This is a genomic window from Citrobacter sp. wls613, assembly GCF_005281195.1.
GTDB lineage: Bacteria > Pseudomonadota > Gammaproteobacteria > Enterobacterales > Enterobacteriaceae > Citrobacter > Citrobacter gillenii.
In genome coordinates this window covers 1-54,504 of the sequence record NZ_SZXN01000050.1, presented here as the reverse complement: position 1 = coordinate 54,504, position 54,504 = coordinate 1, and the positions used below count along the sequence as shown (strand labels likewise).

The window sequence follows — 54,504 nt, the reverse complement described above, 5'->3', positions numbered from 1 at the left end:
CCCGCTGGGGCGCTGGGTGATTCTGGACGTTGTGCGCCAGGTGGCGAAGTGGCGCGATAAGGGGATCAATTTGCGCGTGGCGGTAAACGTCTCGGCGCGTCAACTGGCCGATCAAACACTGTTCACCGATCTGAAGCAGGTTCTCCACGATCTGAATTTTGAGTATTGCCCCATTGACGTCGAGTTAACGGAAAGCAGTTTAATTGAGAATGAACAGCTGGCACTGTCCGTTATTCAGCAGTTTAGTCAGCTTGGCGCCCAGATCCATTTGGATGATTTTGGCACAGGATACTCTTCACTTTCCCAGCTTGCCCGCTTCCCGCTCGATGCGATTAAACTGGACCAGACCTTCGTCAGGGATATCCACAAACAATCAATTTCACAGTCGCTGGTACGCGCCATTGTTGCGGTGGCGCAAGCGCTAAATCTACAGGTGATTGCTGAAGGCGTGGAAAGTGCGAAAGAGGATGCCTTTCTGACCAAGAATGGTGTCAATGAGCGTCAGGGATTTTTGTTCGCTAAGCCAATGCCAGCTGCCGCGTTTGAACGTTGGTATAAGCGACATCTGAATAAAAAAATGCGCTAACCATGCAGGAATACTCGTCGAGAAATAGCGAAGAATGTACATTCCGTGACTATCGTATCTGTCTGTAATCACGGAATATATAATATTCTCCGATCATGTCGGTTAATACTATTTTTCCCTTCTCTTTTGTGATGATTTTCTGCATCATGAAATTCTAAATTTTTTGACACCAGGATGATGACCATGTCTGATATCGACGCAAAACGACTGGCCGAACGCATTGATACCGTACTGGATATCCTTGTTGCAGGTGACTCTCATTCAGCCATCCACAATCTCGAAATCCTCAAGGCTGAACTGTTAAGCACGGTCAACGAAGAAACAGCGCCAGTGTCAAAAAAACACAAAGCCCCGTGGGAGATCTGACGGCTTTGTACTTGTTATGTGGTTGCTGATATCAGACTGCTGATAACGTAACCTCCGTTTAATGTCCGATACGATACCGCTATAAAAATTAATACTATGAATTCCCGACAACAATCTATTTTGCAGATGGTGACCGATAAAGGCCAGATGAGCGTATCTGAGCTTGCCAAAATCACCGGTGTCTCTGAAGTGACGATTCGACAGGATCTGAACACGCTGGAAAAACAGAGTTATTTACGCCGTGCGCATGGTTTCGCAGTGTCACTGAATAGCGACGATGTTGAAACGCGTATGATGACCAACTTCACCCTGAAACGTGAACTGGCTGAGTTTGCCGCCTCACTGGTCAATCCTGGTGAATCCGTATTTATTGAAAACGGTAGCAGTAATGCACTGCTGGCCAGAACGCTGGCGGAACAAAAAGACGTCACTATCATTACGGTCAGCAGCTATATCGCTCACCTGCTGAAAGAAACACCCTGCGAAGTAATCCTCCTCGGCGGGATCTATCAGAAAAAAAGCGAAAGCATGGTTGGGCCATTAACGCGTCAGTTTATCCAGCAGGTTCACTTTAGTAAGGCTTTTATTGGAATCGATGGCTGGCAGCCTGAAACCGGCTTCACCGGCCGTGACATGATGCGTTCAGACGTGGTCAATGCAGTGCTGGAAAAAGGCTCAGAGGTGATTGTGCTCACCGACAGCTCGAAGTTTGACGCCATTCATCCGTACACACTAGGTCCGTTGGAGCGATTCAATCGTGTCGTCACTGATGCAAAACTCAGCGCCAGCGTGCAAATGCAACTAGAGCATTCAGGACTAATCGTTAACATCATCGATACCCACGCATAATACATCACCAGATGATTTGTCTGTCGGCAAATCATCTTCTCTCTGAGACTTATCCGACCGTCCAATTAAGACTTTTTACCTGTTGTTAACAGGGTAATGTCGTAAAATTAATGTTAGCGATATAACAGGAACACGCTCTCATCAACAGATGATTGATGGTCATGCCCTGCGCTAAACGGTTTCACGGAAATACCTTTAATGACCTTAATTTCACGCTATCATTAAAGAGACTGGATTCCGTGAATCAATCATTCAGGAGAAAGTATTATGTTAGTAACGAGCAAAAAAATGACCGCTGCCATTCTGGCGATTACTCTGGCTATGTCTTTGAGTGCCTGCTCTAACTGGTCTAAACAAGACCGCAACACCGCCATTGGTGCGGGTGCAGGTGCCATTGGTGGTGCAGTCCTGACGGACGGCAGTACGCTGGGTACGCTGGGTGGTGCTGCAGTAGGTGGTATTATCGGCCACCAGGTGGGTAAATAATCTACGGTTGACCGGCTCGATATAATAATACGTTTACTTTTTCGCGACCGTACTATTTACATTACTAATAATAAAGCCACGAATATTTTCGTGGCTTTTTTTATTAGCCGCCAGCCAGTTTAACTTTCAAGCCTTTGGCTTCCAGCAAGGATTTAATCAGGTCGCGTTTATCGCCTTGTATTTCAATGACGCCCTCTTTCACGGCCCCACCACAGCCACATTTTTTCTTTAACTCGGCTGCTAATTTGGTTAGCTCTAAGTCGTCCAGATCAATACCGGTAATCAGGCAAACGCCCTTTCCTTTTCGACCGCTGGTCTGGCGTTGAATTCGCACAATACCATCGCCTTTTGGACGTTCTGTCACCGCTTTAGGTTCGTCAATTCGTCCAGACTCAGTCGAGTAGACCAGACGAGAGTTAGCGTCGCTCATTTACGCTCCTCGTTTCAGTGAGGTGTTGATCGCCTTCAGCGTCTGGGCCGGATCCGCCGACTGCGTGACCGGACGACCAATCACCATATAATCCACACCCGCTGACAGTGCCTGCTGTGGCGTCATAATGCGGCGCTGATCGCCCGCTTCACTGCCTTCAGGACGAATACCAGGCGTTACCAGCTTAAACGCCTGACCAAACTCTTGTTTGAATCGTACCGCTTCCTGTGCAGAACAGACAACGCCGTCCAGCCCGCAGTTTTGCGTTAACCGTGCCAGTCTTTCTGCATGCTCCGCAGGTGACAACGTCACTCCCAGATCGGCAAGGTCGCTGGCTTCCATGCTGGTCAGCACCGTCACGGCAATTAACAACGGCGCATCGTTACCAAATGGTACCAAGGCTTCACGAGCCGCCGTCATCATCCGTGCCCCACCCGAGGCATGAACGTTAACCATCCACACGCCAAGGTCTGCCGCAGCCGCTACGGCATGTGCCGTGGTATTGGGGATGTCATGGAATTTCAGGTCCAGAAATACGTCAAATCCACGCTGTTGCAGGTCGCGCACCAATTGAGGCCCAAAAAGCGTGAACATCTCTTTGCCCACTTTCAAACGGCAATCACGGGGATCAATTCTGTCGACAAATGCCAATGCTTTATCGCGATTATTGTAGTCCAGAGCGACAACGACAGGAGAATCAGTAACAGCACGGGGAGAAGATGAAGCAGTAAACGTCATAACCAGACCTTCCTGAAGATGGGCACCTTTCGGCACAAAATGGGTAAACGGCGTGCATTCTACCTGTGGTCATAGGAAATTAACAGATTCGATTACATCGCTGCCTGGCGATGTGGCACGGAGGCTAAATGTGCAGGATGTTATTAAACAATAAGGATGTTGTAACTAAAGTCGGTATTTTTTTAATTACAAACCGTCAAGACCGCGAATTGGCTTAATGGTTGACCATGAACGGCACGATGGGCAATGCCAGTACAGCGTGTAGGCGGTAAATCCGCATTTCTGGCAGCGGTAGCGCGGCTTACTGCGAACCTGTTCGCCGACCATATCCCGTAACACCATCAGACTCTCTTTAGCACGCCCTTCCTCGGCCTCATTGAGGTGATAGTCCATTAGTTTGTGGAAGACGCGCATCGTCGGATGACGCTGCAACTGACGGGTGATATAAACCTGCGCGGTATCGCTGCCCTCACGCGCTTCGAGGATATCCGCCAACATCAGCTCAGCGGCGGCACCGGTATTCTCCTCTACGGCGCGGCGTAAGAACTCCGCCCATTCATCGTTCTTACCAAGTTGCTGGTAGCAACTCTGTAGCATGTCCAGCGTTTCGCTGACCAGCTCTTTGTCCTGGGAAATTACGCGCTGCAGGCTTTCGACCGCCTTCGCATAGTCCCCTTTCATCATGTACACGCGTCCCATCATGATGGAAACCCGCGCACTGTTTTTGTCGGCGGCAGCCCCTTTTTTTAACAACGTCATGGCGCGGTCCATGTCGTCGCTGCCCAGTTGCTGAAGGGCCAGTTCGCAGTAGAAGTGTGCGATCTCAATTCGCTGCTTATCTTTACCGAGCTTCACCAGGCGTTCCGCAACGTCAATGGCTTTTTGCCACTCACTGGTTGCCTGATAGATCTGCAACAGCTGTTGCAACGCACCCACGCGGAAATCGGTTTCATCGGTAAGCTGATTGAACATGTCTTCAGCGCGGTCATACAGACCTGCGGCCATGTAATCGCGACCGAGTTGTTGAACCGCCAGCAAACGCTGTTCGTAGGTCAATGACGCACTTTCCATCAACGTTTGATGGATGCGGATAGCGCGATCGACTTCACCGCGCGAGCGGAACAGGTTTCCGAGGGTGAGATGAGCCTCAACGGTGCCGGTATCCTCTTTCAACATATCGAGGAACAGATCCACCGCTTTATCTTGTTGGTTGCTCAGAAGGAAGTTAACCCCGGCGACATAGTCACGCGACAGACGGTTAGCTTCGTCCTGTTTTGTTTGTTGCGCACTTCTGCGACCCATATACCACCCATAGGCAGCGGCTACAGGTAACAGCAGAAACAACAACTCCAGCATAAATAATTATTCCTTCACAACCGACGAATCGGCAGAAACCGCAACGTCGGTCGCAGGCGCAAGCTGGTTTTCCAGTCGTTTGATTTTACGTTCGGCACGCACAAGAGACACGCGAACCCTCAGCCAGAAAAGGCCGCAAATTAACCAACCAATCGCAAATCCTGCAGCAAACAACACGGCAAGCAGCGTAGAAATACGATATTCACCTTGGGCCAGCAGGTAGTTAAACGTTACCTGTTGATCGTTTTGCGCACCTAATGTCACCGAAATAACAAAAATCGCCAACACCAGTAAGAAAATGAGTAAATATTTCACATTACTTCCCGTTATGTGGTTTGAGCGAATAAATCGTGTACAACTTACCGCGTTGAGCCCTTTAAATTACCATTTTCACGACGAGTGCGAAATGGAAAAGCGCTTTAGTCTTTATGATTTAAGGGCAAAACACGAAAAATCAATCACGGTCAGCTTTCTTGTTCACGCTGCGCGATTTCTTGTTGCTCCTGAACCGGCGGTGTTAATGGCCCACAGACCCGTTGTGCAAGCCATGTCGCCAACGTAACCAGCAGCCATGATATCAACGTCGCCACGACTAAATCTCGCGGCCAGTGCATGCCCAGTAACAAACGACTGCCCATTACACCCGTCGCCCAGACCAGCAAGAAAACAATCGTTAGCGTACGTCTACGCGGCCATAATAGCCCCACGGCCAGTAACGCCCAACTGGCGGCAAACATCGTATGACCAGAGGGAAATGCGAAACCCGTCTCTTTTTGCCAGTGTTTACGTAAAAAGATCGGGATATCCTGCTGTCCTGATAATTGCTCTTTGACTAAGTGTCCGCGCTCTTTACGCTTTAAAGTGTAGAACTCATCAACAGGGACATGGTGCGTTTTTTCCAGCCAAACCACAAAAGGTCGTGGCTCCTGCACCCTTTCTTTTACCCATGACTTGACCCCCTGGCCGATCAAAATTGCCGCGGCAAGGATGGCGAACAGCATCATCGCGGCTTTCAGACGAAATCTCAGACACCACAAAAACCACACACACAGGGACACATGAGTAATGATTCCCCAGGGTTGCGTCACCGTTTCCGTTATCCAGTATAAGGATTTTAACCACCAGACATTGTTCCCTGGCTGCCAACTCCAGCCAGACACCCACATGGACACTGGCATAATCAACAACAGAACAGCACCTACGGCGGTTCGCTTTGCGATAGAAAGCATTGCATCTCCTTTCGTCGATAAGTCTCACAATCATAACTGAAAAAATTGCGCGCCGGGAAAATTGACAATTTTGTGCCATTGCAAATACGAATGCGCTGCCGCCATTAGGCGAACGCCGTCGCCTTATGGCAAAATAGCGCCATACAGAAGCCAATAGGCGACGGCACGGCGAGTGCCAGCGTAATCTGGAGAAATACATGCAGCTTAAACGTGTGGCAGAAGCCAAACTGCCGACCCCCTGGGGTGATTTCCTGATGGTGGGATTTGAAGAACTGGCAACCGGGCACGATCATGTCGCGCTGGTATTTGGCGATATTTCGGGTCAAACACCGGTCCTGGCACGCGTCCATTCCGAATGTCTGACTGGCGATGCGCTTTTCAGCCTGCGTTGCGATTGCGGTTTCCAACTGGAAGCCGCGCTCACGCACATTGCTGAAGAGGGACGCGGTATCCTGCTTTACCATCGTCAGGAAGGTCGCAACATCGGCCTGCTGAATAAGATCCGCGCCTATGCGTTGCAAGATCAAGGCTACGATACCGTTGAAGCCAACCACCAGTTAGGTTTTGCTGCCGATGAGCGCGACTTCACCCTGTGCGCAGATATGTTTAAGCTGCTGGGCGTAGATGCAGTACGACTGCTGACCAATAATCCGAAGAAAGTTGAGATTCTGACCGAAGCTGGGATCAATATTGTCGAACGCGTGCCGCTGATCGTGGGCCGGAACCCGAAAAATGCGCATTATCTGGATACCAAAGCCGCCAAAATGGGCCATTTATTGAGCGAATAATCGCCCGGTAATTGCACATGCACCTGCCCCATGAAAAGCCTGCTTACGCAGGCTTTTTCACTTTTTACTTCAGCATATTACGAATCACATAGTGCAAAATACCGTCGTTCTGGTAGTAGGTTAACTCCGTCGCAGTATCGATACGACAGCGGCACATAATCACCTCTTTGCTGCCATCTGCGCGCATCATATTCACCGCAATTGTGGCGCCCGGTTGAATTGTTTGTAAATCCGTAATATCAATCACTTCCTCACCGGTGAGTCCCAACGTTTTACGCGTCACCCCTTGCGGGAACTCCAGCGGCAGGATCCCCATACCAATCAGGTTGGAACGGTGAATTCGCTCAAACGATTCTGCGATGACCACGCGAATACCCAGTAAACGTGGACCTTTCGCTGCCCAGTCGCGACTGGAGCCTGATCCGTATTCCTTACCGGCAATCACCGCCAGCGGCACGCTCTCCTGCTGATAACGCATGGCCGCATCGTAAATGGCTACCACTTCCGTCCCCGGTAAATGGCGAGTCATCCCGCCTTCAATTCCCGGCACCATTTCATTGCGGATACGAATGTTGGCAAAAGTACCTCGCATCATCACTTCATGATTTCCACGTCGTGAACCATAGGAGTTAAAATCCCGGCGCTCAACGCCGTGGCTCTGCAAATAGCGTCCTGCCGGGCTGTCCGCCTTAATGCTGCCAGCGGGGGAAATATGATCTGTGGTCACCGAGTCACCCAGCATCGCCAATATACGCGCCCCATGAATATCGTTTACCGGAGCCGGTGTAGCCTGCATGCCCTCGAAGAACGGTGACAGGCGAATATAGGTCGAGTCAGACTGCCAGCCGTAGGTGTCGACACGATCAACATTGATCGATTTCCATTCCGGCGTACCTTCAAACACTTCCGCATACTCTTTGTGGAACATCTCCGTGGATACCTGCTCGACGGCGCGGGCAATTTCCCGTGCAGAAGGCCAGATATCTTTCAGATATACGGGGTCACCTTTTTTATCGTGTCCGAGCGGATCTTTGGTCAGGTTAATGTTCATATTGCCCGCCAGCGCGTAAGCGACCACCAGCGGCGGAGAGGCCAGCCAGTTCGTTTTCACTAACGGATGAATGCGTCCTTCAAAGTTACGGTTACCGGAAAGTACCGCCCCCACCGTCAGGTCACCTTTTTTAATCGCCGTTTCAATAGGATCGGGTAACGGCCCAGAGTTACCAATACAGGTGGTACAACCATAGCCAACCAGATTGAACCCCAGTTCATCAAGGTACGGGGTCAGCCGGGCCTGCGCCAGATAGTCAGACACCACTTTTGATCCCGGTGCTAGCGAGGCTTTGACCCATGGTTGACGTTTCAGACCAAGAGTGACCGCTTTTTTCGCCAGTAAGCCCGCCGCCATCAGCACGCTCGGGTTTGAGGTGTTGGTACAGGAGGTAATAGCCGCAATCACCACCGCACCGTCTGGCAGCTGGTATTGATGACCGTTCAGAACATAGTCGACCGGCTGACTGTCTTTGTGCGAACTGTTCAGCTCAAGCTCATTGCTTGCCGCAAATGCTTTCGGGACATCCCCCAGCGCGACGCGATCCTGCGGACGCTTCGGTCCGGCCAGGCTGGCTTCCACATCGGCCATGTCCAGTTCCAGTGAACTGGTAAAGATCGGCGCATCGCCCGTATTACGCCACATTCCCTGCGCTTTGGCGTAGGACTCAACCAGCTCAACTTGCTCTTCGCTGCGACCGCTCAGGCGCATGTATTCGAGCGTGACGCCATCAATGGGGAAGAAACCGCAGGTCGCACCATACTCCGGTGCCATATTGGCAATGGTGGCACGGTCTGCCAGCGGCAGCGTGTCGAGGCCATCACCATAGAATTCAACAAATTTACCGACCACACCGTGCTTACGCAGCATCTGGGTCACGGTCAGGACTAGATCGGTGGCGGTGATCCCCTCACGTAGTTTTCCATCCAGCTTGAAGCCAACGACATCCGGAATCAGCATTGAGACCGGTTGCCCCAGCATCGCGGCTTCTGCTTCAATTCCGCCCACGCCCCACCCCAGTACACCAAGGCCGTTAATCATCGTAGTGTGGGAGTCGGTACCAACCAGCGTGTCCGGGTAAGCCACCCACTCGCCATCCTGCAATTCACTCCACACCGCTTTTCCCAGGTATTCGAGGTTAACCTGGTGGCAGATCCCCGTCCCCGGCGGTACAACGCTGAAGCGGCTGAATGCCTGCTGCCCCCATTTCAGAAACACATAGCGCTCGTGGTTACGCTCCATTTCCAGGCGAACGTTCTCTTCGAACGCATCATCATCACCGAAGTGGTCTACCGTCACCGAGTGGTCAATCACCAGATCAACAGGTGAAAGCGGGTTCACTTTAGCCGTATCACCGCCGAGGCGTTTAACCGCTTCGCGCATGGCCGCCAGATCGACCACCGCCGGAACGCCGGTAAAATCCTGCATCAGTACACGGGCGGGTCGGTAGGCAATCTCGCGATCGGCATGGGCATTGTCCAGCCATCGAGCCAGAGAATGAATATCTTCTTCAGTAACTGAATCACTGTCCTGCCAGCGCAGCAGGTTTTCCAGCAAGACTTTTAGCGATTTGGGTAGACGGGTGATATCACCCAATGATTTGGCAGCCAGCGGCAAACTGTAGTAGCGGTAGGTTTTATCTTTAACCTGCAATGTGTCCTTACTGGTTTCGCGTAGGGTCGACGACATAGCTCCTCCTTAAATGACAGGGTGGCATCCCCTGACTTTTCTCAGGGTTAGTATTAAAGATAACACAAACAAAATGTAACGCTTTGATAACAACTCAAATTGATAAAAGCGGAGAAGCATAAATGGCGATACAAGGGGATTACGGCGTGAAGGTGGAATTACGTCATTCACTCTTCAATACGGTGAACTAATTCTAATGAAGATATAGCCAAAATAATTAGAGCGGCATGAAGGCGGCAAGTGAGTGAATCGCCAGGAGCATAGATAACTATGTGACTGGGGTGAACGAACGGAAATAACGCACATGCTGCTTTAAGTATGACGGCTATAAAACGCGGGTTAATTATTGTTTCTGTTCTTCGTCTTCATCAAATAGATCAATAAAAGCCTGCTGTGCCGGGGAAAGTTGCCACGCGTCAGGAATATTCTTTCTACATTCAGTAGTCGCATCCTGCGCTGGCTCATTGTCTTGCTGAGAAGGTGTAGACGTGGGTTGCTGCTGTTGCACGGACATGACTAACTCCACACATTCCAAACCACGAGCGCAACAACAATCCAGAACAGGACTGAACCGAGAAAGACCGTGAACCATGCTTTACGTTTCAGCGCGGGATCCCGGCGTGCTGGCTGGTTTCCAGAAGGCATCGCTAACCTCATACTATCGAAATCACTTATCATATTGACACCAAACGATTGGTACAATTAATCATCAGATAAGAGAAATCCTAAAGAAAAAGGCGTGAAAAAGCCAGTTAATTTTCGAATCCTGGGCCGTGAATAAATCAATTGTTTGATCCGATTTAAATATTTGACAGGGTTTTGAGCAGATTTTCTAATTTAAAACTACTTTGGCGAACATTCTCCTTAAATAATATGCGGTTAATATAACTAATTCAGACTTGCCCGTCGGTAGCGTTTTTCATACTGAGATACCGACGAGCGCTGGCCCGTTATTATTTTTCCGGCAATTTAATATCTTTAAACATTGCTTCAATGTCATCGTTAGAACGTAACGCGACCGCCGTATCCACTACATCGCGCGTCAGATGCGGCGCAAAACGCTGAATAAAATCATACATGTAACTGCGCAGGAACGTACTACGACGAAAACCGATTTTGGTGGTGCTATGGCTAAAGACATCATGCGCATCAACCCGTACCAAATCCGGATCGGAAATCGGGTCGACCGCCATGCTGGCAATCACGCCCACGCCCAGTCCGAGTCGCACATAGGTTTTAATAACATCCGCGTCGGTCGCAGTAAAGACAATACGCGGCTCCAGACCCGCGCGGTTAAACGCGGTGTCGAGTTCTGAACGTCCGGTAAAGCCAAAGGTGTACGTCACCAGCGGGTATTGCGCCAGTTCTTCAATCGACACGGAGGATTTACCCGCCAGCGGATGGTCCGGCGTGACAACAATCGAACGATTCCAGTGGTAGCACGGCAGCATCACCAGATCGTCGTACAGGTGCAGCGCTTCGGTTGCAATGGCAAAATCTGCGTTGCCTTTCGACACGGCTTCCGCAATTTGGGTCGGCGAGCCCTGATGCATATGCAAAGAGACGCGAGGATAACGCTCAATAAAGCCTTTAATCACGTTAGGCAGCGCATAGCGCGCCTGGGTGTGGGTGGTCGCAATATACAGCGAGCCTTTGTCCGGCCAGGTATGTTCACCGGCAACCGACTTAATGGCATCTACCTTAGACAGAACTTCGCGCGCAATACGAATGACTTCCTGCCCTGCCGGGGTAACCTGCGTAAGGTGTTTACCGCTACGGGCAAAAATCTGGATACCCAGTTCGTCTTCCAGCATACGAACTTGCTTACTGATACCCGGTTGAGAGGTATAGAGCCCTTCGGCCGTTGAGGAGACATTAAGGTTGTGGTTAACCACCTCAACAATATAGCGAAGTTGCTGTAATTTCATGTTAGACCATCCAGATTAGCGGCATCAGACCATCGTTTATGAGCAGGCTGAATCGCGCTGCTAATACGATTTAATAATAAAAAGTTTGTTAACTATAACCACTATATCATTTTAATCAGAGCTGTATAGATACCGTCACCTATAAAAAAGGGCCGCTTACGCGACCCTTTAAGGCGATGTCAAACTGTCGGGCTGCTACTTCTTGCCTTCTACCCATTTACCGTCAACAAAGAATGCAGACCAGCCGGTCGCCTTACCGTCTTTCTCGGCAGACACATACTGCTGCTTGGTTTTACGGCTAAAACGCACCATCGCTTTGTTGCCATCCGGATCGGTCTGCGGCGCATCGGCAAGGTAGCGCAGTTTTTCCGGCAGACGATCGCGGAAGCGGTACAGCTCTTCCACTAACGGCGCACGCGTCTCACGCGATTTCGGGAAGGTATTCGCCGCCAGGAAGATACCTGCTGCGCCATCACGTAACACGAAATACGCGTCCGATTTTTCACACGGCAATTCCGGCAGCGGAACCGGATCTTCCTTCGGTGGCGCAACTTCGCCATTACGCAGGATCTTACGGGTGTTTTTACACTCGTCGTTAGTACACGCCATGTATTTACCGAAACGCCCCATTTTCAGGTGCATTTCAGAACCACATTTCTCGCACTCGACGATCGGACCGTCGTAGCCCTTGATGCGGAACTCGCCTTCTTCGATTTCGTAACCGTCGCAAGTTGGGTTGTTACCACACACATGCAGCTTACGTTTTGGATCGATGAGGTAGCTGTCCATCGCCGTGCCGCACTTCTGGCAACGGCGCTTCGCGCGTAACGCGTTAGTTTCCGCGTCATCGCCTTCCAGCACGTTCAGCACTTCGTTTTCCGGCACCAGGTTAATGGTGGTTTTGCAGCGCTCTTTTGGTGGCAGCGCGTAACCGGAACAACCGAGGAATACACCGGTACTGGCGGTACGGATACCCATCTGACGACTACAGGTTGGACAGTCGATGCTGGTCAGAACCATCTGGTTCGGACGCATACCGCCCTCTTCAGGGTCTTTCTCGGCTTTATCGAGTTGCTGAGTAAAATCACTGAAGAAGTTGTCGAGCACGCCCTTCCATTCGGCTTCGTGTTTCGCCACCTGGTCGAGACTGTTTTCCATCTGCGCGGTGAAATCGTAGTTCATCAATTCGCGGAAGTTTTCTTCCAGGCGGTCGGTGACGATTTCACCCATTTTTTCTGCGTAGAAACGACGGTTCTCAACACGGACATAGCCGCGATCCTGAATCGTAGAGATGATCGACGCATAGGTAGATGGACGACCGATACCGCGCTTTTCAAGCTCTTTAACCAGTGACGCTTCGCTGAAGCGCGCAGGCGGTTTGGTAAAGTGCTGCGCGGGGGTCAGTTCAACCAATGTCAGCACATCGCCTTTATCCACCGCCGGTAAGATACGATCTTCATCGCCTTTACGCAGGGCTGGCATGACCTTAGTCCAGCCATCAAACCGCAGAATACGACCGCGCGCCTTCAGGCGGTAATCACCTGCGCCAACGGTCAGCGTGGTGGAGTCATATTTAGCTGGCGTCATCTGACAGGCGACAAACTGACGCCAGATCAGCTGATACAGTTTTTGCGCATCAGCTTCCATATCTTTCAGCGATTCAGCCAGTACGGCGACGTCTGAAGGACGGATGGCTTCGTGCGCTTCCTGCGAGTTTTCTTTACTGGCGTACTGGTTTGCGCTCTCCGGCAAATACTTTTTACCAAAGTTTTCGCCGATGTAATCGCGGACCATAGAAACCGCATCCTGGCTCAGGTTGGTTGAGTCAGTACGCATATAGGTGATGTAGCCCGCTTCATACAAGCGTTGCGCCATCATCATGGTTTTCTTCACGCCAAAGCCCAAACGGGTGCTGGCAGCCTGTTGCAACGTAGAGGTGATGAACGGCGCGCCAGGTTTGCTGCTGGTCGGCTTATCTTCACGCTCCAGCACGCTGTAACGTGCTTTTTCCAGCAGGCTTACCGCAGCAAGTGTCTGTTCGCGGTTAACCGGACGGAACGGCTTCTCGTTGTGGTGCGTGACTTCCAGTGGCAGCGCGTCACCGGAAGGCGTCGTGGTGCTGGCATCTATTTCCCAGAATTCTTCCGGAACGAATGCCTTGATCTCACGTTCACGCTCTACAACCAGGCGCACGGCGACCGACTGTACGCGACCGGCAGACAGGCCACGAGCAATCTTTTTCCACAGCAGCGGCGACACCATATAGCCCACAACGCGGTCCATAAAGCGGCGTGCCTGTTGCGCATTGACACGGTCGATGTTCAGTTCGCCCGGCTTTTCAAACGCCTGCTGAATGGCATTTTTGGTAATTTCATTAAACACCACGCGACTGTAGCGGGTGTCGTCGCCCCCGATCACTTCCCGCAGGTGCCATGCAATGGCTTCCCCTTCGCGGTCAAGGTCGGTTGCGAGATAGATGTGGTCGGCCTTTTCAGCCAATTGTTTCAGTTCAGAGACGACCTTCTCTTTACCGGGCAGCACTTCATAGCGCGCATCCCAGTCGTGCCACGGGTCAACCCCCATACGGTTGACGAGAGCGCCACGTTCATCCTTTTTGGGCTTTTTAGCCGTTTTGGTGGCGGTTGAGTCGGCGCTCTTTTTAGTTGCTGAGCCACTGGTCGGCAAATCACGGATATGACCGACGCTGGATTTCACCACGTAGTCATTACCCAGATATTTGTTGATCGTTTTGGCTTTTGCCGGGGACTCAACGATGACAAGAGCTTTACCCATATTCACCTTTACCTAATTTGATTCTTCCAGGAATGCGTCGCGCGTTGATTCACCTTCCACTGGCGACGAGACATCGATATGGTCTCTGCGTCGGCGGATATCAACCCTGGTACCGGTCACGGGTTCGTAATGTAACTCCCATCTAACTGAGTTAACAGGATTTTTTTCACGAATTCGCTAAAGCACGACGGAATATTGGTCGAATGTCAAGCAAATCTGTTGCCAGATTGACGAAAGCGTCACACTGTACCTGATAAAATGCGTTACGCAACTTTATTAGCATGCAAAAACAAATCTCGCCAGTGGGCACACTATCGTAAGACCCGCTCTTTTATCAGGGAATATTTGCCCATAAGGCGGGCTCGGCGTAGACTAATGTCCTTGTTTAAGGAGTAAATAATGCATAAAGACACTCAACCCATCGATCGCGAAACTCTGCTGATTGAAGCCAACAAAATCATTCGTGAGCATGAGGACACGCTGGCGGGGATTGTCGCCACCGGCGTCACACAGCGTAATGGCGTGCTGGTTTTCAGCGGAGATTACTTTTTAGATGAACAAGGGCTTCCTACGCCAAAAAGCACCGCAGTGTTTAATATGTTTAAACACCTGGCGCATGTCCTTTCTGAAAAGTATCACCTGATCGATTAATACAAGAAATGATTTGCCGGATGGCGGCTCCGCCTTATCCGGCCTACGATGCGACGATCCTGTAGGCCGGATAAGATGCTTTAGCATCGCCATCCGGCAATGACAATTTTACATCAACGGTTTTTGACCACGCTGCCACCAGCGCAGCAGCAAGCGATCCGCACTTTCCGCTGCACTACCGGTGAAACGGTCCATCAGTTTTTTGCGCTGCAGATAGCGTACGTTAAGCACTTCGCGACCCTCCATCAAACTCAGGATCACCTCATCGCTGGTATTGATCTCATCCACCAGCCCATTTTCCAGCGCCTGTTGACCGAACCAGTGTTCCCCAGTGGCAACCTGTTCAATGTCCAGAGTCGGACGCATACGGTGCACAAAATCTTTAAACAGGTGATGCGTTTCGTTCAGGTCTTCGCGGAATTTCTGACGACCCTCTTCCGTGTTCTCACCAAGCAGCGTCAACGTCCGTTTGTATTGCCCGGCAGTGTGCAACTCAATATCAATGTCTTTGCCTTTCAGGAAACGGTTAAAGTTAGGGATCTGCGCCACCACGCCAATTGAGCCCACAATAGCAAACGGTGCCGAAACAATTTTATCTGCCACGCAGGCCATCATGTATCCGCCGCTGGCGGCAACTTTATCGACCGTCACCGTTAATGGGATCTGCTTATCGCGCAGACGCTGCAATTGTGATGCCGCCAGCCCATAGCCATGCACCACACCACCGGGGCTTTCCAGGCGAATAACCACCTGATCTTGTGGTTTTACTACCGCCAGTACCGCCGTCACCTCTTCACGCAGCGCGCTGACTTCATGGGCATCCATACTGCCTTTAAAATCAAGCACCCAGACACGCGGTTTACCCGATGATGTATTCTCTCCCAATTTTGCTTTGGCTTTGGCCGCCTTCGCTTCCAGCTTGTGCTTTTTTTTCTGCGCTTTATGCCAGAGCTTTTGTTGGTGGCTGTCCATTAAAGACATCGCCAGATCTTCTTTCATCTCTTTATATTGTTCACTGAGATTAATGACCCGGAGTTCACCGCGCTGACGCTTGCGTTGTGTCGCATTGACGATCAGCATAACAATCACCGCAATCGCCACTACCACTGTGACGATTTTTGCCAAAAACAGCCCATATTCAGACAACAATTCCACGAATCCCACCTTGGTTAAACAACGCAACTTTCGCTCAGTGTACAACAGGTGTGTTAACCCGTCTTGCTTCATCCATCCGCATGGTAATCGGTAAAAAGCATGACAAAGTGTTCATTTTACGGTGTTATTACCTTTGGCTGATTGAAAAATAGCAGGGTTTAAGGCATAAAACCGACAAGTTCTAGAAAACGGGATGGCCAGAGCGTCGCCGAGGAGTAACCGTGCATTACCAACCCAAACAAGATCTGTTACAGGATCGCATTATTCTGGTCACCGGAGCCAGCGATGGCATCGGTCGAGAAGCTGCGCTGACCTATGCCCGCTACGGTGCAACCGTGATTCTGCTCGGGCGCAATGAAGAAAAACTTCGTCAGGTCGCCCAAGCCGTTTCCTCAGAAAACGGCGCGCCCGCGCAGTGGTTTACGCTGGATCTGCTGACCTGTACTTCCGCTGAGTGTCATGAACTGGCGCAGCGAATCAACGCCCATTACCCGCGTCTGGATGGCGTGTTGCATAATGCCGGGTTACTGGGTGAAATCGGTCCGATGATCGAACAAACTCCGCAGGTCTGGCAGGAGGTCATGCAGGTAAACGTCAATGCCACCTTTATGCTGACCCAGGCGCTGCTCCCTTTGTTGCTTAAGTCTGATTCTGGATCGTTGGTCTTTACCTCATCCAGCGTTGGTCGTCAGGGACGCGCCAACTGGGGGGCCTATGCAACCTCGAAGTTTGCCACCGAAGGCATGATGCAGGTGCTGGCAGACGAGTATCAAAACCATCATTTGCGCGTAAACTGTATTAATCCTGGCGGCACGCGTACCGGCATGCGTGCCAGCGCATTCCCAACAGAAGATCCACAAAAATTAAAAACACCCGCCGACATTATGCCGCTGTACCTGTGGCTGATGGGCGACGACAGCCGGCGTAAAACCGGTATGACCTTCGACGCCCAACCGGGCCGTAAACCAGGAATTGCCCAATGAGTGAAGAACGCTATCAGCAGCGCCAGCAGCGCGTAAAAGACCGTGTTGACGCACGCGTTGCCGCCGCAAAGGACGAGCGCGGTATCATCATCGTCTTTACCGGCAACGGTAAAGGGAAAACCACCGCCGCATTTGGTACCGCCACGCGCGCGGTCGGTCACGGTAAAAAAGTCGGCGTGGTGCAGTTCATTAAAGGCACGTGGCCCAACGGCGAACGAAACTTACTGGAACCCCACGGCGTTGAGTTTCAGGTCATGGCGACAGGATTTACCTGGGAGACGCAGAACCGAGATTCTGACACCGCTGCCTGTCTGGCCGTGTGGGAGCACGGTAAACGGATGCTGGCCGATCCTGAGCTGGATATGGTGGTGCTGGATGAGTTGACGTACATGGTGGCGTATGACTATCTACCGCTGGAAGAGGTGCTCGACGCCTTAAGCGCGCGCCCTTCTCACCAGACGGTGATTATCACTGGTCGAGGATGCCATCGCGATATTCTGGAATTAGCTGATACGGTCAGCGAGTTGCGCCCGGTCAAGCACGCCTTTGAGGCGGGGGTGAAAGCCCAAATAGGGATCGATTATTGAGTGTAGGCCGGATAAGGCGTTTGCGCCGCATCCGGCTCCACGCTAACGCCTGATGGCGCTTTGCTTATCAGGCCTACTCATGATTAACCGTTGTTGTTACGACCGCCTGGACGACGGCTACCGCCGACCTGGGTGTGACGTTTAACTGCACGGCGGATCTGGTTCGCCTTCATGCGACGACGGTCTTTCTCAACAGCAACCTTCGAGCTGGTTTCCGGCTGCAGTTCCACCAGTTGACGCAGATAGTTTGTCTGGGCGAGATCAAGCTCCGTCCAGCCACCACGCGGCAGACCTTTCGGCAGCGGAATATCACCGTAACGTACGCGGATCAAACGGCTCACCTGCACGCCAACGGCTTCCCACAGGCGACGCACTTCGCGGTTACGCCCTTCGGTCAAGGTGACGTTATACCACTGGTTAATCCCTTCACCACCGCTGAACTTGATGGTTTTAAATGCGGCCGGACCATCTTCGAGTTGCACGCCACGGCTCAGGTCACGCAGTTTCGTTTCATCCACCTGGCCAAACACACGCACCGCGTATTCACGCTCAACTTCACGGCTCGGGTGCATCAGACGGTTCGCCAGTTCACCATCGGTGGTGAACAGCAGTAAACCACAGGTATTCACGTCCAGACGACCCACCGCAATCCAGCGCGCATCGCGCAGTTTTGGTAGACGGTCAAAGACGGTCGGACGACCTTCCGGGTCGTTACGGGTACACAATTCACCTTCCGGCTTGTAATACGCCAGAACGCGGCAGATTTGTTCCGCAGATTCTTTAACCGAAATCAGATGACCGTCGATACGGATTTTCAGACCCGGTGTTACGTCAACGCGATCGCCAAGCGTGGCAATTTTGCCGTCAACGCTCACGCGACCTGCTGCAATAATGGTTTCAATTTCACGGCGAGAACCGTGGCCAGCGCGCGCCAGCACTTTTTGTAACTTTTCGCTCATAGAGCTTCCTTTAGGTGTCGCCTTCACAGGCGTCGAACAGGAGAATCAACGGCGCCAGTTAGCACCATTTTAAGGCCGCGTAGTATACCGAGTTGCGCCCTTATAAGAAAGGTTTAACGTCGCCGACGCCTTCACGCAACACCACCGGCGAGTCATCGGTTAAATCGATAACCGTGGTGGGCTGTTGACCGAGATACCCGCCGTGGATAATCAAATCCACCTGCTTCTCCAGACGATCTTTAATCTCTTCCGGATCGGACTCGGTAAATTCGCTACCCGGCAGCATGAGCGATGTTGAGAGCATGGGCTCGCCCAACGCTTCCAGCAACGCCAGCGCAATCGGATTGGACGGTACGCGCAGACCGATGGTTTTACGTTTTTCCTGCAGCAATCGGCGCGGCACTTCTTTCGTCCCTTTCAGGATGAAGGTGTAGTTGCCCGGCGTATTGTTTTTAATTAAACGAAAAGCAACGTTGTCCACGAACGAATACGTCGACAGTTCGGACAGGTCACGGCACATCAACGTGAAGTTGTGTCCATCAGGCAAATGACGGATACGGCAAATACGCTCCATCGCCCCTTTGTCTTCGATTTTGCAGCCCAACGCATAGCCGGAATCAGTGGGATAAACGATTACCCCACCTTTACGCACAATTTCAACGGCCTGATTGATCAGGCGTTGCTGTGGGTTATCAGGATGGATATAAAAAAACTGACTCATACTTTCCTCTCAGTGGTCTCGGGCTGTTCCCAAAGCTGCCAGACGCCTTCAACGCCTGCGGGCAACCAGAGCTTACGACCCAATTCAATCCACGGGCACGGCTGATGAAAATCAGATCCTTGTGATGCCCACAGCTGATGCTGACGCGCCAGCGTCGCCAGATGGGTACGCTCATTGGGAGACTGTTGACACTGTGCCACTTCCATCGCGTCACCGTGATGTTCGGCAAACCAGGCAACCAGTCTTTTCAGCCACTTAGCGCTAAGATCGTACCGACCAGGATGAGCCAGCACCGCCTTACCGCCAGAATGATGAATGACATCAATAGCTTGTTCTATTGTACACCACTGTGGCGGAACGTAACCGGTTTTCCCGCGGGCAAGGTATTTTTTAAACACGTCAGCCATGGTCGTGGCTTTGCCACTCTCAACCAGGAAACGCGCAAAATGGCCTCTCGTGACGGCCCCGCCGTCAGCCAGACGTAACGCGCCTTCCCACGCGCCCGGGATATGTGCTTTGTCCAGTCGCTCAGCAATTAGCTGCGCACGCAGCTGACGACGCGCGGTTTGTTCTGCCAGAAACGCACGCATCATGGGGTGGTCGATATCGATATTCAGGCCGACGATATGGATCTCGTGGTTTTCCCAGACCGTGGAAATTTCAACGCCCGCTATTAACTTCAACGCTAAACCTGAACGTGAAATTTCTTCTCTTGCCGCCGGAATCGCTGCCGTGGTGTCATGATCGGTAATCGCCAGTGTCCCGACTCGCATCTCTACCGCACGGTGTACCAATGCTTCAGGTGTCAATCGTCCATCGGACGCCGTTGTATGACTGTGCAGGTCGTAAATCACTGCGTAATTCGTGTCGCTCAAGGCGGCTCCCGTTTCAATAAATGTCGTATCACGCTCATCATAGCGTTTTAGACAAATTTACTGAAATCAGGTGTTGACTTTATCCCATTGAACTAGTTAACTAGTACGCAAGTTCACATGAAGAAAGAAGGTATCTGAGATGAAAGCAACATATGTCCTGCACGGTGGGTGGCGCACTTCCTGATTTCGGGCAGTGTCTTACGTCTGCAATATGCAACCAGATACCCGGCCCGCCAACTAAGCGGGTTTTTTTTTGAACAAAATTAATGAGAATAACGATGCAAACACAAAAACCGACACTCGAACTGCTGGCCTGTGACGCCGCCTACCGTAACAACCCGACCGAGCTGTTTCATCAGGTCTGCGGCGCGCGCCCGGCGACATTGTTACTGGAATCCGCCGATATCGACAGCAAGGACGACCTGAAGAGTCTGCTGTTGGTCGACAGCGCGCTGCGTATTACCGCCTTAGGTGACACCGTTACCATTCAGGCGTTGTCAGCGAATGGAGCCTCCCTGCTCCCGTTGCTGGATGCCGCCTTGCCAACTGGTGTTGAAAACCAACAACAGCCGAATGCCCGCCAGTTGCGTTTTCCGGCCGTCAGCCCACTGCTGGATGAAGATGCCCGCTTATGTTCCCTGTCGGTCTTTGACACGTTCCGTTTAATGCAGGAACTGGTTAATGTGCCGGAGCAGGAGCGTGAAGCCATGTTCTTCGGCGGTCTGTTTTCCTACGATCTGGTCGCTGGATTCGAAGATTTACCCCAGCTTGAAGCCGGCAACCGCTGCCCTGATTACTGCTTCTACCTGGCCGAAACCCTGATGGTCATTGACCACCAGAAAAAAAGCACCCGTATTCAGGCCAGCGTGTTCACGCCCTGCGAGGAAGAAAAACAGCGTCTGGCCCACCGACTGGCGCAGTTGAGCCAGCAGTTAACCGAACCCGCGCCGCCGCTGCCCGTTATTGAAGTACCAGAAATGCGCTGCGAGTGTAATCAGAGCGATGAAGAGTTCGGTACCGTCGTGCGCGGTTTGCAAAAAGCCATTCGTGCCGGTGAGATTTTCCAGGTAGTGCCTTCCCGCCGTTTTTCACTGCCCTGCCCGTCACCACTTGCTGCCTATTATGTTCTGAAAAAGAGCAATCCCAGCCCGTACATGTTCTTTATGCAGGATAACGATTTCACGTTGTTCGGCGCCTCGCCGGAAAGTTCGCTGAAATACGACGCCACCAGCCGCCAGATTGAGATCTACCCCATTGCCGGGACTCGCCCACGCGGCCGTCGTGCTGACGGCTCGCTGGACCGCGATCTCGACAGCCGTATTGAGCTGGAAATGCGCACTGACCATAAAGAACTTTCCGAGCACCTGATGCTGGTGGACCTGGCGCGTAATGACCTGGCACGTATCTGTACCCCGGGCAGTCGCTACGTGGCCGACCTGACCAAAGTTGACCGGTATTCCTTCGTGATGCACCTGGTTTCCCGCGTGGTCGGCGAACTGCGTCATGACCTGGACGTCCTGCATGCATACCGTGCCTGTATGAACATGGGCACGCTGAGCGGTGCGCCGAAAGTGCGCGCCATGCAGCTTATCGCCGAGGCTGAAGGTCGCCGCCGCGGTAGCTATGGCGGCGCGGTCGGTTACTTCACCGCCCACGGTGATCTGGACACGTGCATTGTGATTCGTTCTGCCCTGGTAGAAGACGGTATCGCCACCGTGCAGGCGGGTGCCGGGATTGTTCTGGACTCTGTACCGCAGTCTGAAGCCGATGAAACCCGTAATAAAGCGCGTGCGGTTCTGCGTGCTATCGCCACAGCACACCACGCACAGGAGATTTTCTAATGGCTGATATTCTGCTGCTCGATAACATTGACTCTTTTACCTATAACCTGGCAGATCAGCTGCGTACCAACGGCCACAACGTGGTGATTTATCGCAACCATATCCCGGCGCAGACCTTAATTGACCGCTTAGCGACCATGAAAAACCCGGTACTGATGCTTTCGCCAGGTCCGGGCGCGCCAAGCGAAGCAGGCTGCATGCCGGAGTTGTTGACTCGCCTGCGCGGCAAATTGCCGATTATCGGTATTTGCCTTGGGCATCAGGCGATTGTCGAAGCTTACGGCGGATATGTAGGTCAGGCGGGAGAAATCCTGCACGGCAAAGCCTCCAGTATTGAACACGACGGTCAGGAAATGTTCGCCGGTCTGGCTAATCCCTTGCCTGTGGCGCGTTACCATTCACTGGTCGGCAGCAACGTCCCGGCGGGACTAACCATTAACGCCCACTTCAACGGCATGGTGATGGCGGTTCGCCACGACACCGACCGCGTGTGCGGATTCCAGTTCCATCCGGAATCAATTCTCACCACTCAGGGCGCGCGTCTGCTGGAGCAAACGCTGGCCTGGGCACAGCAGAAGCTTGAACAAACCAACACGCTGCAGCCTATTCTCGAAAAACTGTACCAGGCCCAGACGCTGTCCCAGCAGGAGAGCCACCAATTGTTCTCTGCAGTCGTGCGCGGTGAATTGAAGCCGGAGCAGCTGGCTGCCGCACTGGTCAGCATGAAAGTGCGCGGTGAGCATCCGAATGAAATTGCCGGGGCGGCGACGGCCCTGCTGGAGAACGCTGCGCCGTTCCCACGTCCGGACTATCTGTTTGCCGACATTGTCGGGACCGGCGGTGACGGCAGCAACAGCATCAACATTTCCACCGCCAGCGCGTTTGTCGCCGCGGCCTGTGGGTTAAAGGTAGCGAAGCACGGTAACCGTAGCGTCTCCAGTAAATCAGGATCGTCCGATCTGCTGGCGGCCTTTGGCATCAACCTGGATATGAATGCCGATAAGTCGCGCCTGGCGCTTGACGAACTGGGCGTATGTTTCCTGTTTGCACCGAAATATCACACCGGTTTTCGTCACGCCATGCCGGTTCGTCAGCAGCTCAAAACCCGCACGCTGTTTAACGTGCTCGGGCCGCTGATTAACCCTGCGCATCCGCCGCTGGCGCTGATCGGCGTCTACAGCCCGGAACTGGTACTGCCCATTGCCGAAACCCTGCGCGTGCTGGGATATCAGCGTGCAGCCGTGGTGCACAGCGGCGGAATGGATGAAGTTTCGCTGCATGCACCGACCATTGTGGCCGAATTGCATGACGGCGAAATCAAGAGTTATCAGCTGACGGCAGACGACTTTGGCCTGACGCCATATCACCAGGAACAGCTGGCGGGCGGCACGCCGGAAGAAAACCGTGACATTCTCAGTCGCTTGTTACAAGGTAAAGGTGAAGCCGCGCACGAGGCCGCCGTGGCAGCGAATGTCGCCATGTTAATGCGCCTGCACGGCGAAGAAGATTTAAAAGCCAACGCACAAATCGTGATTAATGTCCTGCGTAGCGGTGCGGCCTATGACCGGGTCACCGCCCTGGCAGCAAGAGGGTAAATGATGCAAACCGTTTTAGCGAAAATTGTCGCAGACAAGGCGATTTGGGTAGAAGCCCGCAAACAGCAACAACCGTTGGCCAGCTTTCAAAATGATGTTCAGCCAAGCTCGCGACATTTTTATGATGCGCTGCAAGGCGCGCGGACCGCATTTATTCTGGAGTGCAAAAAAGCCTCTCCGTCAAAAGGCGTGATCCGTGATGACTTTGACCCGGCACATATTGCGGGTGTGTATAAACATTATGCCTCGGCGATTTCTGTGCTGACCGACGAGAAATATTTCCAGGGAAGCTTTGATTTCCTGCCCATCGTCAGCCGCATCGCACCACAGCCGATTCTGTGTAAAGACTTTATTATCGATCCTTACCAGATTTACCTGGCCCGTCATTACCAGGCTGACGCTTGTTTACTGATGCTATCCGTGCTGGATGACGAACAATATCGTCAGCTTGCCGCCGTGGCACACAGCCTGAAAATGGGTGTGCTGACCGAGGTCAGCAACGAAGAAGAGCTGGAACGTGCCATTGCGCTTGGCGCAAAAGTCGTGGGCATTAACAACCGCGATCTGCGCGACCTGTCGATTGACCTCAATCGCACCCGCCAACTGGCACCGCGACTGGGCCACGGCGTGACCGTCATCAGCGAGTCCGGCATTAATACCTACGGCCAGGTGCGCGAACTCAGCCATTTCGCCAACGGTTTTCTGATTGGCTCCGCGCTGATGTCGCATCAGGACCTACATGCAGCGGTACGTCGCGTGCTGCTCGGCGAGAATAAAGTCTGCGGACTGACGCGCGCACAGGATGCCCATACGGCGTATGAATCCGGCGCAATTTATGGCGGACTGATTTTTGTTCCTTCTTCACCACGTGCCGTCAATATTGAGCAGGCTCGTGAGGTCATGACAGGTGCGCCGCTACAGTACGTTGGCGTGTTTCGCGACAGCAATATTGATGACGTGTGCTCCACCGTCGGGCATTTATCACTGACAGCCGTGCAACTGCACGGGAACGAAGATCAGACTTATATCGATACGCTGCGTGCGGCATTACCGCAACAGGTGCAAATCTGGAAGGCGCTGAGCGTGGGCGAGTCACTGCCAGTCCGCAGCTATCAGCATGTTGATCGATACGTTTTCGACAACGGCCAGGGCGGCAGCGGACAGCGCTTTGACTGGTCGCTGTTGGGTGGGCAATCACTGGATAACGTTTTACTGGCTGGCGGACTCGGTGCAGATAACTGCGTCGACGCGGCTAAAACCGGCTGTGCCGGTCTCGATTTCAATTCTGGCGTAGAGTCGCAGCCGGGCATCAAAGATGCGCGTCTGCTGGCCTCGGTCTTTCAAACACTGCGCGCATATTAAGGAAAAGGACATGACAACATTACTCAACCCCTATTTTGGTGAATTTGGCGGCATGTATGTGCCACAGATTCTGATGCCTGCCCTGCGCCAGCTGGAAGAAGCCTTCGTCAGCGCGCAGAAAGATCCTGAGTTTCAGGCGCAGTTTACCGATCTGCTGAAAAACTATGCAGGCCGCCCTACCGCGCTGACCAAATGCCAGAACATCACCGCAGGTACTCGCACCACCCTGTATCTGAAGCGTGAAGACTTGCTGCACGGCGGTGCGCACAAGACTAACCAGGTGTTGGGTCAGGCGCTGCTGGCAAAACGTATGGGTAAAACCGAGATCATCGCTGAAACAGGTGCCGGTCAACACGGCGTAGCTTCCGCGCTCGCCTGTGCCTTGCTTGGCCTGAAGTGTCGCATCTATATGGGTGCGAAAGACATCGAACGCCAGTCTCCCAACGTGTTCCGTATGCGGCTGATGGGCGCCGAGGTGATCCCGGTACACAGCGGCTCCGCCACGCTGAAAGATGCCTGTAATGAAGCGCTGCGCGACTGGTCTGGCAGCTACGATACTGCGCACTATATGCTTGGTACGGCGGCTGGCCCACATCCTTTCCCAACTATTGTGCGTGAGTTCCAGCGCATGATCGGCGAAGAAACCAAAGCGCAGATCCTCGAAAAAGAAGGTCGTCTGCCGGATGCCGTTATCGCCTGCGTGGGTGGTGGGTCGAATGCTATCGGTATGTTTGCTGATTTTATTAATGACACCAGCGTCGGGTTGATTGGCGTTGAGCCGGGCGGTCACGGGATTGAGTCCGGTGAACACGGCGCGCCGTTGAAGCATGGTCGCGTCGGAATTTACTTCGGCATGAAATCGCCGATGATGCAAACCGAAGAGGGGCAAATCGAAGAGTCCTATTCGATTTCAGCGGGTCTGGATTTCCCGTCCGTCGGGCCACAGCATGCTTACCTGAACAGTATTGGTCGTGCCGATTACGTATCGATTACCGATGACGAAGCGCTGGAAGCCTTTAAAACCCTGTGCCTGCATGAAGGGATCATTCCGGCCCTGGAGTCATCACATGCCCTGGCGCACGCGTTGAAAATGATGCGTGAGGATCCGGACAAAGAGCAGCTGCTGGTGGTTAATCTCTCCGGTCGCGGCGACAAAGACATCTTCACCGTACACGATATTCTGAAAGCACGAGGGGAAATCTGATGGAACGTTATGAAAACCTGTTTGCACAGCTGAAGGACCGCAAAGAAGGTGCATTTGTCCCCTTCGTCACCCTCGGCGACCCTTCTGTTGAGCAGTCGCTGAAGATTATTGATACGCTGATCGACGCCGGGGCTGATGCGCTCGAACTCGGGATCCCCTTCTCCGACCCGCTGGCTGACGGCCCGACCATTCAGGATGCGACTTTACGTGCTTTTGCCGCAGGCGTCACGCCGTCGCAATGCTTCGAAATGCTGGCGCTGATCCGTCAAAAACATCCCAACATTCCTGCTGGCCTGCTGATGTACGCCAATCTGGTGTTCAGTAAAGGCATTGACGAATTTTACGCCCAGTGTGAAAAAGTCGGCGTGGATTCAGTGTTAGTCGCCGATGTGCCGGTTGAGGAGTCTGCGCCATTCCGGACAGCGGCACTGCGCCACAACGTGGCACCGATTTTCATCTGCCCGCCGAACGCTGATGACGACCTGCTGCGCCAGATTGCGTCCCATGGTCGCGGTTATACCTATCTGTTGTCTCGTGCTGGCGTGACTGGCGCCGAAAAGCGTGCTGCGCTACCGCTGCATCATCTGGTCGAGAAGCTGAAACAATACAATGCACCGCCGTCGTTGCAAGGCTTCGGTATCTCAGCGCCTGAGCAGGTCGCGGGGGCGATTGAAGCAGGTGCTGCCGGGGCGATTTCAGGCTCGGCGATTGTGAAAATTATCGAGAAAAATGTCACCGCACCGGAACAGATGCTGACAGAGCTAAGGGCTTTTGTCAGCGCGATGAAAGCCGCCACGCATCAGTAATAAGCCACAACCGCCAGCGTAAATCTGGCGGTTTTATCCTTCTTTCGCCTGCTTCATTTTGTACATGGCGTTATCTGCGTTCTGAATAGCCACATCCAGTTCACCGTTCACTTCCGCAATTCCCCATGACACCGACAGCGGCACAGTGTGCCCCTCCACCACAAATACGTGATTATTGACCTGACCGCTAATACGCTCAGCGATGGCGATAGCGTCACTCGCCTGAGAGCGAAACAGCAGGATCATAAACTCATCCCCGCCGGTACGAATCACCAGATCGTGACTGGTTCGGGTATTAGACAGCATTCTGTTGGCAATGGTTTGCAGTGCGCGATCCCCGGCCGCGTGGCCCCAGGTGTCGTTGACGGCCTTAAACTTATTACAGTCCAGAAGTACCACCGAACAATGGGATAAATCCCGGCGTTTAATAATGTCGAGGATCCTGCGGTTAAAACAACCGGTCAGCGAATCGATATACACCTTTAGATCGCTTTCATTCAGCCACGATTTCAACGAAAAGCTAATGATAATAAAGAAGAACGGCGCCAAAAGAATCACAATTCCGGCATGCGCATCGTGTACCATAAAACGACCTAACGAGATCGAATAGTGCAGCGCGTACTTTTCTGACAACATCCTGACATGAGCGTTGTTCAGGTTTGCGCATTTCCCCGCTAAACAGAGACTCTCGTTGTTGAGTAAATTAACCAATGCCACATTAAGACCCGGCGGAAGCTGGTATTCAAACGCGTTTGCCAACTCATCTTGCAATTCCGGTTTCGAATGGTCATAAACCAGGTACGCCACGATATGATCGGAGATATCATCGCCTGACAGATCGTAAATATAGCTCACGACACTGTACGCCTTATCACCGGTGATTTTATCGGTGTAAAAATTGGTCGAACTAAGGGCTTTGTTTTTGACGTTTTTTTGCAGTAGTCGGGTATAAAAATCGACCGGCGGGTAGAAAAAATTGGAAATATCGAGCGCCATCTCGGAGTCAGCGAAAGAAAAATTGTGAGAGTCGGCAGGAGTAAACCAGTAAAAATAATCTGCGTCTTTGGCGATAATATAACGATGCGCGTCGAAAGTGCCCGGATTGAGCTCATTCACCATTCCGCGGATAAACTCTGCGGCGGCAAACATACACAGGGCCTGCTGGCTGGGCTGCTTAGCGATAATGGCTCCAGATGCCGAATGTATCCGCTTTCGATCGGCGTTGATTCCCCACTCCCCCTCCTCGCGCGGAACAAAGCGCGACTTGCTGCCACATCGTCCACCATTAATGGTGTGGTGATAACGCTCACCGATGGCGTCCGCGATCAGTTCATTGTCGTTAAAGATGTCCATGAGACGCGTTTGGAGACGGTTGATACCTTCACTTGCGGTGGCCGTACGCTGCTCGTAAATGATGAACAGGAACAGTGATGTAAATATCAGTGTAATGAGGCCAGAGACCAGCAACGCCTGCCTGTTTCTGAGCTTATCCTGCACAATCTTCACGCGTCCACCCTGATAGTTACCCGCATTGCCAAATCAGTTACTTGAGCGCTAAGTTACAGATTTACCCATAAAAAGCATATCTTTATTAACAAATGCGCAAACTAGTCTTCACCATCGAGCAGATAGCCCGCCCGGCGAATGGCCTCACGGCAGTCGCTGACGCCGGCGGCATAACCCGCTTCAATTTCGCAAACCGGGCTGGCACTGCAATAAGGTAATTTGATCGGTACGGCCAGAGCGTGTTCAAGGCTCTCCACCCGAGTCATATACCCCAGCAGTGCGCGCGCAGCATACAGGGCGAATTCTGCTATGTCATCGTTGGGTGATGATTCCAGAAGTGAAATTTTTTGTTGCAGCTGTTGGCGGGACAATTCCATCGTCAATGCCCTCAAAGCAGGTTTGCTTAAAGAGTAGCATTTGATAGAAGGGTGAAAAGGCGGGAGGGGAAAAACAGGGCCAAAAAGACGGGACAACGCTCGCCCCGTCTTTTCACATTTGAATCACAGCGTTAGAAACGATAACCCGCAGAGAACATAAACACCCACGGATCGAGGCGTACGTTATCGTGCTGCTGTGCACCAGCCAGTTTGTAGCTCGCGGTGGTGTCGATATCCATGTACCAGACCGACATGTTAATCAGCCAGTCGCGGTTGATTAAGTAGTCCATCCCCACCTGTCCCGCCGCACCCCAGGAGTCTTTCAGGCTCAGGTCAGATAATCCGGTTTCTTTGCCGTTATCGTTAAATCCTTCGTCGAAGAACGTGGTGTAGTTAACGCCGACGCCAACGTAAGGACGCAACTTGCTGCTGGAGTCGCCAAAGTACCACTGCGCCATTAGCGTTGGCAGTAAATGGTGAACGGTCGCGATATCCCCGGTGGTTGAGGTGCCGATTTTATGACGAAACGGCGTTGCGGCCAGTAATTCGACACCAATATTGTCGGTCGCCATATAGGTGAATGTCAGCCCCAGTTGCGTGTTATTGCTGACGTCAAAACCGCCCAAACTTCCCAGCGTACCGCCCGCACCTTCCGTCGGTCTTACGGTTGCAGAACCTGCGCGAATAAAGAACTCTCCCGCTTCATGCGCAAATGCGTTCCCGGAAAGTAGAGTTGTTAATGCCAATGCTGCCACTGTTAATTTTTTCATGTCCGCTCCATCGTTATGGTTATAAAAGCGGAACGAATATACCTACAATGGAGTAATAAATGATCTAACACAGATCACATTGACGCCTGTAATTTAACATTTATTGATCCAGATTAAGTTAGAACTTGCATTCAAAACCCTGGTTAACTTAATTCAGATCAATTTTGATATATTTGCACCCTGTGAGCATTTTTCCCTTCAATGGTATACGGACGTAATGAGCCATGGTGTACAGAGAACAAACAGCGTTGTTGCATAATGCTGAAGTCATAGCCAAAAATTACCGCCGCTTTACAAAGATATGCTTTTCCATACACCTCGCGATGCTGCCACTGTTGAGTTATCCAGGGTACAATTGCCCGCAAATGAACACCTGCAAAACTCAAGGAGAGTGCATGTCAATCACGGCGAAGTCCGTTTACCGTGACACGGGAAACTTTTTCCGTAATCAATTCATTACCATCTTGCTGGTATCGCTGTTGTGCGCGTTTATCACGGTGGTGTTCGGGCATGCTTTTTCCCCCAGCGACGCGCAGATTGCGCAACTCAGTGAAGGGGATCAGATAACCAACAGCGTGGGACTGTTCGACCTGGTGCAGAACATGACACCGGAACAGCAGCAAATCCTGCTACGTGCGTCAGCGGCATCGACATTTTCTGGACTTATCGGCAATGCCATCCTCGCGGGCGGTATTATTCTGATGATCCAGTTAATTTCAGCAGGCCATCGAGTCAGCGCGCTGCGGGCCATTGGCGCCAGTGCACCGGTATTGCCTAAGCTGTTTATTCTGATTTTTCTGACTACCCTGCTGGTGCAAATCGGGATTATGCTGGTCGTTGTACCCGGTATTGTGCTGGCCATTCTGCTGTCGCTTGCGCCAGTGATGATGGTTCAGGATAAGATGGGTGTCTTTGCAGCCATGCGCAACAGTATGCGTTTGGCGTGGTCTAATATGCGATTGGTTGCGCCCGCTGTGATCGGTTGGCTGCTGGCAAAAACGTCACTGTTGCTGCTCGCCCCCACTTTTGCTGTATTAACGCCGAATGTTGGCGCGGTAGTGGCGAATACGCTGAGCAATATGATTTCTGCCGTTTTGCTGATCTATTTGTTCCGCCTGTATATGCTGATTCGCCAATAAACCCTGAACGCATCCCGGCCTCTTGGTCGATGCTTTTTGATTACGGAATCGAAGAATGAAGCAGTTTCTTGATTTTTTACCGCTGGTGGTCTTTTTCGCTTTTTATAAGCTTTATGACATCTATGCGGCGACCTCGGCACTGATTGTCGCGACGGCCATTGTGTTGATTTACAGCTGGGTTCGCTATCGCAAGGTCGAGAAGATGGCGTTGATCACCTTTATTCTGGTGGCTGTTTTTGGCGGCCTGACCGTTTTCTTCCACAACGATGAATTCATTAAGTGGAAGGTAACGGTGATATATGGGCTGTTTGCGGGTGCCTTACTGGTCAGCCAGTGGGTGATGAAAAAACCGCTGATTCAGCGCATGTTAGGTAAAGAACTGACGCTGCCGCAGCCGGTATGGTCGAAACTGAACCTGGCCTGGGCCGTCTTTTTCATCCTGTGCGGTCTGGCGAATATCTACATCGCGTTTTGGCTGCCGCAAAATATCTGGGTTAACTTCAAAGTGTTTGGCTTAACCGCCCTGACGTTGGTCTTCACGCTGCTGAGCGGGGTATATATTTACCGTCATCTGCCGCAGGAAGATAAGTCATAATGTGCATTCGCCAGATCTGCGGATCTGGCGAATTTTTAACCCACCATACCTTTCTCTCACTTTAACACCGCGTTGCACACCGCCTCCCCTCTGTTCTCAGCCCACAAATTCTAGTAGCATCGCGCCTGTAATCTTTCTCTACAGTCGGTTCTACAATGACAACAACGAATAACACCCCTCAAGGTGAGCTGGTTTTACGTACTCTGGCCATGCCAGCCGATACCAATGCTAACGGCGATATTTTTGGCGGTTGGCTGATGTCGCAAATGGATATCGGTGGCGCTATTCAGGCCAAGGAAATCGCGCACGGTCGTGTGGTCACGGTGCGAGTGGAAGGAATGAGTTTTTTACGCCCGGTTGCCGTCGGTGATGTGGTCTGTTGCTATGCGCGCTGTGTGAAGCGCGGTAACACATCCATCAGCATTAATATTGAAGTCTGGGTTAAGAAAGTGGCATCTGAGCCAATTGGGCAACCCTACAAAGCCACCGAAGCGTTGTTTATCTACGTGGCCGTGGATAAAGATGGGAAACCCCGTCCGATCCCCGCCTCTGCCTGATACGACACGTTAACGTCGAAATCAGACAAGCATTATGCTAATTGCCGGATGATGGCATAGCGCCTCATCCGGCCAACTTCTTACTCGATCTGCGCAGTACCGTTCAGACGGAAAACAATATTCACCACCAGTCCGGAGCCGGGTTTTCCCGCCTCGTAGCGCCATTTGCGCATGGCATTCTTCACTTCACGCTCAAACATATTGGCGGGCTGCGCGGAAAGCACCTCCACGTTCTCAACCCGGCCATCTGACGTCACGTCAAATTTCACTTTTACACGACCTTCAATACGCAGCGCCTGCGCACGTGCCGGATACTGTGGCTGATTACGACTCAGCGCACGCGGGCCAGCAGGCGCACTGACGGTCGGCTTGCTGGTGGCCGGGGCGGTACTGGTGGTCGGGCGCGCAGGCGCGGTGTTTTCAACTGGCGCAGCCGGGCGTGATTCAACCGGTTTAACGTCACGTTTCGGCTGTTCTTGCACCTTTTTCACCGGTTTTGGCTTCGGTTTTGGCTTTGGCTTCGGTTTCTCAATAACGACCGGTGCCTCCTTCGGCGGTTCAGGAATCGGTTCGGGTTCCGGTTCTGGCTCGACGACGGGCTCCGGAGGCGGCTGAACAACCTGCGGCGGTTCGAGGTCAGCTGGCGCGACCATCGTGATAGAAATCGGCTGCGCGGGCGCAGGCAGTTCAATAACCTGATGTACCGAGGTATACAGCAGTCCTGCCACTACAGCACCATGAACGCCGACAGAAAGTAACGTCGGCCAAGGAAAGCGACGAGGTAAATCAAGGGTCATTGAAGTCATAATCGTTTCAGTTAAAAAACCAGGCCCTGATTTTAAATGCAAATAGCAATCATATTCAATAAGCCCATGGCGGTAAGCGGCATTTAAAACGCGATTTTATGATAATAACCCACTTCTAAAGTAGGGGCTTAACAAATCCGTTATCTTTCCGTTGCAGTTGTTAGGCCTTTCCAATAACGTAATTAACGACTTTTACCGATCAAGGAGCTCTTCCCGTGCTGTACGTTATTTATGCTCAAGATATCGCTGATTCTCTCGAAAAACGCCTTTCCGTGCGCCCGGCACATCTGGCACGTCTGCAACTTCTCCATGACGAAGGTCGCCTGTTGACCGCAGGTCCTATGCCCGCCGTGGATAGCAACGACCCGGGTGCGGCCGGATTTACCGGATCAACCGTCATTGCCGAATTTGAATCACTCGAAGCTGCACAAGCATGGGCTGAAGCTGACCCGTATGTAGCGGCAGGCGTTTATGCGCAAGTTTCAGTAAAACCGTATAAGAAAGTATTTTAAGCAACAACGTCAGACTAACATTAATAAGCAGAGTGATTATCTACCCGCTTATAATATTCACAAGGGTGCATCTGAATAGATAATATTCAATGCACCTGTATTATTGCTATTTCAATACTCACCATGGCATATAACACTTAGTGGTTAGAAGCTAAAGCATTTGGCAAAATGTTATGCGGCGAATCGTTTCATGAATAATGACGGTCTTTTCTACAGACGTAGAATAAGGTAGAGGAATGCTGTCGACTTCCTATTAAATTGCTATTTATCATTATCAATTTATTATGTATTTCACTTCTGAAAAGCGATACATCAAGCTCAATAAAATTTCAACTCACTAAGTTATCACTTTTAAAACAACAAGATACATCACCGCATCCATCTGAGAAACCCAATACCACTTCTGCATTACGCCATCAGAAGTGGCATTAACTCACTGATTCTTTAATATCCAGCAGCTTTATTGGCCGCATTGATTCGCTTAGTCCTGGCGTCTTTTTGATTTTTATCTGTTGCCTGCATGATGCCACCGGCAGCATCAATCCAGTCGCTTGCCGTGCAACCAGACAACGTCACACTCAGCATGAGCGCCATTAAATACTTCATCTAAACTCCGTTTTTCAAAAACCGTACAAAAATATTGGTGAAAATTTATATAATTAGTTATTACCGGCACATTGTTACAAACATATCCGACACGAGCAATCAATAAATAAGGGGCTGATTGAATAACGCAGAATATTAAGCGGGAGGATAAAAGATGGCGGGTTGTGCTGTGGTCATTGGGCACCGCCAGCGATGCCCTTTTTTGATCAGACGCTGTGGATTGCAAACAACAACGAGTTACGTTGATGGTTGAGAATGCACTTTCTGATGGTATGGATGCGCATATTGCGGCGCGATTGTCCTTCAAGCCAACGCGCTTTACGGCGACTGGCCTGACGCTGCATCCGCCAGCGCCCCACTTCCGTTCTACTACGCTTCATGTTAACCACTCTTACCGTCACAGAGCGGACATTATACCGCCTGACCGAATGCAGACCAGCAGTTTTCCCGTGTTTTTATTTGCCAGATGAATCCTGATGCGTAAACTCTTAACAATACGCTTTCAAAAGGATTTTTAAATTTATGACAACCTTCTACACCGTGGTGAGTTGGCTGGTCATTCTGGGATACTGGGTACTCATCGCTGGCGTAACATTACGCATTCTGATGAAGCGACGCGCAGTGCCCTCTGCAATGGCCTGGCTTTTGATCATCTATATTCTGCCATTGGTCGGGATCATTGCTTATCTGTCTTTTGGTGAACTTCATTTGGGCAAACGTCGCGCCGAGCGCGCCAGAGCGATGTGGCCTTCAACAGCCAAGTGGCTCAACGACCTAAAAGCCTGTAACCATATTTTTGCTCAGGAGAACAGCAGCGTCGCCTCGTCTTTATTTAAGCTGTGCGAACGTCGCCAGGGTATCGGCGGCGTTAAAGGAAACCAGCTTCAGTTGCTCACCAGTTCCGATGACGTGATGCAGGCGTTGATCCGCGACATTCAACTGGCGCGGCATAACATTGAGATGGTGTTTTATATCTGGCAACCCGGCGGCATGGCCGACCAGGTCGCAGAATCATTAATGGCCGCGGCACGACGCGGTATTCACTGTCGCTTGATGCTGGACTCCGCAGGCAGCGTGGCGTTCTTCCGCAGCCCGTGGGCCGCGATGATGCGTAATGCAGGTATTGAAGTCGTTGAGGCACTGAAGGTTAACTTGATGCGTGTCTTCTTACGCCGCATGGACCTGCGCCAGCACCGTAAGATGATAATGATCGACAATTATATTGCTTACACCGGCAGTATGAACATGGTTGACCCGCGTTTCTTTAAGCAGGATGCCGGCGTCGGGCAATGGGTTGATCTGATGGCAAGAATGGAAGGTCCAGTCGCCACCGCGATGGGGATTGTCTATTCCTGTGACTGGGAGATTGAGACCGGTAAGCGCATTTTACCGCCGCCACCGGATGCCAATATCATGCCATTTGAGCAGGCAAGTGGGCACACCATTCATACCATAGCCTCCGGCCCGGGTTTTCCTGAGGATTTGATCCATCAGGCGTTACTGACCGCGGCATACTCTGCGCGTGAATATTTAATCATGACCACGCCCTACTTCGTCCCCAGCGACGATCTGCTGCATGCCATCTGTACGGCGGCGCAGCGTGGGGTGGATGTGAGCATTATTCTTCCCCGCAAAAATGACTCTATGCTGGTTGGCTGGGCAAGTCGGGCCTTTTTCACCGAGCTGCTGGCGGCTGGCGTGAAAATTTACCAGTTTGAAGGGGGTCTGTTGCACACCAAGAGCGTGCTGGTCGATGGTGAGCTGAGTCTGGTGGGTACCGTAAACCTGGATATGCGCAGCTTGTGGCTGAATTTTGAGATCACGCTGGTGATTGACGATGCCGGATTTGGTGCCGATCTCGCGGCAGTACAGGACGATTACATCTCCCGTTCGCGCCTGCTTGATGCGCGTTTGTGGCTAAAAAGGCCACTCTGGCAACGGATCACCGAGCGACTGTTTTACTTCTTTAGTCCGTTGCTGTAAAACGTACCCAAGAGACGGTAAACAGGTAGTCATTATGGATATGGATTTGAACAATCGCCTGACTGAAGACGAAACGCTTGAGCAGGCTTATGACATTTTTCTCGAACTGGCGACAGACAATCTCGACCCCGCTGACGTTCTTCTGTTCAATTTACAGTTTGAAGAACGCGGCGGCGCAGAGTTATTTGACCCGGCAGAAGACTGGCAGGAGCACGTCGATTTTGACCTGAATCCTGACTTTTTTGCCGAAGTGGTGATTGGTCTGGCCGACTCAGAAGATGGCGAGATTAACGATATTTTCGCACGCGTTTTGTTATGCCGTGAAAAAGATCACAAGCTCTGCCATATTCTCTGGCGCGAATGAGTCAAAAGAAAAGCTGCCCAGGCAGCTTTTTTTATTTAATTCGGAAGCTTAGTTCCACAGCGGTTACAAAATTGCGCGCTGTGCTCGTGCTGATGCTGCTGACACTGAGGGCATTGACGCTGATTCTGCCGATGCTGAAACGCGCTGCTCATGTGCGTGGTAATCAAGCCCGTGGGTATTGCAATTACTGAATAACCGATCAGGATAAGCACTGACGCCACCATACGCCCTAACGGCGTGTGCGGCGCGATATCCCCATACCCAACCGTCGTTACCGTCACAATGGCCCAGTACACCGACGCATTCAGCGTATCAAATCCATACTTCGGCCCTTCAATGAGATACATCAGCGCGCCGAAAATAATCATTAAAATGGCGATAAACGAATAGAACAGAATCAACTGGTGACGTGCGCTTTTTATAGCGCCCCAAAACACCATCAACGAAGGCATAAAGCGCAACAACTTGAGGATCCGCAGTACACGAATCGCCCGCATCGCTCGCCAGGCAAACACATAGTTCAGACTCATTTCTGGCCATAACCACATCACATACAGCGGCAAAATGGTGGCCAAATCGATAATACCCCAAAAACTAAACACATATTTTGCCGGATTGGCCCAACAGCTTAATCGCAGCAAGTATTCGGCGGTGAAGACCAGAGTAATAAAGATCTCCAGCCAGACAAAAGAACGCCATTCATCATACGTTAAATGATATTGCGTCCCGACGCCCGACTCGACGAAGATGACAATGACGCTAAGCAACGCAAACAGCGCGCACAGACCTTCAAAACGACGACCTGAGCGCGTGTTTAAATCGAATAATTTACGATAGACAGCGCGGCGGACAGAGGACACAAAGCCAGACACATTCACCTCACCTATAAGAAGGGCTGACCTTTGTCAGCCCTCACGATTATAGCGGGTCTACTTTCAGGCAGGAAACAGCGTGGCGGAAACTTCCTTCCAGAACCGGTCGCGTTTTTGCACATTCCGGTCCGGCAATCGGACAACGGGTACGGAACACACAACCAGACGGCGGATTGATCGGTGACGGTAATTCGCCTTCCAACAGTTGGATGGTTTTGTTCCTCTCCTGATCGGGATCGGGGATCGGCACCGCCGACATCAGCGCTTTAGTATAAGGATGCAGCGGGTTATGGTACACCTCGTCGTAAGTGCCCAGTTCCACCGCATGCCCCAGGTACATTACCAGCACGCGATCGGAAATATGTTTAACCACCGCCAGGTCATGGGCAATAAAGATTAACGATAATCCCATTTCACGCTGCAGTTGTTGCAACAGGTTCACTACCTGCGCCTGAATCGACACGTCCAGCGCCGAAACCGGCTCATCGCAAATAATCAACTTCGGCTCGAGGATCAGCGCGCGAGCAATCCCGATACGCTGACACTGCCCGCCTGAAAATTCGTGCGGATAGCGGTTGATCAAATTTGGCAACAGCCCGACTTTCATCATCATTGCCTTCACGCGATCGCGCACTTCCTGCCCTGGCAGGCTGGGATGATAAGTGCGCAGCGGTTCTGCGATAATTTCACCGATGGTCATACGCGGGTTTAATGAAGCCAGCGGATCCTGGAAAATCATCTGAATATCGCTGCGCACCGCGCGCCACTCATCGGGTTTCATACCCAGCAAATCTTTACCCAGCCAGGCCACTTTGCCGTCGGTGGCTTTCACCAGACCAATAATGGCGCGGGCAAAGGTAGACTTACCGCAGCCTGACTCGCCCACCACCCCTAACGTTTCACCTTCGTACAGTCGCAGGGTCACGCCATCAACGGCTTTCAGTGTTTGTGAGGGTTGCCAGAACCACTGCTTGCCGTCTTTGATATCGAAATGGACTTTAAGATCGGCTATCTCAAGCAAGACTTTTCGTTGTTCAGTTGCCGTTGTCATACCAGTTCCTCCACCGGTTTAAAGCAGGCACGCAGGCGGCCTGGGCTAAACTCTTCCAGCGGCGGTGCACTGCTACAAATTTCCATCGCATGCGGACAACGAGGCTGGAACGGGCATCCTTTTGGCAAACGCAGCAGGTTTGGCGGGTTACCCGGGATGGTCAGCATCTCTTCCCCTTCAGCATCCAGACGCGGTACCGCGTTAAGCAAACCAATAGAATACGGATGAACGGGTTTATAAAAGACATCGCGCGCGCTGCCATATTCCATGGTGCGCCCGGCATACATCACCAGAACCTTGTCGCATATCCCGGCAACCACACCGAGGTCGTGGGTGATCATAATAATCGCGGTATTGAATTCACTCTTAAGTTCATTCAGGAGCGTCATAATTTGCGCCTGAACCGTAACATCGAGCGCGGTTGTCGGCTCATCGGCGATCAGTAACTTTGGCCGACACTGTAACGCCATGGCGATCATCACACGCTGGCGCATCCCGCCTGAAAATTCATGTGGATACATCTTCATACGCTTGCGCGCTTCCGGCATTTTGACCGCATCCAGCATTCTGACGGATTCTTCAAACGCTTCGGCTTTACTCATACCTTTATGCAGCATCAGCACTTCCATTAACTGCTCTCCGACCCGCATATACGGGTTCAGGGAGGTCATGGGGTCCTGAAAGATCATTGAAATTTGTTCGGCGCGCAGTTTGTTCAGCTCGCGTTCCGGTAAATTAAGAATTTCACGTCCGTTGAACGTCGCAGAACCGCCGATGCGACCATTGGCCGCCAACAGTCCCATCAGGGCAAACGCCGTTTGCGATTTCCCCGATCCAGATTCACCGACAATACCCAGCGTTTCACCGGCTCGCAGCGAAAAGTTCAGATCGTTAACCGCGGTTACATCCCCATCAGGGGTGGCAAACGTCACGCGCAGATCTTTCACGTCCAGCAGTGCGTTAGCCTGTTGTTGCGCGAGCGGCGCGGTTGAGGTTTCAATTACGCTCATGGCTGCACTCCTTAACGGTCTTTCGGGTCGAGGGCATCACGCAGGCCATCGCCAATAAAGTTGAAACAGAACAACGTCACCACCAGGAAACCTGCCGGAAACAGCAGCAGCCACGGTGAGACTTCCATTGAGTTAGCACCATCACTTAACAACGCCCCCCAACTGCTTAACGGCTCCTGGGTCCCTAAGCCAAGGAAGCTCAGGAAGGATTCGAACAGGATCATGCTCGGTACCAGTAGCGATGCGTACACAACTACCACGCCCAGAACGTTCGGGACAATATGGCGGATAACAATGCGCACGGTCGAAACCCCACCCACCTGCGCAGCCTCAATAAACTCTTTGCGCTTCAGGCTCAGCGTCTGGCCACGCACGATACGTGCCATATCCAGCCAGGAGACCATACCGATCGCCACAAAGATCAGCAGGATGTTTTGCCCAAAAAAGGTCACCAGCAGAATGACGAAGAACATGAACGGGAAGGAGTTGAGGATTTCCAGCAGGCGCATCATCACGGAGTCAATTTTGCCGCCCAGATAACCTGACAGCGATCCGTACAACGTGCCGACAATCACCGCCACCAGCGCCGCGGCAATCCCGACCATCAGCGAAATACGTCCACCAATCGCCACGCGTACCAGCAGGTCACGACCCGAAGAATCAGTACCAAAGTAGTGGCCGGACTCACTGTCCGGCGCGCTGGACATCATTCCCCAGTCGGTATCGAAGTAGGTAAATTGCGATAGCATGGGCGCAAGGGTCACAAACAGCGCGATAATCACCAGCACAACCAGACTGGCTACCGCCGCGCGGTTATGCATAAAGCGTCGACGCGCATCCTGCCACAAACTGCGGCCTTCGACTTCCAGCTTTTCACTGAAATTCTCCAGCGTCTCGCTGTTTTTCTTACTTAACATCATAGATAGCGAGCTCCAGTATCAGTAACGGATTTTCGGATCGATAACGGCATACAGCACATCAACAATCGCATTAAATACAATTGTCAGTGCACCGACCAGAATGGTCAGGCTCAATACCAGCGAGTAGTCGCGGTTCAGCGCGCCGTTAACGAACAGTTGACCAATACCCGGCAAGCCGTAGATAGTTTCAATCACCATCGAACCGGTAATAATGCCGACAAACGCCGGGCCCATATAAGACAACACCGGCAGCAAAGCGGGCTTTAACGCGTGACGGAAAATAATCCGCCGCATTGGCAGACCTTTCGCCCGTGCGGTACGAATAAAGTTGGAGTGCAGCACTTCAATCATCGACCCACGGGTGATACGGGCGATACTGGCGATATAAGCCAGCGACAACGCCACCATCGGCAAGATCATAAATTTCAGCGCCCCGCCGTTCCAGCCACCACCGGGCAACCATTTCAGCGTTATTGCAAATATCATCACTAACAAGGGGGCCACCACAAAGCTTGGGATAACCACCCCGGTCATCGCCACCCCCATCACCGTATAATCCCAGCGCGTATTTTGCTTCAACGCAGCAATGACGCCAGCACTGACGCCAACGAGTACCGCCAGGATAAAGGCAGCTGCACCCAGCTTCGCCGAAACCGGGAAGCTCGAGGCAACCAGATCGTTAACTGTATAGTCTTTATATTTAAAGGAAGGTCCAAAATCGCCATGCGCCAGTTGCTTCAGGTAGCTGAAGTACTGCGTGGTGATAGGGTCATTAAGATGATATTTCGCTTCAATATTCGCCAGTACTTCTGGCGGTAACGCACGTTCACCGGTAAAAGGACTCCCCGGCGCAAGGCGCATCATAAAGAATGAGATCGTAATAAGAATAAATAGCGTCGGAATCGCTTCCAGACAGCGACGTAATATGAATTTTAACATTGCCCGTACCTTCTGGCGTGTGCCTTTATACCTCTTTAAGCCAGTTATGGGGCCAGAGAGGTATTTATAGTTCGAAGAAAAAGACACTGTGGGGCAACGATGGTCGCCCCACGTCTTGCCATTAATGCTTGATAATATACAAGTCTTTAACGTGGATATTATCCATCGGGTCTTTACCGGAGTATCCGCCTACCCATGGTTTCACCAAACGCGCATTGACGTAGTAATACACCGGTACAATCGCAGAGTCTTTATCCAACTGCTGCTCAGCTTTCGAATACAGCTCGCTGCGCTGCGCTTCGTCAGTCACTTTCAGCGTATCGGCAATCAACTTATCAAATGCCGCGCTCTTATAGTGAACAGTGTTGTTGGAGCTGTCTGACAGCACCATGTTAAGGAAAGAAGTCGGTTCGTTGTAATCCGCACACCAGCCCGCACGAGAAACATCATAGTTACCCTGATGACGGGTATCGAGGAAGGTCTTCCACTCCTGGTTTTCCAGCTTAACGTTGGCACCCAGATTTTTCTTCCAGATAGAGGCGGCTGCAATAGCCAGCTTCTTGTGCAGATCGGAGGTGTTATACAACAGGTCGAAGCTCAGCGGTTTTTCTGCGGTAAAGCCAGCTTCAGCCAACAGTTTTTTCGCTTCTTCGTTACGTTTTTCCTGTGACCACTTGAACCACTCTGGCTCAACCAGTTTTGCGCCATCGGTATACGGCGGCGTGAAGCTGTACGCTGGCAGGTCGCCCTGGTTCTTCACTTTGTTGACGATAATGTCACGATCCAGTGCCATCTTCAGGGCGGTACGTACACGCACATCGTTGAACGGTGGCTTCTGGTTATTAATTTCGTAATAGTAGGTACACAGATACGGGTCAACGTGAACTTCGTTCGGGATCTCTTTTTTCAGTTTCTGGAATAACTCAATCGGCATGTTGTTGTAGGTCATGTCGATTTCACCACTGCGGTAGCGGTTAACATCAGTCACTTCAGAAGAAATTGGCAGATAAGTTACCTGGTTAATCACCGTTTTGGCGTTATCCCAGTAGTTAGTATTACGCTCAAGAACGATGCGCTCGTTGACGACCCAATCTTTTAATTTATAGGAGCCGTTAGAAACGATGTTCGCGGGCTGGGTCCATTTATCACCATATTTTTCCACCACGGCTTTAGGCACCGGGGAAACGGATGAGTGAACAAGCAGTTTGTAGAAATACGGAACAGGTTCACTGAGGGTAACTTCAAAAGTATGGTCATCAATGGCTTTTACACCGAGATCGGTGACCGGTTTTTTACCGGCGATAATGTCGTCAATATTAACGATGTGCCCATACTGTAAATAGCTGGAGTATGGTGAAGCGGTATTAGGATTCGCCAGACGTTGCCAGCTATACACAAAATCTTGCGCGGTCACGGGCGAGCCATCGGACCATTTCGCGTCTTTACGCAGATGGAACGTCCAGACTTTAAAATCTTTATTTTCCCATTTTTCCGCCACGCCCGGTGATGGCTTGCCATCAACGTCGCTGATTAATAAACCTTCAAACAGGTCACGGTTAATGTTGGATTCTGGCACACCTTCGATCTTGTGCGGATCGAGAGACTGAACTTCCGAACCATTATTGCGTACCAGCGTTTGCTTCTCAGCAAGTTGAACACCGGCAGGTACTTCTGCCGCCGTGGCAACATTTCCTGCGATAAGCGCAGATAGAATCCCCGCCGCTACTAAACTTTTCTTAGTGATGTTAGTCATTGTGTTTGTACTCCCTCATTATTATGGCTGGTTTTTTAACCAGACTGTTAATCCTGTACGGATCCCTGTACGGCACCGGAGATTTTCTGCCGTCAGGTGATTTATTGTTTTACTGCTTGCTATCACCGACTTTATTTATTCTGGCGGTTCGAGCGACCGCCTTGCGTCGATTTTCTACGTGTCTCCCCTGTCGGAAACACGCGGTTACTCTATTGAGAGAAACTAACTGAAAACAGTTCTCAACAACGTAAAATCTTCTGCAAAATACCTGGTCGGAAAGTATCAAATGCCTTTCTTAACCGCCAATACATTTTACAGATTTGTTAACCAATTCGCTTTTATCGAAAAAAAATCGCACATCAATGGTCCTCAAAAAGAGAGGTAATAATCTTAATGTCATGATAGATAACGAATTAAATCCATTGAGCGGTTGATTACCCTGTCCGGTATCAATATGCCGATATAATTTACATAAAATTAACAATTGGTCATTAATTAGCACATTACTCTAAAAAAGACACTGAAATAACTAATAACATTTCGATAATCCTTCAGCAAGCCCCAGAGTATAATGTTAGAAAAATAACAGTAAGTCCCCTATTCAGGGACGTAGCCATAAAAATTATTATCTTATAAATCAATGCGTAACAGATGGATTGGCAATCAGCATGTTTTACAATTTCAATGCTAATTTTCAACTTTAGTGAGACGTTTTACTGATAATGAAAAGAACGGAGCTGAGGGCCAGCTCCGTTTACTGAAAACAGTCCCGTCAGGCCAGTAAGCCCGGGAAAATAGATTTGATGCCGGTGACGATGAATTCAATCCCCAACGCCATGAGCAATAAGCCCATAATACGGGTAATAACGTTAATACCCGTTTGCCCCAACAGGCGTACCAGCCAAGGAGCCATACGAAACAGTCCCCAACAGCATAAGGCAAACAGTGCAATCGCCACAAAGAACCCGAACAGGTTTAATGCGCTGTGATAGCGAGTCCCCCAGACGATGGTTGAACTTATCGCCCCCGGCCCCGCCATCAACGGTAATGCCAACGGAACAACACCAACATTCTCGCGTATGGCAGTCTCTGACTTTTCCTGTTTGTTTTGTTTATCTTCCCCGAGTTTCCCACTGATCATCGACATTGCAATGGTTACCACCAGAATCCCGCCGGCAATTCTGAACGAATCAATCGAGATACCGAAGAGTTGCAGGATCGCATCACCAAGAAACAACGAGGTCCACAAAATAATCGCCACCGACAGGTTTGCCGTCAGATTGGTTTTGTTACGCGCCGCTGCGGTTTGGTAGCTGGTCATACTGATAAAGACCGGGATGATCCCGACGGGGTTGACCAACGCAAATAACCCAATGAAAAACTTAAAGTAAAGAGGAAAATCAAATAGCGTATGGATCACGGTTAGCTCCGAAGCGTTAGCCGGATAAAATGAGTCATAAAAAATGTTAAAAACCGCGCTGAAGATACGCTTTTTGGCAGCATTCTTCACCTTCTATCTGCGTTAATCTCTGTAAACGTGCTACCAATACTCGGTGTTATTAATATGTATGAAATATGCTAATGTTAATCTCATTCATTCCATCAATTCGTTAACACTTGCCGATAAACACTAAAAGAGCCTGCTGAAAGGTGTCAGCTTCGCGTAAATTTGATCCAGATCACGCAATTACTACTCAGAAGTGAGTAATCTTGCTTACGCCACCTGGAGGAAACGCGTTAGAGTTGAATACGCTAGCGTATAAGCTCTTTTAGTAAATCAATGTAAGGCGGGCGTTAATTAACCGTTTGATTTTCAAAACGTTACACAAATTTTCGTCGATCTGTCTATACTCTCGTAGCGAGCAGATGATTTACTAAAAAAGTTTAACATTATCAGGAGAGCATCATGGCTGTTACTAATGTCGCTGAACTTAACGCACTTGTAGAGCGCGTAAAAAAAGCCCAGCGTGAATATGCCAGTTTCACTCAAGAACAGGTTGACAAAATCTTCCGTGCCGCCGCTCTGGCTGCCGCAGACGCTCGAATTCCTCTCGCGAAAATGGCCGTTGCCGAATCTGGCATGGGTATTGTCGAAGATAAAGTGATTAAAAACCACTTCGCATCTGAATACATCTATAACGCTTACAAAGATGAAAAAACCTGTGGTGTCCTGGCCGAAGACCATACTTTTGGGACCATCACTATCGCTGAACCGATTGGTATCATCTGCGGTATCGTTCCAACCACTAACCCAACGTCTACTGCAATCTTCAAATCGCTGATCAGCCTGAAGACGCGTAACGCTATCATCTTCTCTCCACATCCGCGTGCTAAAGATGCAACCAACAAAGCGGCAGACATCGTTCTGCAGGCTGCTATCGCTGCTGGCGCACCAAAAGACCTGATTGGCTGGATCGATCAACCTTCTGTTGAACTGTCTAACGCTCTGATGCACCACCCGGACATTAACCTGATCCTTGCGACCGGTGGTCCTGGTATGGTTAAAGCAGCATACAGCTCTGGTAAACCGGCAATCGGTGTTGGCGCAGGTAACACCCCTGTTGTTATCGACGAAACAGCAGATATCAAACGTGCCGTTGCTTCCGTGCTGATGTCTAAAACCTTCGACAACGGTGTAATCTGTGCGTCTGAACAGTCCGTTGTGGTAGTAGATTCCGTATACGACGCCGTTCGCGAACGTTTTGCCAGCCACGGTGCCTATATGCTGCAGGGCAAAGAGCTGAAGGCTGTTCAGGACATCATCCTGAAAAATGGCGCGCTGAACGCGGCTATCGTGGGTCAACCGGCATACAAAATCGCTGAGCTGGCTGGTTTCTCCGTGCCGACTAACACCAAGATTCTGATTGGTGAAGTTAAAGTTGTCGACGAAAGCGAACCGTTTGCTCACGAAAAACTGTCTCCGACGCTGGCAATGTACCGTGCGAAAGACTTCGAAGATGCAGTTGTTAAAGCTGAAAAACTGGTTGCTATGGGCGGTATCGGTCATACCTCTTGCCTGTACACTGACCAGGACAACCAGCCAGAACGCGTTGCTCACTTCGGTCAGATGATGAAAACTGCACGTATCCTGATCAACACCCCAGCGTCTCAGGGTGGTATCGGCGACCTGTACAACTTTAAGCTTGCACCATCCCTGACTCTGGGTTGTGGTTCCTGGGGTGGTAACTCCATCTCTGAAAACGTTGGTCCTAAGCACCTGATCAACAAGAAAACCGTTGCTAAGCGAGCTGAAAACATGTTGTGGCACAAACTTCCGAAATCTATCTACTTCCGCCGTGGCTCACTGCCAATCGCGTTGGATGAAGTGATTACCGATGGTCACAAACGTGCGCTGATCGTGACCGACCGCTTCCTGTTCAACAACGGCTACGCTGATCAGATCACGTCCGTTCTGAAAGCTGCGGGCGTTGAAACCGAAGTGTTCTTTGAAGTTGAAGCTGACCCGACGCTGAGCGTTGTGCGCAAAGGTGCTGAACTAGCCAACTCCTTCAAACCAGACGTGATCATCGCGCTGGGTGGCGGTTCCCCGATGGACGCAGCGAAAATCATGTGGGTCATGTACGAACATCCGGAAACCCACTTCGAAGAACTGGCGCTGCGCTTTATGGACATCCGTAAACGTATCTACAAGTTCCCGAAAATGGGCGTGAAAGCGAAGATGATCGCCGTCACCACCACTTCCGGTACCGGTTCTGAAGTCACCCCGTTTGCGGTTGTAACCGACGACGCTACTGGTCAGAAATATCCACTGGCAGACTACGCGCTGACCCCGGATATGGCGATTGTCGATGCTAACCTGGTGATGGATATGCCGAAGTCACTGTGTGCGTTCGGTGGTCTGGATGCCGTCACTCACGCCCTGGAAGCTTACGTTTCCGTACTGGCTTCTGAGTTCTCTGACGGTCAGGCTCTGCAAGCGCTGAAACTGCTGAAAGAAAACCTGCCTGCGTCCTACCACGAAGGTTCTAAGAACCCGGTAGCTCGCGAGCGTGTACACAGTGCAGCGACCATCGCCGGTATCGCGTTTGCTAACGCCTTCCTCGGTGTATGTCACTCCATGGCGCACAAGCTGGGTTCACAGTTCCACATTCCTCACGGTCTGGCGAACGCCCTGCTGATCAGCAACGTTATTCGTTATAACGCGAACGACAACCCGACTAAACAGACTGCTTTCAGCCAGTACGACCGTCCGCAGGCCCGTCGTCGCTACGCTGAAATCGCAGACCATCTGGGTCTGAGCGCACCGGGCGACCGTACCGCAGCGAAAATCCAGAAACTGCTGGCATGGTTGGATGAGATCAAAGCTGAACTGGGTATTCCTAAGTCTATCCGTGAAGCTGGCGTTCAGGAAGCTGACTTCCTGGCACATGTTGACAAACTGTCTGAAGATGCGTTTGACGACCAGTGCACCGGCGCTAACCCGCGTTACCCGCTGATTTCTGAACTGAAACAGATCCTGCTGGATACCTTCTACGGTCGCGAATACAACGAAGGTGAAACTGCCGCTAAAACTGAAGCAGCTGCCGCGCCTAAAGCAGAGAAAAAAGCGAAGAAATCCGCTTAATTCAAAAATCTAAGCTGTAGTATCACGTCGAACGGTCCCTTTAGGGGACCGTTTTTTTTCGCCTGATTTATTATCACCTTCACAGCGCAAAAACTCATGCAGACCATCGCGGTGAATGGACATGCCCGTAGGAGATTGGAGGAGGATGCGCGTAAAGGGTCTACAGAGGTGATTGTAGGGTAGTACTTCTGACTTATGGCCAGTGGTCTACCCTGCGCGTTACAGCGCCCAGGCGAGCGTAGATTAATCGTGGCTGTGCCTTTCCTGAATGGCCGTCAGAGAGCCCTCAGATTGCGCCTCTTTATAGTGCTTGCGGCATACCGACACATAGCGTTCATTGCCACCAATAACCACCTGTTCTCCCTCGTTATAAGGTCGTCCAGCTTGATCAAGACGTAGTACCATACTCGCCTTCCGCCCGCAGAAACAAATAGTCTTTAATTCGACCAATTTATCTGACCAGGCAAGCAGGTATTCGCTACCGCCAAATAATTCACCACGAAAATCGGTGCGTAACCCGTAACACAAAACCGGAATATCCAGCTGATCGACAACCTCGGATAATTCATAAACCTGCTGGCGTGTCAAAAACTGTGACTCGTCAACCAGTACACAATGTATTCTCTGCTGCGCATTCTCCGCGCGAATTTCTTCGAACAATGATGAATTTTGGTTAAACAGTTTTGCAGGTGACGACAGACCTATACGTGAACTTACTTTCCCTGTTCCAAACCGATCGTCGATTTCCGCTGTATATACAACGGCACGCATGCCACGTTCCTGGTAATTGTATGAAGATTGCAGCAAAGCGGTCGACTTCCCCGCATTCATTGCAGAATAGTAAAAATATAGCTGTGCCATTGACCGTCAGCCCTCACCTGAGTAAATAAATATGGGCGCGATTGTATCATAATTCACAAACATGTCTGCGCACCGTTGTCGCCCACATACGTATAAAAAATCGCGTCAGCATCACTCATCAACCTCCTAAATATGACGAACTACGGTAAGGTTCAGGAAACAGACTTAAGTTATGGATCGCACAGTGATGCACACCACCAATGCTCGAATAATCTGACTTATGACGGTATATACACATTCTTTCACAAATAGTGCCCTTGAAATTCATCAACGGTGCTTATCATCACAGTTCAATAAAGAAACCTTGCTTTCAATGTTATTGAATCCCCCTACGAACACCCTGTAATAGTGAATTCCCGTAAGCAAAACTAATACAAAAGGTTGAAATTACTGCAAACAGATACAATTACCGTGCTGTAAAATGTGACCTGAATCTTGAATTTTCCTGCATGACTGAAGAGTAGCCCCCACACCAATAAGCCTTTTTTATGCCCTTTCCCAGACGAAATTTAACGACAATGAATTAATGCAGATACTAAATAAAGCGCAATTTTGAATTCCTTACATTCCTGGCTATTGCACATCTGAATTTATCGCTCTATTATTAGCTCAACAAACCCCACCCAATATAAGTTTGAGATTACTACAATGAGCGAAGCACTTAAAATTCTGAACAACATCCGTACTCTTCGTGCGCAGGCAAGAGAATGCACTCTGGAAACGCTTGAAGAAATGCTGGAAAAATTAGAAGTTGTCGTTAGCGAGCGTCGCGAAGAAGAAAGCGCTGCCGCTGCTGAAGTTGAAGAGCGCACTCGTAAACTGCAACAATATCGTGAAATGCTGATTGCTGACGGTATTGACCCGAACGAACTGCTGAATAGCATGGCTGCGGTTAAAACCGGTGCTAAAGCCAAGCGCGCAGCACGCCCAGCTAAATATAGCTATGTTGACGAAAACGGTGAAACGAAAACCTGGACCGGCCAGGGTCGTACACCGGCAGTAATCAAAAAAGCGATGGAAGAACAAGGTAAACAGCTGGACGATTTCCTGATCAAGGATTAATCCACAATTAGTTTGCTTAAAATCCCGCCGACGGCGGGATTTTTTTTACCTGTACTTCGCATAACACCGACCCAATAGGGGTATAAAAAAACGGCGCTGGATAAACAGCGCCGTTGCATGCGGATTAATAACGTGATGTTACTTCTTAATACCCATCTCGTCTTCAAGCCAGGCTTTAAATTCAGCGCCAAGGGTATTATGACGAATACCATATTCGACGAACGCTTGCATATAACCCAGCTTATTACCACAGTCATGGCTTTTGCCCTTCATGTGATAGGCTTCAACCGTTTCTTTTTCAATCAGCATATCGATAGCATCGGTCAACTGAATTTCGTCACCTGCGCCCGGAGGCGTTTTTGCCAGCAGAGGCCAGATATCTGCACTCAGGACATAACGCCCTACAACCGCAAGATTAGATGGCGCGACATCGGCTTTCGGTTTTTCCACAACGCCGACCATCGGTACGCTTTCGCCCGGCGCTAATTCCACACCTTTACAGTCCACCACGCCGTAAGCCGTCACATCTTCTACTGGCTCCACCATAATTTGGCTGCTGCCTGTTTCATCAAAGCGACTAATCATTTCGGCGAGGTTATCGCGGGATAAATCAGATTCGTATTCGTCGAGAATAACATCCGGCAGGATGACCGCTACGGGTTCATCACCAACAACCGGGTGCGCACACAATACAGCGTGACCCAGACCTTTTGCCAGACCCTGACGAACCTGCATAATCGTCACGTGCGGTGGGCAAATAGATTGCACTTCTTCCAGCAACTGGCGCTTAACACGTTTTTCCAGCATAGCTTCAAGTTCAAAGCTGGTATCGAAGTGGTTTTCAATCGAATTTTTAGACGAGTGAGTCACAAGGACAATTTCAGTGATACCCGCGGCAATACATTCGTTGACGACGTATTGAATTAATGGCTTATCAACCAGCGGTAACATTTCTTTAGGAATTGCCTTGGTCGCCGGTAACATCCTGGTTCCTAATCCCGCTACCGGGATAACGGCTTTTTTGACTTTCGAATTAAGGGCAGCCATTTAAAACTCTCCTGGACTGTTCATGTATTGAACGTGTTCATCAATCTGTATCGCATCCGAGTATATCAGTACCGCAACAAGCTTCAGGTCTGAAAAGGACGCGCGTCGGTATAATTAAGATAAATACGAATAAATCTGGCGCTGATAGTAGCACTGCAAAAGACAGAGAGGTGAGCCAATTTGAATCCCTGCCTCTCGATTGTTCATTCTGCGGACAACATCAGTCGCAGACGCCCCCCGGCACCCCAAATTTGGCACTGCCAGGACTCACAGCGTTGGCTTAGTTGGTTGAGGTACGTATTCCCCAACGTTCCCAACGGAACACCGTTACTGATTTGCACGTTGTGGCTACCAGTATTTAAGGTCGCATTCAGGCCCGCAGAGACCAGGACCAAATTTTTTAAACCGCTATGGTAGTAACCCACCAGCAACGGAAATTGCCCCGGTAGATTGGCCTGTCGAAGCAGATGATTAACCTGTTTCAGGAGCGTACCGAGCTCCGGCAACCGTTGATTCTGATGTGCCAGTTGCTCTTGTAGCAGCCCATTAAACAGTGCCCGTAACAACAGTGCCGCCAGCACGCCATTATCCCCTGCCCGCGTCACATCCAGGCAATAGAAGGCAAGATCGTGTTCCGACAACGGCGCAATATCAAGGACCAGGCCGGGTTGATCGGCGGCAACCAGTTGACGGTAGTTGATGCGACACTGTGAAATCACCTGTTGAACCGGTGGCTGTAGCTCTTGTAACAGTTTTGCTGCTGCCGCGGGGTCGCCGACCATCGCATCCCAGTCACGAAATAACCGCTCTTCTTCTTCAACGCGCGAGTTAAACATGTTGGGGTAAAGGCACGCAAAAACCGTTTCCCGTAGTCGGTTAAGGTCTTTCACCGGCTTAAGCAACACATCATCCACACCGAGGCGAAGTGCTTTGGCAATATCAGACATATTTTCTGTCGCGGAGATAACCAGGATTGGCGTCCGATCGCCACGGTTACGCAGGTATTCAACCAGTTTGAGACCGTTCATTCTCGGCATCGCAAGATCGCAGATCATCAGATCGGGTGTAAAGCGCCCCAATAATTCCAGCGCATCAAGCCCATCGCCCGCTACAGCCGTTGTCGCTCCCAAAGAGGAAAACCATGAGTCCAGAAGTGAGCGAAATACAGGCTCATCTTCAACAATAAGAATCTGTTTTCCGACCAATGGCTGCGTCATATTCTCCCCCCTGACTGGCTTTAATCAATAGTGGCATGCTATTGCTACTCACGCCTGTCAGAATTGACTTAAGTGTTGATAAAAAATGCGTTAGATGTTGGTCTTCACCAGTGGCAGCAACTCATCCATTTTTTTCTCTACCGCAAGCTGCCCGGCAGCAATAGCTGCACCAGCACGGTGGAAGTCCAGCGTGGATATTTGCGGACAAAACGGTTGAATTAGAATATCTGGCGGGTCGCCGGCCATGCGGTTACGTTTAAGCCGGTTTTCCAGCACCTGAATAGAGGTGGTCATGATCTCCATCGCCGTGGGCGCAGTGACCGTTCGTCTGGCGGTGATATTACTCAACCGCTCTTTCAGACGCGCATGCCATGAAAGCTCGTCATCACTCGAGTCGGTATCATTGCTGACGTTAAAGGAGAGCAGATCTTGTTGCATGAGGTGCGCATCATGTTGCAGGTCAACCGCAATGACGATATCGGCGCCTAGCGCACGCGTCAGCGAAACCGGCACAGGGTTAACCACCGCGCCATCAACCAGCCAATAACCATTATGTGCAACCGGGGACATCAGACCAGGAATACTGCAAGAGGCCCGCACGGCAAGGTGTAAATCACCTTCGGTAAACCACAGTTCGCGACCCGTACTCAGATTCGTCGCGACGGTAGCAAACCGGCGCTGGCAGTGTTCAATTGACTCGACAGGCATGACGTTGCGGTATTGATTAAACACGCGTTCACCGCGCAGCAATCCGCCTCTGCGCCAGGAGAGATCCATCAGGCGTAAAACATCCCAATAGCTGAACGAGCAGACCCATTGCTCGAGGGCGGGTAATTTATTACACGCATAGGCGGCACCAACCAACGAGCCGATTGAGCACCCTGCAACGATATCAACATCAATGCCCATATGTTTAAGGGCCTTAATCACACCAATATGCGACCAGCCTCGTGCCGCGCCGGAACCTAGCGCCAGCCCAATTTTTATTTTTCTCATTGTACCTACAGACTTCCCCTGGCTTGCAGACGTAGCAACATCACTACGGCTCAGTTAACATAGTGCTACCGTGGCGTTTTTACGCCGTTTTTTTATTCCAGGGAGTATTTTGTGTCTCAGCTTTGTCCCTGTGGTAGCGCTGTCGAGTATAGCCTATGTTGCTACCGTTATGTGTCTGGCGCGCAAGTAGCACCAACGCCGTCACACCTCATGCGTTCTCGTTACTGTGCTTTTGTGATGAAAGACGCAGATTACCTGATTAAGACCTGGCACCCCGACTGTCATGCTGCTGCATTTCGCGATGAGATTAGCGCAGGATTTGCCCATACCGAATGGCTTGGACTTACCCTCTTTGAACAGGCAACGTCGGACACAGAAAATACCGGCTATGTCAGCTTTGTGGCGCGGTTTTCCGAACAGGGGAAAACGGGCGCCATTATTGAGCGCTCTCGTTTTTTAAAAGAAAACGGCCAGTGGTATTATATTGATGGTACGCGCCCGCAAATTGGCCGTAACGATCCCTGCCCTTGCGGGTCAGGTAAAAAATTTAAAAAGTGCTGCGGCTAACCCACGCCCGACAGCATCTATTACGCAAACATTTTCAACAGGAATACCCCGGCAATGCATTCACAACAACGTAAAGTTCTGCGCACTATCTGCCCCGACCAAAAAGGTTTGATCGCACGCATCACCAATATTTGTTACAAGCATGAACTGAACATCGTGCAAAACAACGAGTTTGTTGACCACCGTACCGGTCGCTTTTTTATGCGTACAGAACTGGAAGGCATTTTTAATGACGTCACGCTGCTGACCGATCTCGACGGCGCACTGCCTGAAGGATCCATTCGCGAACTTACGCCAGCAGGCCGTCGCCGCATCGTTATTTTAGTCACCAAGGAAGCGCATTGTCTGGGCGACCTGTTAATGAAAGCCAATTACGGTGGACTCGATGTTGAAATTGCGGCGGTAATCGGCAACCACGACACGCTGCGTTCGCTGGTTGAACGTTTTGATATTCCTTTTGAGCTAGTCAGCCATGAAGGATTAACCCGCGAAGAACACGATCAAAACATGGCCGATGCCATCGACGCCCACCAGCCTGATTATGTGGTGTTGGCGAAATATATGCGTGTCTTGACGCCAGAATTTGTTTCACGCTTCCCGAATAAGATTATTAATATTCACCACTCGTTCCTGCCTGCCTTTATTGGTGCACGTCCGTACCACCAGGCTTATGAGCGTGGCGTCAAGATCATTGGTGCAACGGCTCACTATGTGAATGATAACCTCGATGAAGGTCCAATCATCATGCAGGACGTGATTCACGTGGATCACACCTATACCGCAGAAGATATGATGCGCGCAGGCCGCGACGTAGAAAAGAATGTGTTAAGCCGTGCGCTGTATCAGGTTCTGGCCCAGCGAGTCTTTGTTTACGGTAACCGAACGATTATTCTGTAATCACCAATAATATGAATTGATTAGCTTTACTGCGTTACGGATGAAAAACACGCAAACGATCTACGTTAAGCAAAGGAATGCTTTACAGCGGCGCGTCATTTGATATGATGCGCCCCGCTTCCCAAGGAAGCAGGCCAGTAAAAGCATTACCCCGTGGTGGGGTTCCCGAGCGGCCAAAGGGAGCAGACTGTAAATCTGCCGTCATCGACTTCGAAGGTTCGAATCCTTCCCCCACCACCATTATTCACTACAGCGATGTAGTTAACTCGATGAGCAATGCAGAAGTTTGCACTTATCGGGGAAGGGTGAGAACCTTCGATTAAGGTTCGACTCGAGCGAAAGCGAGAGAACGTTGCTAAGGGCAACGGCCCGAAGGGTGAGGAGCGAAGCGACGAATAATCCTTCCCCACCACCATCCTAATAGCATTACCTACAATTTGAACTACCCCTGGTGGGGTTCCCGAGCGGCCAAAGGGAGCAGACT

At 51.0% G+C, this 54,504-nt stretch carries 54 protein-coding genes, 1 tRNA gene, 1 other RNA gene, 1 pseudogene and 1 other annotated feature; of the genes and pseudogenes, 26 read left to right on the top strand and 31 right to left on the bottom strand.

Annotated features, from left to right (window positions below; all coding sequences use genetic code 11):
- The 4 genes from FDX01_RS08545 to osmB form a co-directional block, all read left to right on the top strand.
- On the top strand, positions 1-586 hold a 586-nt coding region (locus FDX01_RS08545; protein ID WP_137399626.1), incomplete at its 5' end, for an EAL domain-containing protein.
- A 174-nt stretch (positions 587-760) separates the two neighbouring features.
- A complete protein-coding gene (locus FDX01_RS08535) occupies positions 761-952 on the top strand; it encodes a hypothetical protein (RefSeq protein WP_167456050.1) in 192 nt (63 codons plus the stop codon).
- Positions 953-1,048: 96 nt separating this feature from the next.
- Positions 1,049-1,801 carry a DNA-binding transcriptional regulator YciT gene (locus FDX01_RS08530; RefSeq protein ID WP_117342885.1) on the top strand — a complete coding sequence of 251 codons (753 nt, stop codon included), beginning with the start codon at positions 1,049-1,051 and terminating at the stop codon, positions 1,799-1,801.
- Between the two features lie 267 nt (positions 1,802-2,068).
- Entirely contained in the window at positions 2,069-2,287 is a 219-nt protein-coding gene (osmB, locus tag FDX01_RS08525; RefSeq protein ID WP_096756834.1) for an osmotically-inducible lipoprotein OsmB, read from the top strand.
- A 103-nt stretch (positions 2,288-2,390) separates the two neighbouring features.
- On the opposite strand, the gene yciH is transcribed toward osmB, so the two are convergent.
- The 5 genes from yciH to pgpB form a co-directional block, all read right to left on the bottom strand.
- Entirely contained in the window at positions 2,391-2,717 is a 327-nt protein-coding gene (gene yciH, locus FDX01_RS08520; RefSeq protein ID WP_115258327.1) for a stress response translation initiation inhibitor YciH, read from the bottom strand.
- Positions 2,718-3,455 carry an orotidine-5'-phosphate decarboxylase gene (pyrF, locus tag FDX01_RS08515; RefSeq protein WP_115258326.1) on the bottom strand — a complete coding sequence of 246 codons (738 nt, stop codon included), beginning with the start codon at positions 3,453-3,455 and terminating at the stop codon, positions 2,718-2,720. It lies immediately after the preceding gene.
- 186 nt (positions 3,456-3,641) lie between these two features.
- Positions 3,642-4,811 carry a lipopolysaccharide assembly protein LapB gene (gene lapB / locus FDX01_RS08510; protein ID WP_096756831.1) on the bottom strand — a complete coding sequence of 390 codons (1,170 nt, stop codon included), beginning with the start codon at positions 4,809-4,811 and terminating at the stop codon, positions 3,642-3,644.
- 6 nt (positions 4,812-4,817) lie between these two features.
- Positions 4,818-5,126, bottom strand: coding sequence for a LapA family protein (locus tag FDX01_RS08505; RefSeq protein WP_096756830.1), 309 nt, complete (start codon positions 5,124-5,126; stop codon positions 4,818-4,820).
- Between the two features lie 149 nt (positions 5,127-5,275).
- Positions 5,276-6,040, bottom strand: coding sequence for a phosphatidylglycerophosphatase B (gene pgpB, locus FDX01_RS08500; RefSeq protein WP_137399619.1), 765 nt, complete (start codon positions 6,038-6,040; stop codon positions 5,276-5,278).
- 197 nt (positions 6,041-6,237) lie between these two features.
- On the opposite strand from pgpB, the gene ribA reads away from it, so the two are divergent.
- Complete coding sequence (gene ribA / locus FDX01_RS08495) at positions 6,238-6,828, top strand: GTP cyclohydrolase II (RefSeq protein ID WP_096756827.1); 591 nt, start codon at positions 6,238-6,240, stop codon at positions 6,826-6,828.
- 64 nt (positions 6,829-6,892) lie between these two features.
- On the opposite strand, the gene acnA is transcribed toward ribA, so the two are convergent.
- From acnA to topA, 5 genes are all read right to left on the bottom strand, one after another.
- Entirely contained in the window at positions 6,893-9,568 is a 2,676-nt protein-coding gene (acnA, locus tag FDX01_RS08490; RefSeq protein ID WP_117342888.1) for an aconitate hydratase AcnA, read from the bottom strand.
- A gap of 343 nt (positions 9,569-9,911) precedes the next feature.
- The gene (locus FDX01_RS23060; protein WP_168246952.1) at positions 9,912-10,082 is read right to left on the bottom strand and encodes a hypothetical protein; all 171 of its coding nucleotides are present in this window, start codon (positions 10,080-10,082) and stop codon (positions 9,912-9,914) included.
- Between the two features lie 2 nt (positions 10,083-10,084).
- The gene (locus tag FDX01_RS08485) at positions 10,085-10,225 is read right to left on the bottom strand and encodes a YmiA family putative membrane protein (protein WP_213083822.1); all 141 of its coding nucleotides are present in this window, start codon (positions 10,223-10,225) and stop codon (positions 10,085-10,087) included.
- Between the two features lie 296 nt (positions 10,226-10,521).
- Complete coding sequence (gene cysB / locus FDX01_RS08480) at positions 10,522-11,496, bottom strand: HTH-type transcriptional regulator CysB (RefSeq protein WP_115258322.1); 975 nt, start codon at positions 11,494-11,496, stop codon at positions 10,522-10,524.
- A gap of 195 nt (positions 11,497-11,691) precedes the next feature.
- Positions 11,692-14,289, bottom strand: coding sequence for a type I DNA topoisomerase (gene topA, locus FDX01_RS08475; RefSeq protein WP_137399618.1), 2,598 nt, complete (start codon positions 14,287-14,289; stop codon positions 11,692-11,694).
- A 399-nt stretch (positions 14,290-14,688) separates the two neighbouring features.
- Here topA and FDX01_RS08470 point away from each other — a divergent pair, with 399 nt between their 5' ends.
- On the top strand, positions 14,689-14,940 hold the full coding sequence (locus FDX01_RS08470) for a YciN family protein (protein ID WP_003020616.1): 252 nt from the start codon (positions 14,689-14,691) through the stop codon (positions 14,938-14,940).
- Positions 14,941-15,048: 108 nt separating this feature from the next.
- Here the strand turns inward: FDX01_RS08470 and sohB are convergent, their stop codons facing one another.
- Positions 15,049-16,095: a protease SohB gene (gene sohB / locus FDX01_RS08465; RefSeq protein WP_137399617.1), complete on the bottom strand. Its 1,047-nt coding sequence runs from the start codon at positions 16,093-16,095 to the stop codon at positions 15,049-15,051.
- Between the two features lie 221 nt (positions 16,096-16,316).
- On the opposite strand from sohB, the gene FDX01_RS08460 reads away from it, so the two are divergent.
- Both FDX01_RS08460 and cobO read left to right on the top strand, forming a co-directional pair.
- Positions 16,317-17,078 carry a YciK family oxidoreductase gene (locus FDX01_RS08460; protein WP_137399616.1) on the top strand — a complete coding sequence of 254 codons (762 nt, stop codon included), beginning with the start codon at positions 16,317-16,319 and terminating at the stop codon, positions 17,076-17,078.
- Positions 17,075-17,665, top strand: coding sequence for a cob(I)yrinic acid a,c-diamide adenosyltransferase (cobO, locus tag FDX01_RS08455; protein ID WP_096756819.1), 591 nt, complete (start codon positions 17,075-17,077; stop codon positions 17,663-17,665). Before FDX01_RS08460 ends, cobO begins: the two co-directional genes overlap by 4 nt.
- An 83-nt stretch (positions 17,666-17,748) precedes the next feature.
- Here the strand turns inward: cobO and rluB are convergent, their stop codons facing one another.
- The 3 genes from rluB to rnm all read right to left on the bottom strand — a co-directional run bounded on the left by rluB (position 17,749) and on the right by rnm (position 20,220).
- A complete protein-coding gene (gene rluB, locus FDX01_RS08450; RefSeq protein ID WP_096756818.1) occupies positions 17,749-18,624 on the bottom strand; it encodes a 23S rRNA pseudouridine(2605) synthase RluB in 876 nt (291 codons plus the stop codon).
- 100 nt (positions 18,625-18,724) lie between these two features.
- On the bottom strand, positions 18,725-19,345 hold the full coding sequence (locus FDX01_RS08445; RefSeq protein WP_096756817.1) for an L-threonylcarbamoyladenylate synthase: 621 nt from the start codon (positions 19,343-19,345) through the stop codon (positions 18,725-18,727).
- Positions 19,342-20,220 (bottom strand): RNase AM, encoded by an 879-nt coding sequence (gene rnm, locus FDX01_RS08440; RefSeq protein ID WP_115258317.1) that lies wholly within the window; start codon positions 20,218-20,220, stop codon positions 19,342-19,344. The genes FDX01_RS08445 and rnm overlap by 4 nt, the downstream gene beginning before the upstream one ends.
- Positions 20,221-20,380: 160 nt before the next feature.
- Positions 20,381-20,475, top strand: a sequence feature (Trp leader region).
- Between the two features lie 23 nt (positions 20,476-20,498).
- Between rnm and FDX01_RS08435 the strand changes: the two genes are divergently transcribed.
- The 5 genes from FDX01_RS08435 to trpA are packed head-to-tail and all read left to right on the top strand — an operon-like array spanning position 20,499 to position 27,028.
- Positions 20,499-22,061 (top strand): anthranilate synthase component 1, encoded by a 1,563-nt coding sequence (locus FDX01_RS08435; protein WP_115258316.1) that lies wholly within the window; start codon positions 20,499-20,501, stop codon positions 22,059-22,061.
- Positions 22,061-23,656, top strand: coding sequence for a bifunctional anthranilate synthase glutamate amidotransferase component TrpG/anthranilate phosphoribosyltransferase TrpD (gene trpD, locus FDX01_RS08430; RefSeq protein ID WP_096756814.1), 1,596 nt, complete (start codon positions 22,061-22,063; stop codon positions 23,654-23,656). Before FDX01_RS08435 ends, trpD begins: the two co-directional genes overlap by 1 nt.
- Positions 23,657-25,018 (top strand): bifunctional indole-3-glycerol-phosphate synthase TrpC/phosphoribosylanthranilate isomerase TrpF, encoded by a 1,362-nt coding sequence (gene trpCF / locus FDX01_RS08425; RefSeq protein WP_223240225.1) that lies wholly within the window; start codon positions 23,657-23,659, stop codon positions 25,016-25,018.
- Positions 25,019-25,028: 10 nt separating this feature from the next.
- Positions 25,029-26,222, top strand: coding sequence for a tryptophan synthase subunit beta (gene trpB / locus FDX01_RS08420; protein WP_117342895.1), 1,194 nt, complete (start codon positions 25,029-25,031; stop codon positions 26,220-26,222).
- Entirely contained in the window at positions 26,222-27,028 is an 807-nt protein-coding gene (trpA, locus tag FDX01_RS08415; RefSeq protein WP_137399615.1) for a tryptophan synthase subunit alpha, read from the top strand. The genes trpB and trpA overlap by 1 nt, the downstream gene beginning before the upstream one ends.
- Before the next feature lie 33 nt (positions 27,029-27,061).
- Here the strand turns inward: trpA and FDX01_RS08410 are convergent, their stop codons facing one another.
- From FDX01_RS08410 to ompW, 3 genes are all read right to left on the bottom strand, one after another.
- The gene (locus FDX01_RS08410; RefSeq protein WP_137399614.1) at positions 27,062-28,534 is read right to left on the bottom strand and encodes a GGDEF domain-containing protein; all 1,473 of its coding nucleotides are present in this window, start codon (positions 28,532-28,534) and stop codon (positions 27,062-27,064) included.
- A gap of 101 nt (positions 28,535-28,635) precedes the next feature.
- Positions 28,636-28,911, bottom strand: coding sequence for a hypothetical protein (locus tag FDX01_RS08405; RefSeq protein WP_117342898.1), 276 nt, complete (start codon positions 28,909-28,911; stop codon positions 28,636-28,638).
- A gap of 131 nt (positions 28,912-29,042) precedes the next feature.
- A complete protein-coding gene (ompW, locus tag FDX01_RS08400) occupies positions 29,043-29,681 on the bottom strand; it encodes an outer membrane protein OmpW (RefSeq protein WP_137399613.1) in 639 nt (212 codons plus the stop codon).
- Between the two features lie 280 nt (positions 29,682-29,961).
- Here ompW and FDX01_RS23655 point away from each other — a divergent pair.
- The 4 genes and pseudogenes from FDX01_RS23655 to yciA all read left to right on the top strand — a co-directional run.
- Positions 29,962-30,048, top strand: a pseudogene (locus FDX01_RS23655) (YkgJ family cysteine cluster protein); the annotation flags it as partial.
- A 28-nt stretch (positions 30,049-30,076) separates the two neighbouring features.
- Positions 30,077-30,820: a YciC family protein gene (locus FDX01_RS08395; RefSeq protein WP_096756808.1), complete on the top strand. Its 744-nt coding sequence runs from the start codon at positions 30,077-30,079 to the stop codon at positions 30,818-30,820.
- 55 nt (positions 30,821-30,875) lie between these two features.
- The gene (locus FDX01_RS08390; RefSeq protein WP_115258309.1) at positions 30,876-31,415 is read left to right on the top strand and encodes a septation protein A; all 540 of its coding nucleotides are present in this window, start codon (positions 30,876-30,878) and stop codon (positions 31,413-31,415) included.
- A 155-nt stretch (positions 31,416-31,570) separates the two neighbouring features.
- Complete coding sequence (gene yciA, locus FDX01_RS08385; RefSeq protein ID WP_137399612.1) at positions 31,571-31,972, top strand: acyl-CoA thioester hydrolase YciA; 402 nt, start codon at positions 31,571-31,573, stop codon at positions 31,970-31,972.
- 80 nt (positions 31,973-32,052) lie between these two features.
- On the opposite strand, the gene tonB is transcribed toward yciA, so the two are convergent.
- The gene (gene tonB / locus FDX01_RS08380; RefSeq protein WP_197970845.1) at positions 32,053-32,778 is read right to left on the bottom strand and encodes a TonB system transport protein TonB; all 726 of its coding nucleotides are present in this window, start codon (positions 32,776-32,778) and stop codon (positions 32,053-32,055) included.
- Positions 32,779-32,993: 215 nt separating this feature from the next.
- Here tonB and FDX01_RS08375 point away from each other — a divergent pair, with 215 nt between their 5' ends.
- A complete protein-coding gene (locus FDX01_RS08375; RefSeq protein ID WP_003020675.1) occupies positions 32,994-33,290 on the top strand; it encodes a YciI family protein in 297 nt (98 codons plus the stop codon).
- Positions 33,291-33,734: 444 nt separating this feature from the next.
- Here the strand turns inward: FDX01_RS08375 and FDX01_RS23055 are convergent, their stop codons facing one another.
- On the bottom strand, positions 33,735-33,896 hold the full coding sequence (locus FDX01_RS23055) for a hypothetical protein (protein ID WP_164496617.1): 162 nt from the start codon (positions 33,894-33,896) through the stop codon (positions 33,735-33,737).
- A 206-nt stretch (positions 33,897-34,102) separates the two neighbouring features.
- On the bottom strand, positions 34,103-34,276 hold the full coding sequence (locus FDX01_RS08370) for a YciY family protein (protein ID WP_096756805.1): 174 nt from the start codon (positions 34,274-34,276) through the stop codon (positions 34,103-34,105).
- A gap of 142 nt (positions 34,277-34,418) precedes the next feature.
- Between FDX01_RS08370 and cls the strand changes: the two genes are divergently transcribed.
- The gene (gene cls, locus FDX01_RS08365) at positions 34,419-35,879 is read left to right on the top strand and encodes a cardiolipin synthase (protein WP_096756804.1); all 1,461 of its coding nucleotides are present in this window, start codon (positions 34,419-34,421) and stop codon (positions 35,877-35,879) included.
- Between the two features lie 34 nt (positions 35,880-35,913).
- Positions 35,914-36,243 carry an HI1450 family dsDNA-mimic protein gene (locus FDX01_RS08360; RefSeq protein WP_096756803.1) on the top strand — a complete coding sequence of 110 codons (330 nt, stop codon included), beginning with the start codon at positions 35,914-35,916 and terminating at the stop codon, positions 36,241-36,243.
- A 35-nt stretch (positions 36,244-36,278) separates the two neighbouring features.
- Here FDX01_RS08360 and FDX01_RS08355 read toward each other — a convergent pair whose 3' ends face one another.
- The 7 genes from FDX01_RS08355 to FDX01_RS08325 all read right to left on the bottom strand — a co-directional run bounded on the left by FDX01_RS08355 (position 36,279) and on the right by FDX01_RS08325 (position 44,208).
- Positions 36,279-37,115, bottom strand: coding sequence for an ion transporter (locus FDX01_RS08355; RefSeq protein WP_115258307.1), 837 nt, complete (start codon positions 37,113-37,115; stop codon positions 36,279-36,281).
- 46 nt (positions 37,116-37,161) lie between these two features.
- Positions 37,162-38,166, bottom strand: a complete 1,005-nt coding sequence (gene oppF / locus FDX01_RS08350; RefSeq protein WP_096756801.1) for a murein tripeptide/oligopeptide ABC transporter ATP-binding protein OppF — start codon at positions 38,164-38,166, stop codon at positions 37,162-37,164.
- On the bottom strand, positions 38,163-39,176 hold the full coding sequence (oppD, locus tag FDX01_RS08345) for a murein tripeptide/oligopeptide ABC transporter ATP-binding protein OppD (protein ID WP_096756800.1): 1,014 nt from the start codon (positions 39,174-39,176) through the stop codon (positions 38,163-38,165). Before oppD ends, oppF begins: the two co-directional genes overlap by 4 nt.
- 11 nt (positions 39,177-39,187) lie before the next feature.
- Positions 39,188-40,096, bottom strand: a complete 909-nt coding sequence (gene oppC / locus FDX01_RS08340; protein WP_096756799.1) for an oligopeptide ABC transporter permease OppC — start codon at positions 40,094-40,096, stop codon at positions 39,188-39,190.
- A gap of 18 nt (positions 40,097-40,114) precedes the next feature.
- Complete coding sequence (gene oppB, locus FDX01_RS08335; protein WP_096756798.1) at positions 40,115-41,035, bottom strand: oligopeptide ABC transporter permease OppB; 921 nt, start codon at positions 41,033-41,035, stop codon at positions 40,115-40,117.
- 121 nt (positions 41,036-41,156) lie between these two features.
- Positions 41,157-42,788 (bottom strand): oligopeptide ABC transporter substrate-binding protein OppA, encoded by a 1,632-nt coding sequence (gene oppA / locus FDX01_RS08330; RefSeq protein ID WP_117342899.1) that lies wholly within the window; start codon positions 42,786-42,788, stop codon positions 41,157-41,159.
- 772 nt (positions 42,789-43,560) lie between these two features.
- Positions 43,561-44,208, bottom strand: coding sequence for a YchE family NAAT transporter (locus FDX01_RS08325; RefSeq protein ID WP_115259934.1), 648 nt, complete (start codon positions 44,206-44,208; stop codon positions 43,561-43,563).
- Between the two features lie 486 nt (positions 44,209-44,694).
- Between FDX01_RS08325 and adhE the strand changes: the two genes are divergently transcribed.
- On the top strand, positions 44,695-47,373 hold the full coding sequence (adhE, locus tag FDX01_RS08320) for a bifunctional acetaldehyde-CoA/alcohol dehydrogenase (RefSeq protein ID WP_096756796.1): 2,679 nt from the start codon (positions 44,695-44,697) through the stop codon (positions 47,371-47,373).
- 243 nt (positions 47,374-47,616) lie between these two features.
- Here adhE and tdk read toward each other — a convergent pair whose 3' ends face one another.
- Complete coding sequence (tdk, locus tag FDX01_RS08315) at positions 47,617-48,234, bottom strand: thymidine kinase (RefSeq protein WP_115258305.1); 618 nt, start codon at positions 48,232-48,234, stop codon at positions 47,617-47,619.
- Positions 48,235-48,882: 648 nt separating this feature from the next.
- Between tdk and hns the strand changes: the two genes are divergently transcribed.
- Positions 48,883-49,296 carry a histone-like nucleoid-structuring protein H-NS gene (gene hns / locus FDX01_RS08310; RefSeq protein ID WP_096756794.1) on the top strand — a complete coding sequence of 138 codons (414 nt, stop codon included), beginning with the start codon at positions 48,883-48,885 and terminating at the stop codon, positions 49,294-49,296.
- Between the two features lie 138 nt (positions 49,297-49,434).
- On the opposite strand, the gene galU is transcribed toward hns, so the two are convergent.
- The 3 genes from galU to rssA form a co-directional block, all read right to left on the bottom strand.
- Positions 49,435-50,343: a UTP--glucose-1-phosphate uridylyltransferase GalU gene (gene galU / locus FDX01_RS08305; protein WP_096756793.1), complete on the bottom strand. Its 909-nt coding sequence runs from the start codon at positions 50,341-50,343 to the stop codon at positions 49,435-49,437.
- Positions 50,344-50,546: 203 nt separating this feature from the next.
- Positions 50,547-51,560, bottom strand: a complete 1,014-nt coding sequence (gene rssB, locus FDX01_RS08300) for a two-component system response regulator RssB (RefSeq protein ID WP_096756792.1) — start codon at positions 51,558-51,560, stop codon at positions 50,547-50,549.
- A 90-nt stretch (positions 51,561-51,650) separates the two neighbouring features.
- Positions 51,651-52,556 (bottom strand): patatin-like phospholipase RssA, encoded by a 906-nt coding sequence (rssA, locus tag FDX01_RS08295; protein WP_115258304.1) that lies wholly within the window; start codon positions 52,554-52,556, stop codon positions 51,651-51,653.
- 111 nt (positions 52,557-52,667) lie between these two features.
- On the opposite strand from rssA, the gene FDX01_RS08290 reads away from it, so the two are divergent.
- The 4 genes from FDX01_RS08290 to FDX01_RS08275 all read left to right on the top strand — a co-directional run bounded on the left by FDX01_RS08290 (position 52,668) and on the right by FDX01_RS08275 (position 54,435).
- The gene (locus FDX01_RS08290; RefSeq protein ID WP_115258303.1) at positions 52,668-53,123 is read left to right on the top strand and encodes a YchJ family protein; all 456 of its coding nucleotides are present in this window, start codon (positions 52,668-52,670) and stop codon (positions 53,121-53,123) included.
- Between the two features lie 54 nt (positions 53,124-53,177).
- Entirely contained in the window at positions 53,178-54,020 is an 843-nt protein-coding gene (gene purU / locus FDX01_RS08285) for a formyltetrahydrofolate deformylase (RefSeq protein ID WP_115258302.1), read from the top strand.
- A 155-nt stretch (positions 54,021-54,175) separates the two neighbouring features.
- Positions 54,176-54,260 (top strand) — tRNA-Tyr (locus tag FDX01_RS08280).
- A gap of 44 nt (positions 54,261-54,304) precedes the next feature.
- A non-coding RNA gene (locus FDX01_RS08275) (RtT sRNA) lies at positions 54,305-54,435 on the top strand.
- Positions 54,436-54,504 lie beyond the last annotated feature (69 nt).

Bases quoted from the DNA above. Each gene is read 5' to 3' on its own strand.
- FDX01_RS08535 (WP_167456050.1), top strand. From the start codon at position 761: ATGATGACCATGTCTGATATCGACGCAAAACGACTGGCCGAACGCATT.
- FDX01_RS08530 (WP_117342885.1), top strand. From the start codon at position 1,049: ATGAATTCCCGACAACAATCTATTTTGCAGATGGTGACCGATAAAGGC.
- osmB (WP_096756834.1), top strand. From the start codon at position 2,069: ATGTTAGTAACGAGCAAAAAAATGACCGCTGCCATTCTGGCGATTACT.
- yciH (WP_115258327.1), bottom strand. From the start codon at position 2,717: ATGAGCGACGCTAACTCTCGTCTGGTCTACTCGACTGAGTCTGGACGA.
- pyrF (WP_115258326.1), bottom strand. From the start codon at position 3,455: ATGACGTTTACTGCTTCATCTTCTCCCCGTGCTGTTACTGATTCTCCT.
- lapB (WP_096756831.1), bottom strand. From the start codon at position 4,811: ATGCTGGAGTTGTTGTTTCTGCTGTTACCTGTAGCCGCTGCCTATGGG.
- pgpB (WP_137399619.1), bottom strand. From the start codon at position 6,040: ATGCTTTCTATCGCAAAGCGAACCGCCGTAGGTGCTGTTCTGTTGTTG.
- ribA (WP_096756827.1), top strand. From the start codon at position 6,238: ATGCAGCTTAAACGTGTGGCAGAAGCCAAACTGCCGACCCCCTGGGGT.
- acnA (WP_117342888.1), bottom strand. From the start codon at position 9,568: ATGTCGTCGACCCTACGCGAAACCAGTAAGGACACATTGCAGGTTAAA.
- FDX01_RS23060 (WP_168246952.1), bottom strand. From the start codon at position 10,082: ATGTCCGTGCAACAGCAGCAACCCACGTCTACACCTTCTCAGCAAGAC.
- FDX01_RS08485 (WP_213083822.1), bottom strand. From the start codon at position 10,225: ATGAGGTTAGCGATGCCTTCTGGAAACCAGCCAGCACGCCGGGATCCC.
- cysB (WP_115258322.1), bottom strand. From the start codon at position 11,496: ATGAAATTACAGCAACTTCGCTATATTGTTGAGGTGGTTAACCACAAC.
- topA (WP_137399618.1), bottom strand. From the start codon at position 14,289: ATGGGTAAAGCTCTTGTCATCGTTGAGTCCCCGGCAAAAGCCAAAACG.
- FDX01_RS08470 (WP_003020616.1), top strand. From the start codon at position 14,689: ATGCATAAAGACACTCAACCCATCGATCGCGAAACTCTGCTGATTGAA.
- cobO (WP_096756819.1), top strand. From the start codon at position 17,075: ATGAGTGAAGAACGCTATCAGCAGCGCCAGCAGCGCGTAAAAGACCGT.
- rluB (WP_096756818.1), bottom strand. From the start codon at position 18,624: ATGAGCGAAAAGTTACAAAAAGTGCTGGCGCGCGCTGGCCACGGTTCT.
- FDX01_RS08445 (WP_096756817.1), bottom strand. From the start codon at position 19,345: ATGAGTCAGTTTTTTTATATCCATCCTGATAACCCACAGCAACGCCTG.
- FDX01_RS08435 (WP_115258316.1), top strand. From the start codon at position 20,499: ATGCAAACACAAAAACCGACACTCGAACTGCTGGCCTGTGACGCCGCC.
- trpD (WP_096756814.1), top strand. From the start codon at position 22,061: ATGGCTGATATTCTGCTGCTCGATAACATTGACTCTTTTACCTATAAC.
- trpCF (WP_223240225.1), top strand. From the start codon at position 23,657: ATGATGCAAACCGTTTTAGCGAAAATTGTCGCAGACAAGGCGATTTGG.
- trpB (WP_117342895.1), top strand. From the start codon at position 25,029: ATGACAACATTACTCAACCCCTATTTTGGTGAATTTGGCGGCATGTAT.
- trpA (WP_137399615.1), top strand. From the start codon at position 26,222: ATGGAACGTTATGAAAACCTGTTTGCACAGCTGAAGGACCGCAAAGAA.
- FDX01_RS08405 (WP_117342898.1), bottom strand. From the start codon at position 28,911: ATGGAATTGTCCCGCCAACAGCTGCAACAAAAAATTTCACTTCTGGAA.
- ompW (WP_137399613.1), bottom strand. From the start codon at position 29,681: ATGAAAAAATTAACAGTGGCAGCATTGGCATTAACAACTCTACTTTCC.
- FDX01_RS08395 (WP_096756808.1), top strand. From the start codon at position 30,077: ATGTCAATCACGGCGAAGTCCGTTTACCGTGACACGGGAAACTTTTTC.
- FDX01_RS08390 (WP_115258309.1), top strand. From the start codon at position 30,876: ATGAAGCAGTTTCTTGATTTTTTACCGCTGGTGGTCTTTTTCGCTTTT.
- yciA (WP_137399612.1), top strand. From the start codon at position 31,571: ATGACAACAACGAATAACACCCCTCAAGGTGAGCTGGTTTTACGTACT.
- tonB (WP_197970845.1), bottom strand. From the start codon at position 32,778: ATGACTTCAATGACCCTTGATTTACCTCGTCGCTTTCCTTGGCCGACG.
- FDX01_RS23055 (WP_164496617.1), bottom strand. From the start codon at position 33,896: ATGAAGTATTTAATGGCGCTCATGCTGAGTGTGACGTTGTCTGGTTGC.
- FDX01_RS08370 (WP_096756805.1), bottom strand. From the start codon at position 34,276: ATGAAGCGTAGTAGAACGGAAGTGGGGCGCTGGCGGATGCAGCGTCAG.
- cls (WP_096756804.1), top strand. From the start codon at position 34,419: ATGACAACCTTCTACACCGTGGTGAGTTGGCTGGTCATTCTGGGATAC.
- FDX01_RS08360 (WP_096756803.1), top strand. From the start codon at position 35,914: ATGGATATGGATTTGAACAATCGCCTGACTGAAGACGAAACGCTTGAG.
- oppF (WP_096756801.1), bottom strand. From the start codon at position 38,166: ATGACAACGGCAACTGAACAACGAAAAGTCTTGCTTGAGATAGCCGAT.
- oppD (WP_096756800.1), bottom strand. From the start codon at position 39,176: ATGAGCGTAATTGAAACCTCAACCGCGCCGCTCGCGCAACAACAGGCT.
- oppC (WP_096756799.1), bottom strand. From the start codon at position 40,096: ATGATGTTAAGTAAGAAAAACAGCGAGACGCTGGAGAATTTCAGTGAA.
- oppB (WP_096756798.1), bottom strand. From the start codon at position 41,035: ATGTTAAAATTCATATTACGTCGCTGTCTGGAAGCGATTCCGACGCTA.
- oppA (WP_117342899.1), bottom strand. From the start codon at position 42,788: ATGACTAACATCACTAAGAAAAGTTTAGTAGCGGCGGGGATTCTATCT.
- adhE (WP_096756796.1), top strand. From the start codon at position 44,695: ATGGCTGTTACTAATGTCGCTGAACTTAACGCACTTGTAGAGCGCGTA.
- tdk (WP_115258305.1), bottom strand. From the start codon at position 48,234: ATGGCACAGCTATATTTTTACTATTCTGCAATGAATGCGGGGAAGTCG.
- hns (WP_096756794.1), top strand. From the start codon at position 48,883: ATGAGCGAAGCACTTAAAATTCTGAACAACATCCGTACTCTTCGTGCG.
- galU (WP_096756793.1), bottom strand. From the start codon at position 50,343: ATGGCTGCCCTTAATTCGAAAGTCAAAAAAGCCGTTATCCCGGTAGCG.
- rssB (WP_096756792.1), bottom strand. From the start codon at position 51,560: ATGACGCAGCCATTGGTCGGAAAACAGATTCTTATTGTTGAAGATGAG.
- rssA (WP_115258304.1), bottom strand. From the start codon at position 52,556: ATGAGAAAAATAAAAATTGGGCTGGCGCTAGGTTCCGGCGCGGCACGA.
- purU (WP_115258302.1), top strand. From the start codon at position 53,178: ATGCATTCACAACAACGTAAAGTTCTGCGCACTATCTGCCCCGACCAA.